This window comes from Citricoccus sp. NR2, from assembly GCF_027594385.1.
Taxonomy (GTDB): Bacteria; Actinomycetota; Actinomycetes; order Actinomycetales; family Micrococcaceae; genus CmP2.
This window is the reverse complement of the sequence record NZ_CP115154.1, coordinates 1,652,924-1,707,930: the sequence shown is the minus strand read 5'-3', so window position 1 is coordinate 1,707,930 and position 55,007 is coordinate 1,652,924. Positions and strand designations below refer to the sequence as shown.

Sequence of the window (55,007 nt, the reverse complement as noted above, 5' to 3'; positions counted from 1 at the left end):
CTTCAAAGAGTTCATCATGAAGGGCAACGTCATTGATTTGGCGGTTGCGGTCATCATCGGCGCTGCGTTCTCGCAGGTCGTGAACGCGCTCGTGGATGCGGTGCTGATGCCGTTCATCTCCGGTCTGGTCGGGTCCCAGGACTACGACAACTTCTTCGTCGTCTACCTCAACGGCAACGCAATCCAGTTCGGCGTGCTGCTCACCCAGGTGATCAACTTCCTGCTGGTCGCCGCTGCCGTCTACTTCATCATCGTCATGCCCATGAACAAGATGATCGAAATGCGCAACAAGCGTCTGGGCATCGAGCCCGAGGAAGAGGTCGACGAGAACATCGCTCTGCTGACCGAAATCCGCGACGCGCTGGTCTCCCCTGCCGCTCAGAACCGCACCGACGGTGGCGGAGCGCATCAGGCCTGACTTCACGGAAGGCGCCTCGGCGTCACCGTCACATCACACCATTGAACAGCGAAGGCGGTTCCCCTCGAGGGAACCGCCTTCGTCGTTAGGGTCATCTAGCGCGAGGACCAGCAGGGCATCCAGTTGTTGTCGGGGTTCTCGCAGGTGGGTGCCCCCGCAAGCCACCAGGCTAAGCCTGTCAGCACGGTGGCGGCGATGACGATGCTGACGAACACCAGCCAGCGCCGTTGCCGCAGGTCCTCGCGGAGCGTCTCGACGTCGTCATCGACTAGATCCGCATGGTCGGGCCCAGGTTCGCCGGACATCAGCGGGTCACAGTGCGAGTTCGCGGCCGACGAGCTCGGCCAGTTCCTGGGCCTCTTGTTCGGCCGACTCCCGATCAGCCGCTTCCACCATCACCCGGACCACCGGTTCGGTGCCCGAGGGGCGCAGCAGCACTCGACCGGTCTCGCCCAAGCGGGCCTCGACAGCCGCAACCGCCGCTTGAACAGCAGGATCGCTGGCGGCGCGATTCTTGTCCACGCCCTTCACATTGACGAGCACCTGGGGCAGTCGTTCCATCACGTTGGCCAGATCGGACAGGCTACGTCCGGTGGCGGCCACGCGAGCGGCCAAGTGCAGGCCCGTCAGGACACCGTCGCCGGTCGTGCCATAGTCCGAGAAGATCACGTGACCGGACTGTTCGCCGCCCAGGGAGTAATCCCCGTACTTCATGCCGGCTAGCACGTAGCGGTCACCCACTTTGGTTTCCACCACGTTGACGCCTTCGCGCTGCATGGCCAGCTTCAAGCCGAGGTTGCTCATCACGGTCACCACGAGCGTGTCATCGCGCAGGGCGCCGGATTCCTTCAGGGCCACGGCCATGATGCCCATGATCTGGTCGCCGTCGATCACGTTGCCGTCGGCATCCACGGCCAGGCAACGGTCGGCGTCGCCATCGTGGGCGATGCCCAGATCCGCGCCATTGGCGACGACAGCGGCCTGTAGCTTGCTTAGGTGGGTGGAGCCGTAGCCATCGTTGATGTTCAGCCCGTTCGGGTCAGCACCAATGACCATCACATCGGCACCGGCGGTCGCGAAGGCTTCCGGTGAGCAGCCAGCTGCGGCACCGTGGGCGCAGTCCAGCACCACCTTCACGCCATCGAGGCGGTTCGGCAGCGAGCGCAGCAGGTGCAGCACGTAGCGATCTTCGGCATCCGCGAAACGCTGGATACGCCCCACTTCTGCGCCGGTAGGACGGTGTGGCGGCAGTTCCATCTGCCGCTGGATGGCGTCTTCCTGCTCATCAGTCAGTTTCTCGCCACCGCGTGCCAGAAACTTGATCCCGTTGTCGGGTGCCGGGTTGTGCGAGGCGGAGATCATCACACCGAAATCGGCGTCAATGTCCCCCACCAGGAACGCGGCAGCCGGAGTGGGCAGCACGCCCGCATCGAAGACGTCGACGCCGGAAGCGGCGAGGCCGGCACGTACGGCGGAGTTGATGAACTCACCGGAAACACGCGGGTCACGGGCCACCACCGCAACAGGGCGGCGGCCATCGGACACCTCGTGGCCGAGCACCACAGCAGCAGCCTGGGCCAGCTGCAGTGACAGCTCCGGGGTCAGGGTCTCGTTCGCTTTTCCACGAACTCCATCGGTACCAAACAATCTAGACATCAATCCTGATTCTAGAGCCAAACGCTTGATCTCTGAAACTCTTCGGCCTCGGCGTGCTGTCGTGGACCTTCAGCACAAAAAACACCGAGCTGAATTCTGGCTGAACAACACCTTAGGAGAATCGACGCGGATCAACTATCGTCAGACGCGTACATCTGTGACTCACACCTCAGGAGACAATATGAGACGGAACCGGCCCCGCGGGCTGGTGGTCACCGCCGTGTTGATGCTGATGGCCCTGCTCGGATTCGGCATCCCCGCAGCTCAGGCCGCCGGCGAAGACACCGGCGGTTCTACCGGCGAAACCTACATCATCGGCACGGACACCACCTTCGCCCCCTTCGAATTCCGCGACGCCTCCGGCGAACTCGTCGGCATCGATATGGACCTGATGCGCGCCATTGCCGAGGATCAGGGCTTCCAGGTCGAGTTCCAGTCTCTGGGCTTCAACGCCGCCCTGCAGGCACTGACCGCCAACCAGGTCGACGGCGTCATCGCCGGCATGAGCATCACCGAAGAGCGCCAGGAGATCTACGACTTCTCCGACCCCTATTTCACCGGCGAGATCACCCTGGCCCGCGACGAGGGCAACGAGGAGATCAACGGCTGGGACGACCTCGAAGGCAAGACCATCGCGGTGAAGACCGGCTCGCTCTCCGAGGAAGTCGCCAAGGAGAAGCAAGAAGAGATCGACTTCAACATCACCTCCCTGGACCAGACCACCACCATGGTTCAGACCGTGAAGACCGGCAATGCCGATGCGCTGATGGATGACCTGCCGATCATTGCCTATGGCATCCAGCAGGGTTCCGGACTCGAGATGATCGATGAGCCCGAGCCGGCTGGCGAATACGGCTTTGCCGTCAACAAGGATCAGAACGCCGACCTGTTGGAAATGTTCAACGCTGGTCTGCAGAATGTGCAGGAATCCGGCCAATACGACGAGATCCTCGATACCTACATCGGCAACGAAGACTCCGGACCGGATACCTCCACGTTCTTCGGACTGGCGGCTTCGATCTTCCCGGCGCTGATGTCCGGCCTGGGCAACACCTTGCTGGTCACCGCCATCTCCTTCGCGCTGGCCATGGTCATCGGCCTGGGGTTCGGTTTCCTGAAGGTCTCGCGCAACATCTTCCTGCGCGGCATCGCCACCACGTTCATCGCCGTCTTCCGCGGCACCCCGATCCTGGTGTGGGCGTTCTTCTTCTACTTCGGTCTGCCGCTGCTGTTGGGCACCACCGTGAACATCTGGGTCGCCGGTGTGCTCACCCTGTCGCTCAACGGCGCCGCCTACATCGCAGAAATCGTCCGCGGCGGCATCCAGTCGGTTGATCCCGGGCAGATGGAAGCTTCCCGCTCCCTGGCCATGTCCTACGGGCAGTCCATGGTGAAGGTCGTGCTGCCGCAGGCGTTCAAGATGATGACCCCGTCGCTGATCAACCAGCTCGTGATTATGATCAAGGATTCCTCGCTGCTGCTGGCCATCGGCTTCGGCGAGCTCCTTTACCAGGCTCAGCAGATCTACGCAGCCAACTTCCGCGTCACCGAGGTGCTGCTCATCGTCGGTGTGATCTACTTCGTCACGATTTACCTGCTGACCTTGCTGGCCAACTACGTCGATAAGAAGGTGAACAAGTGAGCACCCCCGTGAACGATCACACCGGCACTCTGCCGCTCGTCCTCGACGACGAATCCAACATCATCCGCATCGAGGACCTCCACAAGTCCTTTGGCTCCAATGAGGTGCTGAAGGGCATCAACGCTCAGGTGAAGACCGGAGAGGTGGTCTGCGTTATCGGGCCGTCGGGTTCCGGTAAGTCCACCGTGCTGCGTTGCCTCAACCGCCTCGAGGAGGCAACATCGGGCAACGTCTGGATCGGCGGACACAACCTCTCCGACCCGAAGGTGAACATCAATGAGGTGCGCAAGCATGTCGGCATGGTGTTCCAGCATTTCAACCTGTTCCCAAATATGACGGTCGCCGAGAACATCATGCTCGCCCCGATGCAGGTCAAGAAGAAGTCCCGCTCGGAGGCCCGTGAAGCCGCACTGAAGCTGCTAGACCGCGTAGGGCTGTCCGACAAGGCTGATGCGCGTCCCTCCTCGCTCTCGGGTGGTCAGAAGCAGCGCGTGGCGATCGCCCGCGCGCTGGCGATGAACCCCGAGGTGATGCTCTTCGACGAAGCCACCTCCGCGCTGGACCCGGAGATGGTCGGCGAAGTCCTCCAGGTCATCCGCGACCTGGCTAAGGAAGGCATGACCATGATTCTGGTGACCCACGAAATGGGCTTCGCCCGCGAGGTTGCCGACCGCGTGGTGTTCATGGCTGACGGCGTGGTGACCGAGTCGGGAAATCCGAAAGACCTGTTCGAGAATCCCCAGACCGACCGACTGAAGGATTTCCTCTCCAAGGTTCTCTGATACCGCACCACTGCTGACCGGCATCCGCCGGTCGCCCGCTCTGCGCCCCGTTCCGCTTCTGCGCGGCACGGGGCGCAGTGCGTTTCCCGGGACTGGCTCTCAGCAGATCGAGACGAGATCATGAGGAGACCGCGCCGAGCTCTAGCTCAGGGAGGCCCCATGGGACCCGACGACCGATCTACCCCGAGCCAACCCGTGATCGATTGCCTCTGCGTGCACGGCATCGGCGTACGGGGCAGCGAACCAGGACACACGGCCCGTGTTGTCGCCGACTGCGTCCAGCGCGGCGTGCACGAGGCCGGCGGACGCTACACGGAGCTGCCCGGTGCCGACGTCGAGGGGACGGAACCGCGCGCCGCGGTACGAGCACGCCTACAGCTGGCCCAACACGACGTCGTCGTCAGATTCCATGACCTGGCGTGGCACCATCTCGTGGATTCTCCCCGACTGCGCGACGTCTTCTGGTGGGCGTTGCGGATTGCGCCGCTGACACCCATGATCGTCGCCGCGGCCTGGTACCAGGACCGCGCCGTCGAGGACAGGGTTCGCCCCCGTGCATGGCATCGCATCGATCAGGTGATGTCGAGCTGTTTGGTGCTCATCGCCGGCTTGGTGGCTCTGCTGATCATCGTGCCGGTCGGTGTGATGGCCGGACTCCTGGCGATCCCGGTGGCGCGGATCCGTGAGCGTCTGCGGCGCATCCTCGTCGAGGTCCTGGGAGACGCCTGGCTCTACCGGTCCAACCGCTTCGAGGCCGAGGTGATCCCCCACCTGGTTGAGCGTGCGGCATCGGTGTCGCAGCAGGGCGGAACGCTCTGCCTGATCGGCCACTCCCAGGGCGGAGAGATCGCCCGGCGCATCAGCCTGGAGCGTGAGCCCGCGGCCTGCGTCGCCGTGGGCACCGGCGAAGCGCCCCTGGGAATGCTGCGCACCCTGGGTAGCAATCCGGTCGCCTGGGTCCTGTACTGGGCGTTCTATGCGGCGTTCCCGGCCTTCTTCGTGTGGATGGCCCGCGAGATCTTCGCCGTCGTTGACGCCGTCGTTGACGCGGCATCGCTGCAGACCGTCGCCTTCGCTCCAGCCGCTCATGCTTCGGCGGTGGTCCCGGCGTTGTTCTTCGTCCTCCTCACCGTCCTCATCGGCAGCACCGTGCGCCGTCCGGCGGATCTCGGCCGGCGGGCGGACTGTCTGAATGTGCAGGTGAAGTCCGTGCTGGATCCGATCAGCTACGGCTCCAGCAACGCCGGGGACGTGTTGCGTTTCCAGCCGCCCAGCGGTCGAGCCGCCAACCTGCTGGAACATACCCAGTACTTCACCACCGTCCACACCGGCCTCTTCCTGACGGAGACCCTGTTGGGTTCGACGGCAGTACCGGCAGCCCGGCAGTGGTGCGCGGCACGGTTCACCTGGTGGCTGCGTCTGCTCGGCGCGCTGGCCACCGCTGCACTGATCGGAATCCTTTGGGCGGTCGGCTCCTGGCAGCTTGCCCTGGTCCAGTCCTGGCTGAGCTGAGGGGCGGAGAACGGTTGAGGCTCTCATCATCGCCTCATCGAGGCGTCTTAGCGTGATGCCATGAATATCGACATCCTTCTTGTGAAGCATCCCTCCGAACGCCCCAGCCCCGTGATCCCCGAGATGATCGACCACCTCGAAAAGGGCGGGGTCGCGATACGTCCGATCTACCCGGACCTGCCCCATCAGCCGCAGCCCACGCCGGAGCACACGGATCTGCTCGTACTCAAAGCGAAGACTCCCGCCGCTCTTGAGGTCGCTGCCGGCGCCCATGCGGCCGGGATCCCCACGTTCACGCCCTATCCGGTCACCGCGCTGTGCCGGGACAAAGTGGAGACCACCCGGGCCTTGCAACGCCACGGCGTCCCCGTACCCCAGACCTGGAACGTCACCGATCCGCTTCAGATGACCGCGGAGCTCGACGACGGCCCCTTGATCTTCAAACCCCTGCGCGGTTCCCAGGGCCGCGGCATCGAGATCGTGCATTCCGTCGAGGAACTGCACACCCTGGCGCAGGCCGACCAAGGGGAAGAGCTGATGGTGCAGCGCTACTATGCCCCGGACGGTCTCGACCGGAAGATCTATCGAATCGGCGATGAAGTCTTCTGCGTGGAACGGGTGTTTCCGCCCACAACCTACCAGGACAAGCTGGGGCGTCTGATCACCCTACCGCCCGCCGTCGAGGAGGTGGCCCGGAGCTGCGGCGACGCTCTGGGGATCGATACCTACGGCGTCGACATCATCCTGCACGACGGTGAACCCTACGTGGTCGATCTCTCCAGCTTCCCCGGGTTCAAGGGCGTTCCAGACGCCGGACGCCGCCTGGCCGACCGCATTCTCGCCGCGCTACCGGACAGTTAATTTCAAGCAATCTCATCGTCATCTCATTTTCAGCTCATCTCCATCTCATGTTCAGCTAGTTCCATGACTCCATGTTCATCATCATGGTTCTCCTGGAAGAGCGATACCGGCAGCAGGCCCAGCCCGCTGGCCTGATCAGGGCGCTCCAGTACGAAGGCCACGCCGTGCGGATCGTCTCCGACGCAGACGACCAGCCCGCCGACCCGGCCGCGTTCCGCGATGTCGACGTCGTGGTGGCCCGCGGCCGCAGCCTGGCGGTGCTGGAGATGCTCGATCGGGCCGAAGCACACCGCATTCCGGTGATCGATTCGGCTCAGGCCGTGCGTTCCGTGCGGGACAAGGCGACGATGAGTCGGGTGCTGGCCGCCTCCGGGCTCGCGGTCCCTCGCACCTGGCTCGGCGACGACGACGAGCTGCGGGACCAGCTCGGCAGCCTCGCGGCGACCGAGGTCCCAGACGGGCTGCTCGTCAAACCCGTCTACGGTGACAACGCGCACGGGGTGCGCCGGTTGGACACCGCCTCCGCCGTCGACACCTTCCGGCGAAGCCCCTCCGAAGGGCCACTGCTGGTCCAGGAGTTCATTCCCGGCAACGGCACCGATGTGAAGCTCTACGTGATCGGCGACGCCGTCTGGGCGGTGCGCAAGCCCTCCCCGCTAGCGGGTTCAGCCCCGGTGGCCCCCGAGATGCTTCCGATGCGCCCCTCGTGGCTGCGCATCGCCCGCACCTGCCAGGACGCTTTCGGGCTACATTGTTTCGGCGTCGACTGCGTCGAGCGGCTGGCTCCGGACGGGCGTCTGGTCGAGACGGTGGTCATCGAGGTCAACGACTTCCCCAACTACACGGCCGTTCGCGGGGCCGACCAGCACCTCGCACAACTGGTGGTGGACCTCTCCCGGGATCCGCAGCGACGGCGGAGGTCCTCATGCGCATCGTGATCTTGTCCTCGCAGCCGTTCAGCGGCGCCTCCTCGGTCACCGCACAATGCCTGGAGCACCTCGAGCAGTGGGGCGTGACGGTGGACGTCGTCCTGCCGGGCACCCTGGTCAACATCACCGATCTGGCTCTCACCGCGGATTTGTACCTGCTCAAGTCCCCCAACGATCACGTCGTCGGGGTGGCCACCGCGCTGGAGGCTGCGGGAGCCCGCTGCGTGAACCCGGTCTCCGTGGTGCGCACCTGCCGGGATCGAATCGCCGTCACCGGGGTACTCGCCGCCGCCGGCGTCCCCGTGCCACCCACCTGGACCACAGCCGAGCTCCCCGGCATCGTGGATCTGCTCGATCAGGGCCCCGTCATGCTGAAGTCCGGTCGTGTCGGGGCCAGTATGGGCCACCGCACCATCTGGGACGAAGAGGACCTGGCCAGCGCCCACCAGCCCGGTCAGCAGTGGTTGGTGCAACGCCTGCAGCACACCGAGGACCGCGACCGGAAGCTGTACCGCATCGGCGACCAGGTGTTCGGGGTGAAGCGCCGCTGGCCCGCAGCGACCGAGGCCGACAAGCAGGGTGAGCCATTCACCGTCTCGGCGGAGCATCGCCGCATCTGTGACGCCGCGGCCGAGGCACTGGGCACCGATCTGTTCGGACTGGATCTCATTGAAACCGCCGAGGGGCCCCTCGTGGTGGACGTCCACCCCTTCCCCGGGTTCAAAGGTGTTCCCAACGGCGCACTGCGCCTGGCCGACTACCTCTTCGCCCGACTCCATGACGAGCCCCACGTGGCCACCGCCCACCAGGAGAGTGCACCATGAAGACCGTCATTATCGGAGCCGGGCGCATCGGGCTCGGTTGTGCGGCACCCATCGCCCACCGCGCCGGAATGGACGTGGTCGTCCTGGGACGGGGCCCGCTGGTGCCTCAGTTGAACCGCCATGGCCGTGTCCGAGTGCGCACCGTGCATGGGATGCACCGGCACAGTGTCGAGGTGCCGCTGGGCAGCGTCGATCTGGAGCGGCACCCCGAGGACGCGGCGGCCGAGATCGCCTCCGCGGATTTGGTTTGCACGGCGGTCGGGCCCGGCAATTTCGACGGCATCGCCGAGGTGCTCGCCCAGGGGTTACGCCAGGCAACGAGACCCGTGGATGTGGTCGCTTTCGAAAACAGTCCCGACGCCGCCGAGACGCTGCGCGCGCTGGTCCGCGACCACGGTGCGGATCCTCACGCGCATGGCTTTTCCGGGGCCGTGGTGGATCGCGTCGTCGCCCAGCGGCTGGAGGCCACCCCGGCAACCCCGCTGACGGTCATCGCCGAGCCCACCTGCGCCGTCGTCATCGACGCCACCGGCCTCGTCCGAGACTGGTCCTGGTTACCCCGCGTGCGTGCGGTCACCGAGTTCCGGGCCTGGTATCGCGCCAAGATGTACTGCTACAGCGCCGGACACGCTACCGCCGCCTATCTCGGCCAGCTCAAGGGCTACCGATACCTGCACGCCGCCGTCGCCGACCCCGAGATCGCCGATGCCGTGACCGCTGCCATGCGCGAGGGCCGCGACGGCATACTCCACCGCTACGGCCCCGTGATCGCAAGTGGCTTGGGCAGCGTGGAGAGCATTCTGGAGCGCTTCGGAAACGCCTCCCTAGGCGACACGGTCGACCGCGTCGGCCGGGATGTCCCCCGCAAGATCTCGCGCACCGACCGCCTCACCGGAGCCGCCCGGTCGGCTCGCAAAGCCGATGTGGTCCCCGAACACCTGGCCTTCGCCATCGCCGCCGCGCTGCACAGCTTCATCCCTGAGGTTCCTGCCAAGCGCGCCACCCGGTGTCGCATCATCTCGAAGATGCTCAGCATCAAACCGACGAGCGAACTGACGCGGCTCGTCGACGACTACTGGGGAAAGTTGCGCCACTCCTCGGCGCTGCTCTCCCTGCATCTGGACCTGCCCGCGTGGGAAGCCGATTCCCCGTCCGAAAGGAATGCCGTATGAAGATCACCTTCCTGCTGACCCGTCGCGTCCCCGATGTGCCCAGCCCGATCCTGCTCCGAGTGGCCGAGCGCCTGCGTGCAGCAGGCCACCAGGTGACCGGGTGGATCCCGGAGGACCGTCTGCTGCGCGCCGACGTCGTCGTACCGGAGGCTGACCTGTACATCCTCAAGAGCCACACCGAACACGCGCTGAGCTATGCGGCTGCCCTGCACGATACCGGGGCCCCTCTGCTCAACAGCTACCCTGCCTGCCTGATAGCCCAAGACAAAGTCACCGCCGCGCGCCGAATGCGCCAGCACGGCATTCCCACCCCGGAGACATGGCTCGTCACCAACCCGCAGGACGCCGCTGAGCTGCTGGCCGAGGGGCCGCTGATCATCAAACCGCACCGCGGGCACCGCGGGGCCGGGGTGAGATTGGTGCACCGCGCCGAGGAACTGCAGCAGCTCGGCACATCACCGGCCCCTGCCGAGCCACTCATTGCGCAGCGGCATGTGCCTGGCCCCGGAGAGGACCTGAAGGTTTATGTCGCCGGAGAGAACGTGTGGAGCGTGCGCAAACCCTTCGACGAGGAATCCTTCGCCCGCCCCGGGGTGAGCGTACCGCTACCCGAGGGGGTGTATGAGATCGCCCAGCGAACGCGCCGCGCCTTCGGGCTGGAGCTGTTCGGCATCGACATCATCGAGTCCGAGGACGGCCCCTTCGTGGTGGATGTGAATTACTTCCCCGGGTACAAGGGGTGCCCGGCCCCCGAGCAGGGCATCACCGAGGTGATCCTGAACCAGCTGGCCACCCTGGCGGTGCATCACTGATGTCCCGTCGCGACGCACGCGCATCTCCAGCGTCATCAGGTCCGGGACAACCGCTCACCGCTGTGGTCCTCGAAGGCTTCGCCTCGCGCCTGGCCTTCGGATTGCTCAGCTTCTCGCTGCCGCTCTACGCCTATGCTCTAGGGCTGCCGATCGCACAGATCGGGCTGATGCTGGCCACCAATGTCTTCATTGCGGCACTGCTGAAGCCCGTAGCCGGGGTGCTGATCGACCGCATCGGTGTCCGCACCGCTTATGTCATGGCGGTGCTGCTACGCACGCTGGTATTGGTCGCCTTGATCTTCGCGTTCGCCCCGGCGCATCTTTTCGCCGTCCGTGTCCTGCACGGGGTTGCCATTGCACTGCGCGACCCCGCCTCCTCCACCGTGCTGGCAGCCCTGGGTGGGAAGAACGCGGTGGCTCAGCGATTCGCCTGGTACCAGACCGTCAAGTCAGTCGCCGGTTCCGCCGGACAGTTCTCTGCAGGCGTGCTGCTGTCTGTCTTGCTCGACGACTACGCCATGGTGTTCACGGTCGCGGCCGTGCTCTCCGGTATTCCATTGATCGTCATCCTCTGGGGGCTGCGCGGGCCACTGGTGCAGCAGCTCCGGGTGCCGCGGCAGCAGCGTCCTCCCCGTGCGCCCCGGAGTTTGCGGGCCGCGCTCATCCCCTATGCGGGGCTCGGGGCCATGATGACGGGTACCGCCTACCTGATGGCGAACCTGTTGCCGGTGCTCGCGGTCGAGTACATGGGCCTGGCTCCCGCCGCCGCGGGGACGCTGTACTTGGTGAAGTCCGTCGTCAGTCTTACCGGGCCAGCCTGGGGATGGGTCGCGGATCGGGTCAGTCTGCGGCTCGTGCTCGGAGTGCGCGCTTTCGGCAATGCGGTGTCTTCACTGCTGTGGCTGTTGTTTCCCGGGTATGCGGGATTGCTCGCTGGCAAGATCGCCGACGACGTCGGCAAGGCAGCGTTCGCCCCGGCATGGGGCGCGGTCATGGCGCAGGTCAGTGCGATCGACCCGTCCCGGCGCACGCAATCTTTGGCATGGATGAGCACCGCCGAGGATGCGGGAGAGATGGCCGGACCGGTGGTGGCCGGGGTGATCTGGTCGCTATTCGGGCTGCCCGCGCTGCTGATCGTGCGTACGTTTTTGGCGGTGATCACGGAGGTCTATGCCTGGTTCCTGAGCCGTAGACCCGGTCTGAGTCGTTGACGCCACCTCGGGTTACCCCGACAACACAAAACCCGTGCTGCTTCCGGAAGGAAACAACACGGGTTTCGTGTCTGCGATGATCGCGAGGATCAGCGCTTCGAGTACTGAGGAGCCTTACGTGCCTTCTTGAGGCCGGCCTTCTTGCGCTCGATGATGCGTGCGTCGCGAGTCAGGAAGCCAGCCTTCTTCAGGGCCGGACGGTTGTTCTCGCGGTCGATCTCGTTCAGGGCACGGGAGATGCCGAGGCGCAGAGCGCCAGCCTGACCGGAGGGGCCGCCACCCTGGATGCGGGCGATGACGTCGTAGGCGCCTTCGAGGCCGAGCAGGGTGAACGGGTCGTTGACTTCCTGCTGGTGCAGTTTGTTCGGGAAGTACACAGCCAGCTCGCGGCCGTTGACGGTCCACTGGCCGGTGCCGGGCACTAGGCGCACGCGGGCGACAGCCTGCTTGCGACGACCCACGGCGGAACCGCCGACGGTCAGTGCCGGGCGCTCGGTCGGAGCAGCGCCTTCAGGGGTTGAGGTGGACTCGGAGGTGTAGCTCGTCAGCTCCACTTCCTCGGTGACCTCGTTCTCGTTGAGAGTCATGGTTCTCCTTGAAAGTTCTTAAAGTGGGGCTGACCCTTACTGGGCCACCTGATCGATGGTGAAGGGAGTCGGCTGCTGAGCGGCGTGCGGGTGCTCGCCACCGGCGTACACCTTCAGCTTGTCCAGGACCTGGGCCGAGAGCTTGTTCTTCGGCAGCATGCCGCGGATAGCTTTCTCCACTGCGCCCACCGGGTTCTTCTCCAGCAGCTCAGCGTAGGTGGTGGAGGTCAGACCGCCCGGGTAACCGGAGTGGCGGTAAGCCTTCTTCTTCTCGAGCTTGGCGCCGGTGAGGGCAACCTTCTCTGCGTTGATGATGATGACGTAGTCGCCCATGTCCATGTGGGGGGCGAAGGTGGGCTTGTGCTTGCCGCGCAGCAGGGTTGCAGTCTGGCTGGCAAGACGGCCCAGCACCACGTCGGTGGCGTCAATGACATGCCACTGGCGATCAATGTCGCCTGGCTTAGGTGAGTACGTACGCACTGTTGTTTGCCTTCGTTTTCGGTGTCGGGTCCAGTCACGGGCACCACTGATTCGTGAGGATCAGTAGCGCTGTCACTGTGCTTCGAGTGCTTCCGGTACACCAGGTGAGGGCTGGCGTGAGGCCGGGTCCGTGCTCCTCGGAAGACGATGGGTGCCATGTGACAATGCAACTACGTCGACACCACAAACGCCGCAGACTCCGAGAGGACTCGCACAACAGCTACCTATGCTACCGGCAATCCGGCGTTGAGGCAAAGCGAATCAGGCCGCCGCCCCGCCTCCCGCGCGGCCGATCACGCCGTCGAGGGTGAACCGCTCTGGGACCGTGGCCGCTCCGGCGACCATCTGCCCTACCAGGCGTCCGATGAGCGGGGCGAACTTGCCACCGTGCCCCGAACACGGAGACACCACACTGATACTACCGAACCGCTGGAGAATGAAGTTCTCCGTGGGAGTCATGGTGAACACGCAGCTGGCCTCGGCATATGATTCCAACCCCAATCCCGGCACATGCGCCTGGGCGTAACTCAGCAGACGCTGTCGAGCATCCTGGTTCAGCGAGCGATCATTGTGACGAGACGACGCGATGGGTCGCCCGCCTCTAAACTCGGCGATCTTTTGCCCTCGAAAATCTGCATCCCGCCCACCGGGTAGCGAATACACCTGCATCTCCGGGGTCTTATGGATGAAGGATGGCCAGTCCGCGTCCGCAAATTCTGCGGTATACGGCAAATGGATCACTTGCTCCTGCAGAACCTGCAATGACCCCACAAGGGGTCCGGTGACGATCGGGAGGTGAGGCAGCAATTCGGGCAGCCAGCCGCCGACCGCCAGGATGAGGTGCCGAGCGTGTATGGTCCGCCCATCTCGAGCCACCACAACGTGCCCACTCCCGCGTTCTCGCACCGAGATGACGTCCCAACCCGTCAGCAGCTCCGCCCCATGGCGCTGCGCCTGGGTGATCATCGTTTCCACGGTGGCCTGTGCGTCGAGAGCTCCTGCATCCGGGTGCCAAAGCACCTCGCTGTCAACGTCAAGCATCGGCCACCGACGCCGCGCCTCACGCGGGCCAACGAGTTCGTGGTCCACCCCAGCGTCGGCAAGGATGCTGGCCAATTGAGCTGGAAATCGTAGCGCGCCGGCATCGAGCGCGCCCGTCGTCGTCAACAGGTTCCGCCCCGACTCCTGCTCGAGTTCCGTCCACCAGCGTCGCGCTTCTTTGACCAGTTCAACGTAGAAGGGGTCACTATAGGCGTATCGAAAGATGCGCGCCGAGCCATGGGAACTACCCCAGGGATTGGCCGGCGCATGCGCCTCCAACACCAACACCTCACGACCATCGCGCGCCAAGTGCCAGGCCGTCGAGGCCCCCATCAAGCCTGCGCCGACAACAACGTATTCGTAACTTTCCATCATGTGAGCCCCTGTACCGGCCTGAACCAATTTCCTGGTGTATCCAGTACCCCACGAGAATCAGTTCACGTCCAATATCAATCTGGATATGATCATTCTTGAACTGCAAATAGTCAGGAGTGCCCATGGAATTGCGACAGTTACGGTATTTCGTCGCGGTGGCCGAAGAGCTTCATTTCGGCCGCGCTGCTGCTCGCCTGCATATCTCACAGCCGCCCCTGACCGTGCACATCAAACGTCTGGAGCAGACGGTTGGAGCCACGCTCTTCGACCGCACCTCACGCAGCGTTCAGCTCACCGCTGCAGGAACCAGGCTCTATCCTCGAGCTCTGGCTATTCTCGACGACGTCGACCGCGCTTCGGCCGAAGTGGGTCTCGTGGCGGAGGGGCAAGTGGGACAAGTGCGTCTCGGGTTTGTGTCTTCTGCGAGCTACGAGGTGGTGCCGCTCGCCCTGCGGGAGATGCGTGAGGAGCATCCCGGTATCAGCGTTGATTTGGAGCCCTTGGTTACCGGTGAACAGCTGGAAGCTCTCATGCAGCATCGCCTGGACCTGGGAGTCGTCCGCGATGCTCCCCTGCACCCCGGATTGGATTTCGTCACATTGCGCGAAGAACGCATTGTGGCAGTGGTACCCGTAGATCACCGACTGGCCCAGCGGCCCGAGCTGAGCCCGGAAGACCTGGCGAATGAACCTTTGATCCTTTTCCCCTTCACCTCCATGCCGGGATTCGTTGCCAATGCTCTAGAGGTGTTTCGTGAGCTCGGATCTTCTCCGCAGGTGGTGCAGCAGGTCATCAACCAGGAAAACGTGATGGGACTCGTGGCCGCAGGCGTCGGGGTGTCCCTGCTGCCCGAGTCTTTCTCGTCAGTGCAACATCCCCGTGTCGTCACGAGAGCGGTGACCAGGGCTCCGACGTCATTGTTGCAGTTGGCGTCCGCGCCCGGAGGCGCTTCGTCCGCGGCTTCCGTCTTACGCGATGTCCTGCTCGGTCAGCGACCGCAAGACTCATCGGTCGCTACTGTATAGCTGATGAGGGACGAGCCTCACTGTTTGCACTGCCCGTCGTCGTCCTGCGCGCTCGGGCCCGCAGCGCCTGAGCTGCGAGGTCCTCTGCCGACTCTGGGTAATCGATGCGCTCCAACACCAGCCCGCGTGCCGGAGCCAGGCGCACGTCGGAACCGCGGCGCTGTTCAGAGAGCCGCTCCAACATCCATCCCGCCGGACGCTTCCCCTCCCCGACCAGCATGGAGCTGCCCACCAAAGCACGCACCATGTTGTGGCAAAAGGCGTCGGCCTCTAGTTCCGCGTGGATCACCCCCGAGCGATCCCGGTGCAGATCAAACCGACGCAGTGAACGAATCGTCGTCGCTCCCTCGCGCGGTTTGCAGAAGGAGAGGAAGTCATGCAGGCCGAGCATCGAATCCGCTTCCGCCTGCATCAGCGAAAGACTCAGTTCCGTGCCGTGCCAGTGTGTGAAGCGACGCTGGAGCGGATCTCGGGAGTCCAATTGATCCGCGATGCGGTATCGGTAGGAGCGCCCCCGGGCGGAGAACCGTGCGTCGAAACCGTCTGGTGCGACCATGGCCCGGCGGATAACAATGCTGCCTTCCTGGGACCGCAGGACACCGTTGAGTCGGCGCACTAAGGCATCTTCGGATGTCACCCCCGGGCGTTGTCGGCTCACGTGTGTCCACTCTTGGGGCGTCAGGTCGCAGTGGATGACCTGATGCGCGGCGTGCACTCCGGCATCGGTACGACCGGCGACCACTGTTCGTACCGGGCGCCGGATCACCATCTCCAGCCCTGCTTCTACGGCGCCTTGAACAGACTCTAATCCTGGCTGAATAGCCCAACCGTGGTATGCCCCGCCGTCGTAGGCCAGATCAATTCTGATCCGCACCAAATGATCGGGGGCAAAGGCGGCGGAAGGTGGTTGGGACATAGAGCGATTCTATCGGCGACTGCGGTGTCACCCTGGATACTTGTAGTCCATGGTCTTTCCCCTTCGACCACGAAAAAGCTCCGGCCCCACGGAAAATCCATGGGGCCGGAGCTTATGCGCTGTGCTAGGTGGAAACTACTTGGTCTCGCCCTCAGCGGCATCCTCAGCAGGTGCCTCCGCTTCGGCCGGGGCCTCAGCCTCGGTTGCCTCGGCCTCAACGACCTCGGTTTCCTCGACGACGACCTCTTCAGCAGGAGCCTCGGAGGCGACAGCCTTCTCGGCTTCCTTCACCACGGCCTGCTTCGGTGATACGGGCTCCATGACCAGCTCGATGACGGCCATCGGAGCGTTGTCGCCCTGACGGTTGCCGATCTTGGTGATGCGGGTGTAGCCGCCTTCACGCTGTGCCATAGCCGGACCGATGACCGTGAACAGCTCGTGCACGATCGACTTGTTGGTGCGGTTCTTGGCTGCAATCAGGCCCTGAACGCGACGACGAGCAGGCAGATCGCCCTTCTTAGCGAAGGTGATCAGGCGCTCAGCGAAAGGCTGAAGACGCTTGGCCTTGGTGACCGTGGTGGTCACGGACTTGTGCTCGAACAGGTTCGCGGCCAGGTTGGCCAGCATGATCCGCTGGTGAGCCGGGCTGCCACCCAGGCGCGGACCTTTGGTTGGGGTCAGCATAGTTGGTTCTCCTCAGATGTCTTCCGTGATCGGTGGATGCACAGAAGCTAATGTTTCGTGGTTCAGTAGTCGCCGAACGGCTCGTCCTCTGACTCCTGAGAGTGCAGAGAAGGATCGAAGCCAGCCGGGGAATCCTTGAGCGACAGGCCCAGTTCCACCAGCTTCTCTTTGACCTCGTCGATGGACTTAGCGCCGAAGTTCCGGATGTCCATCAAGTCTGCTTCGGAGCGTGCGACTAGTTCACCCACGGAGTGGATGCCCTCACGCTTGAGGCAGTTGTACGAGCGAACAGTCAGCTCCAGGTCCTCGATCGGCAGAGCCATGTCGGCGGCAACAGCGTTGTCCGACGGCCCGGGGCCGATCTCGATTCCTTCAGCTGCCACGTTCAACTCACGAGCGAGTCCGAAGAGCTCCACCAGGGTGGAACCTGCGGAGGCCACTGCATCGCGGGGTGCCATGGCTTCCTTGGTCTCGACATCGAGGATCAGACGATCGAAGTCGGTGCGCTGCTCGACACGAGTAGCTTCGACTTTGAAGGTCACCTTCAGAACCGGCGAGTAAATCGAGTCGACAGGAATGCGACCGATCTCAGCGTCCGGAGTCTTGTTCTGTGCTGCGGTCACGTAGCCGCGACCACGCTCAATGGTGAGTTCCATATCGAACTTGCCCTTGCCGTTCAGCGTGGCGATGTGCAGGTCCGGGTTGTGGATCTCGACACCAGCCGGAGGCGTGATGTCTGCTGCGGTGACGGTGCCGGGGCCCTGCTTGCGCAGGTAGGCAACGACCGGCTCGTCGTGTTCCGACGAAACCGACAGCTTCTTGATGTTCAGGATGACCTCGGTGACATCCTCCTTGACGCCGTTCACGGTCGAGAACTCGTGCAGCACGCCATCCACGCGGATGCTGGTTACCGCAGCACCGGGGATGGAGGACAGCAGAGTACGGCGCAGGGAGTTACCGAGGGTGTAACCGAAACCCGGCTCCAGCGGCTCGATCACGAACCGGGAGCGGTGCTCGGCGACGACTTCTTCAGTCAACGTGGGACGCTGTGCAATGAGCACTGACATTTCCTTTCGGCGAACGTCCGCCATATGACGCACGCGGGGGGTGGAAACGAATGTTATGGGCTGGGGGACGCGTTACGTCACCGGCTGTGAATCGAACGTTATGGCTTCGCCCGATCCCGCCGCCGGCAGCAGCAACGCGTGAGACAACGTCAGACGCGGCGGCGCTTAGCCGGACGGCAACCGTTGTGAGCTGACGGAGTCACGTCCTGAATGGAGCCGACCTCCAGTCCAGCGGCCTGCAACGAACGAATCGCGGTCTCGCGGCCCGAGCCCGGGCCCTTCACGAATACGTCGACCTTGCGCATGCCGTGCTCCTGCGCGCGCTTGGCAGCCTGCTCAGCGGCAGTCTGTGCGGCGAAGGGGGTGGACTTACGCGAACCCTTGAATCCCATTTCACCGGCGGAGGACCAGGAGATGACTGCGCCGGTCGTGTCGGTGATGGAAACAATGGTGTTGTTAAAAGTGCTCTTGATGTGGGCCTGGCCCTGAGCGATGTTCTTCTTGGCGTTACGGCGACCCTTGCGCGCCGTACCACGTGTCTTGGGGGGCATGAAGTTCTCCTACGAAAGCTGTGCTATGGATGCTGACCGCAACCAGAGGCGGCGAAGGAAGTAGCTAAGACTACTTCTTCTTACCTGCCACGGTCTTCTTCGGTCCCTTACGGGTGCGAGCATTGGTCTTGGTGCGCTGTCCACGCACCGGAAGGCCACGGCGATGCCGCAGACCTTCGTAGCTGCCGATCTCAACCTTGCGGCGAATGTCGGCGGCGACCTCACGACGGAGGTCGCCCTCAACCTTGAAGTTGCCTTCGATGTAGTCGCGCAGCTGGACCAGCTCAGCGTCAGTGAGGTCCTTCACGCGAGTGCTCGGGTTGACCCCCGTAGCCTCGATTGCCTGCTCTGCACGGGTCTTGCCCACGCCGTAGATGTACGTAAGAGCGATGATCACGCGCTTTTCGCGCGGGATGTCAACGCCTGCTAGACGTGCCATATGGCCGTTCTCCTTGTTCTTCTTTAGCAAAGGTCTGCATCATTCCGTCCTCCCACCTGGCGAAGCACATCGCCTGCATCCGCCGTTCCGGCCCGGTCGAAGAACTCGACTGAAGTCGGCTTGCGCGATGCGGTGAAAGTCTCCGGCCTTTGCCTATCCGGAGGTTGGTTGCGATAGCTCAAGAGCTTCCGCATTCCCTGTCATGATGTTGGCCGCTGTTTCGGGCCGTGTTTTGTGCAGCTACGGGTGGCTCGTCCTAGCGGACGATCAGCCCTGGCGCTGCTTATGGCGTGGGTTCTCGCAGATCACGATCACGCGGCCATGGCGACGAATCACCTGGCACTTGTCGCAGATCCGCTTCACGCTGGGCTGAACCTTCATGGCTCCTCCTTGAGCGTTGTACGGGGGTTTGTCGATGAACTGATTACTTGTAGCGGTACACGATACGACCACGATTCAGATCGTACGGGCTAAGCTCGACGACCACGCGGTCTTCGGGCAGGATACGGATGTAGTGCTGACGCATCTTTCCCGAAATCGTGGCGAGCACGATGTGCTCGTTCTGCAACTTGACCCGGAACATTGCGTTCGGCAATGCCTCGGTGACCGTGCCCTCGACTTCGATGACACCTTCCTTCTTAGCCATGTCCTCCACAATCGTCTGGTCCACACTGCAGGATCCTCACAGGACGCAAGGGGCAAGGTGGACTGGATATTCTGAACTACTGCCCTTGACCGAATGGACACACCAATGGTTCAAGGCACAGTCAGCCAACAAGCTATGTTACTCTACCTGGCCCGAAAACAAAAACCAGGCCGGAAGCCTACTCCCCGATCGGTACTGGCGTCACGCCCAGCGGGGCTAGCTCGGAAGCTCCTCCATCGGGTGCGGTGAGGACCCAAATGCCACCATCATGCCGCGCCACCGAATGCTCCCATTGGCTGGCACGGGACTTATCCGCGGTCACCACGGTCCAGTCATCACTGAGAACCTGCGTTTCAATGTCGCCGCGCACGAGCATGGGTTCAATGGCCAGGCACAAACCGGACTTAATCTTGGCGCCCTTGATTCCGGCACGATAGTTCAACACGTCTGGTGCCTGATGCATCGCCGAGCCGATGCCGTGACCCACATAGTCTTCGAGAATTCCCAAGGGCTCGCCGGGCTGAGAGCTGACGTAGTCGTCGATGGCCTCGCCGATCTCACCGATATGGCGTGCGCTAGCGAACGCGGCAATCCCCCGCCACATCGCTTTGCGGGTCACATCGGAAAGTCGTTCATCGGCGGCGTCAGCTGTTCCGTCGGCTGAGGATCCTAAGATCACGGTCCGTGCAGAGTCGGAATGCCAACCGTCAACGATGCAGCCACCGTCGATCTTCAACACGTCACCGGGCTCCAGGACGCGTTCGCCTGGGATGCCGTGAACTACTTCCTCATTCACCGAGGCACAGATGCTCGCGGGGAAACCGTAGTAGCCGAGAAAGTTCGAGGTGGCGCCGGCCTCGCTGAGGACATCAGCGAATACCCTGTCGAGTTCAAGCGTGGTGACCCCGGGTTGAGCCGCCGCAATGGTGGCGTCAAGCGCCCGATTGAGGATGGTCCCGGATTCGTCCATACGACGCATCTGGCTGTTCTTTTTCAATTCGATGGATCGGCGTGACACGTCGATGGTCCTTTCCGGGAGAACGTCTTCTGATAACGCAAGAACGCTGGGCGGCACCTGACGGAGCCGTCCCAGCGTTCTGTGTTCAGCCGATCAGCTGTCGGCGTTGATCACGGGCAGGGTGCCTGTCCGCGCACGAACGTTGTAGACCGCCTGCAGCAGACGCTCGGTGATGTCATCGATCTGACCGGTGCCATCAACTCTTGCCACGATGCCCTGGTCCACATAGGACTCAATCACGGCCGCAGTCTGCTCGTGGTAGAGGTCTAGACGATGCTGGATGACCTCGGAGGTATCGTCGGCGCGACCTTCGGAGTCTGCACGTGCCAGGAGGCGCTGCACGAGTTCTTCGTCCGGCACCTCCAGCTGGAGTACGACGGACAGTGAGTGGCCGGATGCCTTCAGCATCTCGTTCAGTGCCTCGACCTGGCCCGCGGTGCGCGGGTAGCCGTCGAGCAGGAATCCGTTGGCGGCATCTGGCTGCTTGATGCGGTCCTCCACCATACGGTTGGTGACGTCATCAGGAACAAAGTCACCGTTGTCGATGTACTTCTTTGCTTCCTTGCCAAGATCAGTCAGTTCTTTGACGTTGTACCGGAAGATATCGCCGGTGGAGATGGCGACGATTCCCATCTTGTCCGCAATACGTGCGGCCTGGGTACCTTTACCTGACCCCGGAGGGCCCATGATGAGCATACGAGTCATGACTTGTCCTATCCTCTACTGCTTGGTCTTCGGGCATGCCTGTGTGTTTCAGCGCAGCAATCCCTCGTAGTTTCGTTGTTCCATCTGAGCGTTGATCTGCTTCACCGTCTGGAGTGCCACACCGACCATGATCAGGATCGAGGTACCACCGAACGGGAAGTTCTGGTTGGCGTTGATCAGCACGAATGCGATCAACGGAATCAGTGCAAGGCAGCCCAGGTACAGGGCGCCGAAGAAGGTGATGCGCGAGATGACGTATTCGAGGTACTGCACGGTCGGCCGACCGGCGCGGATTCCGGGGATGAATCCTCCGTAGCGCTTCATGTTGTCGGCGATGTCCTGCGGGTTGAACGTAATCGTCACGTAGAAGTACGTGAAGAAGATCGTCATCAGGAAGAACATCAGCATGTAGATCGGATGGGATCCGGTACCGAAGTACTGCTGCAACCAAATAACCCATTCCGCCGGCTGTTCGCCTGACGTGGGATCCGGCTGATTGAACTGAATCAAGATCTGCGGAAGCATCAGGATCGACGATGCGAAGATCACCGGAATCACACCGGCCATGTTGACCTTGATCGGAATGTAGGTCGTGGTTCCGCCGACGGTACGACGTCCGATCTGACGTTTTGCGTACTGGACGGGTATACGACGCTGCGAGTCTTCGACGAAGACCACCAGAGCGATTGTCAGGAGACCGACCAACAGCACGATCATAAAGGTGCGCCAGCCCTGAGTCGTCCAGATCTGGCCCAGGCCTGCCGGGAAGCCAGCAGCAATGGAGACGAAGATGAGCAGCGACATACCGTTGCCCACTCCGCGTTCAGTGATCTGTTCGCCCAGCCACATGATCAAAGCAGTACCGGCGATTAAGGTGATGATCATCAGCATGATCGTCCAGAGGTTATCGTTCGGAACGATCGGCAGATTACAGTTCAACAGCGCGCCGGTCCGTGCCAACGAAACCAGGGTGGTCGCGTTGAGCGCCGCCAGGGCGATGGTGAGGTAGCGCGTGTACTGGGTGAGCTTGGCCTGACCCTGAGGGCCTTCCTTCTGCAGCGCTTCGAAGCGCGGGATCACGACGCGGAGCAGTTGCACGATGATCGCCGCGGTAATGTACGGCATGATGCCGAGGGCGAAAATCGAGACCTGCAACATGGCTCCACCGGAGAACATGTTCACAAACGAGTACAACCCGCCCTGGGTTTCACCCTGAGCAAGACACATCTGTACGTTGCCGTAGTCCACCCCTGGGGAAGGGATGAAGGCTCCGATGCGGTACACAATAATGATTCCGATAGTGAACCAGATCTTGCGTCGCAGATCGGGAGTCTTAAAGACTCTGGCAATCGTGCTGAACAAGCGTCCTCCTGGTGACGTGTGGAAAGCGGTCAGCTCGGCAGAGCCAGACTCGAGGTTGTTCGATAGCTCCAACAAAAGCAGGTGCAAAAAGCACCATCGCCGATTCTACCGTTAAATGAGGCGACCCTCGATCGTGCCGACGAAATAGTCGGTCGATCGAGGGTCACACCCTACTGTTCAGAGGGTCACACCGTTTCGGTGGAACCGCCTGCAGCCTGGATCTTCTCGATAGCCGAAGCGGAGAAGGCGTCAGCCTTCACGTTCACAGCCACCGTGATGTCGCCCGAGCCCAGCACCTTGACGGGCTGGTTCTTGCGCACGAGTCCCTTTTCCACCAGAGTCTCCACGGTGACGTCGCCGCCCTCGGGGAACGTGGCAGAGAGCTTGTCCAAGTTCACAACCTGGTACTCGGTGCGGAACGGGTTCTTGAAACCGCGCAACTTCGGAAGGCGCATGTGCAGCGGCAGCTGCCCACCTTCGAAGCCTGCAGGCACCTGGTACCGTGCCTTGGTGCCCTTGGTACCACGGCCGGCAGTCTTGCCGCCCTTGCCACCTTCGCCACGGCCGTACCGCAGCTTGGACTTGCGTGAGCCCGGAGCCGGGCGCAGGTCGTGGACCTTCAACGCGTCCTGGCCATTCTCAGCCTGCTCAGCCATTGTTGACCTCCTCAACCTTCACCAGGTGAGACACGGTGTTAACCATGCCAACGGTGGCCGCGTCAGCCTTACGCGTCACGGTGTGACCGATCCGCTTCAGGCCGAGCGAGCGCAGTGTCTCCCGGTGCTTGAACTTGCGTCCCGACTGGGACTTGATCTGGGTGATCTCCAGCGTTGCATCGCTGGCAACCAGGTTCTTCGGGGTGGTGATCAGATCAGCCATTTGACGCACCTGCCTTCTCTGCGCTCTTTTTGGCGCGGTCGGCCTCGATCGTGCGCAGCATCGCGTGCGGGGCAACCTCGTCAAGGGCCTTGCCGCGACGAGCTGCCACGGCTGCAGGCTCTTCGAGCTTCTTCAGGGCATCCACGGTCCCGCGCACGATGTTGATCGCGTTCACGGAACCCATGGACTTGGACAGCACATCGTGAATGCCAGCGCACTCCAGTACGGCACGCACCGGCCCGCCGGCGATCACACCGGTACCCGGGGACGCCGGACGCAGGAGGACAACACCAGCGGCGTCTTCACCCTGCACCAGGTGCGGAATGGTGGAACCCACGCGAGGAACGCGGAAGAAGGACTTCTTAGCCTCTTCCACACCCTTAGCGATAGCGGCCGGAACTTCCTTGGCCTTGCCGTAGCCGACGCCAACCATGCCGTCACCGTCACCGACGACCACCAGAGCGGTGAAGGAGAAACGACGTCCACCCTTCACAACCTTGGACACGCGGTTGATGGCCACGACGCGCTCGAGGAACTTGTCGCGGTCATCCTCACGGGAGTTGTTGCGTCCGCCACGCTCGTCGCGACCGCCACGGCCGCCACGACCTGCGCCACGGCCGGAACCACGTCCACCACGATCGGTGTTCTGGCTCTCGGAACCGGCAGAGGTCTCGGACACTGACTCTTGATTTGCAGCGGTGTTCTCGGTGGCTTCGGTCACCTGAGCGTCCTTCTCGTTGTTATTCTCGGTCACAGCTCCAGCCCACCTTCCCGGGCGCCCTCAGCAACAGCTGCAACGCGCCCGTGGTACTTGTTTCCTCCGCGGTCGAAGACCACAGCAGAGACGCCAGCAGCCTTGGCACGCTCAGCGACAAGTTCGCCTACCTTGCGGGACTTGGCGGACTTGTCGCCCTCCAGTGCACGCACGTCGGCTTCCATGGTCGATGCCGAAGCCAAGGTGATGCCCTTGGTGTCGTCGACGACTTGGACGAACATGTGACGCGAGGAGCGGTTGACCACCAGACGCGGACGAGCCGCAGTGCCGGTGATGCGCTTGCGAACACGCAGATGACGGCGCGAACGGGAGGCGTTCTTGCCCTTGCCCTTTACAGTCAACGTGGACATTACTTACCTGCCTTTCCGGCCTTGCGGCGAACCTGCTCACCCACGTAGCGGATGCCCTTGCCCTTGTAGGGTTCGGTCTTACGCAGTTTGCGGATGTTCGCAGCGGTTTCGCCAACCTTCTGCTTGTCGATGCCGGTAACGGTCACCTTGTTGCCCTCGACCTGGAAGAAGATGCCTTCGGGAGCCGGGACAGAAATGGGGTGAGAGTAGCCCAGAGCGAACTCGAGGTCGGAACCCTTCGCCAGCACGCGGTAACCGGTGCCGATGATTTCGAGCTGCTTGGAGTAACCCTCGGTGACACCGATGATCATGTTGTTGATCAGAGTACGGGTCAGCCCGTGCAGTGCACGGGACTCGCGCTCATCGTCAGGCCGGGTCACCGTGATCGTTCCCTCTTCGAGGGTAGCCTCGATGGGACGATCAATAGTGTGGGCGAGTTCGCCCTTGGGACCCTTGACACTGACATCAGCGCCGTCGATCTTCACCTCTACGCCTGACGGCACGGTGATCGGAAGACGTCCAATACGTGACATATGTGTTTGCCTCTCTTCCGTCTATCCGTTTACCAGACGTAGGCGAGGACTTCCCCACCCACGCCCTTCTTTGCAGCCTGGCGGTCGGTCAGCAGACCGGAGGAAGTCGACAGAATGGCAATACCCAGTCCGCCGAGCACGTGCGGCAGGTTGGTCGACTTTGCGTAGACGCGCAGCCCGGGCTTGGAGATACGGCGCAGGCCAGCGATGGCACGCTCGCGCTGCGGTCCGAACTTCAGCTCGATGCTGAGGGTCTTGCCAACCTCTGCAGCTTCTTCTTTCCAATCGCTGATGTAACCCTCGTTCTTGAGGATCTCGGCCAGCCGCACCTTCAATTTGGAAGATGGCATCGACACGGAGTCGTGGGAGGCCGAGTTTGCGTTGCGCAGACGTGTCAGCATGTCTGCGACGGGATCGGTCATCGTCATGTGGGCTTCATGCCCTTTCTCGCTACGGTTTCCCGGACCGGTTCACCGGATGGGACCTGTAACGTAGAGGATTTACTGTTCGTTCTTGAACGGGAAGCCCAGAGCGCGCAACAGCGCCTCGCCTTCCTCGTTGGTCTTAGCGGTGGTCACCACAGTGATGTCCATACCGCGCACGCGGTCGATCTTGTCCTGATCGATTTCGTGGAAGACGGATTGCTCGGACAGACCAAAGGTGTAGTTACCGTTGCCGTCGAACTGCTTCGGGTTCAGCCCGCGGAAGTCACGAATACGCGGCAGAGCCAGCGTGACCAGACGATCCAGGAATTCCCACATGCGGTCGCCACGCAGGGTTGCATGCGTACCGATGGGCATTCCTTCACGGAGCTTGAACTGGGCAATGGACTTACGAGCACGGGTCACCTGGGGCTTCTGACCGGTAATAGCGGTCAGATCCTTGATGGCGCCGTCGATCACCTTGGAGTCGCGAGCTGCCTCGCCGACACCCATGTTCACAACGACCTTCACCAGGCCGGGAACCTGCATGACGTTCTCGTAGTTGAACTTGTCCTGCATCTGAGCAGTGATCTGCTCGCGGTACTTCACCTTGAGCCGAGGGGTGACCTTCGGTGCTGCGGTGGTCTCAGTCTGAACCTCAGTCATCACAGCTCCTTTCCGGAGGCCTTGGCGTAGCGGACCTTGACGGTCTTCTCCACGCCGTTCTTCTCAACAGTCTCGAAGCGGTAGCCCACGCGGGTTGGCTTCTTGGTCTCCGGGTCGACGACAGCAACGTTGGAGATGTGAAGCGGCGCCTCAACGACCTGCAGGCCGCCTTCAGTGGAACCATTGTTGTCTTGACCAGCACGCAGGTGCTTGGTCACGCGGTTCACGCCTTCGACGAGAACACGCTCCTGTGCCGGGAACACGCGAAGCACTTTGCCCTGCTTACCGCGGTCCTTGCCGGAAATGACCTGAACGAGGTCGTCCTTTTTGATCTTCGCCATGTCAGATCACCTCCGGTGCCAGAGACACGATGCGCATGAAACGCTTGTCGCGCAGTTCACGACCAACGGGACCGAAGATACGGGTACCGCGGGGTTCGTTGTCCTGACGCAGAATGACGGCTGCGTTCTCGTCAAAACGAATGTAGGAACCGTCGGGACGGCGGCGCTGCTTGCGCGTACGCACCACAACTGCCTTCACGACGTCGCCTTTCTTGACGTTGCCGCCAGGAATTGCGTCTTTTACGGTGGCGACGATGACGTCGCCGATGCCTGCGTAGCGGCGTCCGGATCCCCCGAGAACACGGATGGTCAAGATCTCCTTGGCACCAGTGTTGTCGGCGACCTTGAGCCGCGACTCCTGCTGAATCACTCGATTACTCCTTGCGTCTCGCTGGTTCTCATCCGAGTTTCAGATGAGCCTTGCGGAACTTCATTTGATGTCTCCCAGGCTGCTTACCCCTGCCCCTTGGGCGAAAGGACCGCTGCCTCAGCAAGCCTAGGATCCATCAGAAGATCCGCATCTTGATGAGACGGTCCCCGCAGGGCAGGGCCGAGGCCGCCGGCGGGAGTATGTGCGAAACCCTTGGCTTGCGGGGTGGATAGGCCCGCCAACAAAGGCGCACAGGGACACTAGTCTACAGCACGAAGGCCCTGCACCGAAATCTCGGTCCAGGGCCTTCGTGAATCAGCTGAGAACGATGTGTGCCTTACTTGGCGCGCTCGGTGATCTCAGCCAGACGCCAGCGCTTCGTCGCAGACAGCGGGCGAGTCTCGGCGAGGAGAACGTGGTCGCCGATACCGGCGGTGTTCTCTTCGTCGTGAGCCTTCACGCGCTTGGTCTGGCGCATGATCTTGCCGTACAGCGCGTGCTTCTTGCGATCCTCGACCTCGACGACGATGGTCTTGTCCATCTTGTCCGAGACGACGATGCCACGCAGGGACTTACGGTAGCCGCGCTCCTGTGCTGCGTCGGCTGCGGTGTTGTTAGCGGAATCAGTCACTCTGCATCCTCCTCAGCCTTTTCAGCTTTCTTCGCGGCAGACTTACGTCCACGGCTCTTCTTCTCTTCCTTGACGTCTTCAGCCGGGGCTTCGACGTTCTCACGGATACCCAGCTCGCGCTCACGCAGCAACGTGTAGATGCGAGCGATATCGCGCTTGACGACCTTGAGGCGGCCGTTGTTGTCCAGCTGACCGGTAGCCGACTGGAAACGCAGGTTGAACAGCTCGGCCTTGGCCTTCTTCAGCTCTTCCTGCAGACGGGCGTTGTCGAAGCCGTCTAGTGCTTCAACGTTCAGCTCCTTCGAACCGACTGCCATGATCACTCACCACCCTCTCGGCGAATAATGCGTGCCTTCAGCGGCAGCTTGTGGATCGCCAGACGCAGTGCTTCGCGGGCAACCTCTTCGGAAACGCCGGAGAGCTCGAACAGAACGCGACCCGGCTTGACGTTGGCCACCCAGAACTCCACAGAGCCCTTACCGGAACCCATACGGACTTCGGCAGGCTTCTTGGTGAGCGGGCGATCCGGGAAGATCGTGATCCAGACCTTACCGCCACGCTTGATGTAGCGGGTCATGGCGATACGAGCTGCTTCGATCTGACGGTTGGTGACATAGGCCGGGCCCATGGCCTGGATACCCCATTCACCGAAGGTAACCTGGGTGCCACCCTTAGCAGCTCCACCGCGCTTGGGGTGGTGCTGCTTACGGTGCTTGACTCGACGAGGAATCAACATCAGGCGTTGCCTCCTTCAGTTGCGGCGGCGGGCTGAGCCGATGCCGATGAGCTGTCCTGCGCACCTGCCTGGCCTGCAACACCGCGGGCACCGCGGTCGTTACGACGACGACGCTCTCCGCCACCACCACGGCGCTCACCGCCGCGGCCACGACCGGAAGGAGCAGCAGCTTCCTTCGCAGCCAGTTCCTTGGCGGTCAGGTCGCCCTTGTAGATCCAGACCTTCACACCAATGCGGCCGAAGGTCGTCTTTGCTTCGAACTTGCCGAAGTCGATGTTCGCACGCAAGGTGTGCAGCGGCACGCGACCTTCGCGGTAGAACTCCGAGCGAGACATTTCAGCGCCGCCGAGACGACCAGCGCACTGGATACGAATACCCTGAGCGCCGGCACGCATGGCCGACTGAATCGACTTCTTCATCGCACGGCGGAAAGCCACGCGAGATGCGAGCTGCTCAGCGACACCCTGCGCCACCAGCTGTGCGTCCACCTCGGGGTTCTTGACCTCGAGGATGTTCAGCTGAATCTGCTTCGAGGTGAGCTTCTCGAGCTCGCGACGAATACGATCTGCTTCCGCGCCACGGCGACCGATCACGATTCCGGGACGGGCGGTGTGGACGTCCACACGCACGCGGTCTCGGGTACGCTCGATTTCCACCTTGGAGATGCCGGCGCGCTCCATGCCGTCGGTCATCAGCTCGCGGATCTTCACGTCTTCCTTCAGGAAGTCGCTGTAGCGCTGGCCTTCCTGGTTGGAGTCAGCAAACCAGTGCGAGACGTGGTCGGTGGTGATGCCGAGGCGGAATCCGTTCGGGTTGATCTTCTGACCCATTTACTTGACCCCACCTTTCTCTTCCTCGGTCGCAACGACCACGGTGACGTGGCTGGTGCGCTTGTTGATGCGGTAGGCACGACCCTGAGCACGCGGCTGGAACCGCTTCATGGTCGGACCTTCATCGACGTAGGCTTCGCTGATGAACAGCTCGTCCTCATTGAATGCGAGACCGTCGCGATCTGCCTTGGTCCGCGCGTTGGCCACAGCGGATGCGACCAGTTTGTATACCGGCTCCGAAGCGCCCTGCGGGGCGAACTTCAGGATGGCCAGGGCTTCGTTCGCCTGCTTGCCACGGACAAGATTGACGACGCGCCGGGCCTTCATCGGCGTTACACGCAGGTAGCGCGCAATTGCCTTGGCTTCCATTGCTATTCCTCTTTCGAATTTCTCGAATGACCGAAGAACGCACCGCTGAATCAGCGGCGGCCCTTCCTGTCGTCCTTCACATGGCCGCGGAAAGTCCGCGTGGGGGCGAACTCGCCCAGTTTGTGTCCAACCATGGACTCGGTGACGAACACCGGCACATGCTTGCGGCCGTCGTGCACGGCGATGGTGTGGCCGAGCATGTCCGGGATGATCATCGACCGGCGGGACCAGGTCTTGATGACGTTCTTGGTGCCCTTTTCGTTCTCAGCAAGAACCTTCAGGTAGAGGTGCTGATCGACGAAGGGACCCTTCTTGAGGCTGCGTGGCATCTCTGGTCAGCTCCTATCGCTTGTTCTTGCCAGTACGACGGCGACGCACAATGAGCTTGTCGCTTTCCTTGTTGGGACGACGGGTGCGGCCTTCGGGCTTGCCGTTCGGGTTGACCGGGTGGCGACCACCGGAGGTCTTACCCTCACCGCCACCGTGCGGGTGGTCGACCGGGTTCATGACAACACCGCGGACGGTCGGGCGAACGCCCTTCCACCGCATACGGCCGGCCTTACCCCAGTTGATGTTCGACTGCTCGGCGTTGCCAACCTCGCCGACGGTAGCGCGGCAGCGCACGTCAACGTTGCGGATTTCGCCGGAGGGCAGACGCAGCTGGGCGTACTTGCCTTCACGAGCGACCAGCTGGATGGATGCGCCAGCGGAACGGGCCATCTTGGCACCGCCACCGGGACGCAGCTCCACAGCGTGGATCACCGTGCCGAGAGGGATGTTGCGCAGAGGCAGGTTGTTGCCAGGCTTGATGTCGGCGTTAGGGCCGGCTTCAACGGCGTCGCCCTGCTTCAGCTTGGCTGGAGCCAGGATGTAGCGCTTGGTGCCATCGACGTAGTGCAGGAGGGCGATGCGAGCGGTACGGTTGGGGTCGTACTCGATATGAGCGACCTTCGCCGGCACGCCGTCCTTGTCGTGACGGCGGAAGTCGATCAGACGGTACTGACGCTTGTGTCCGCCGCCCTTATGGCGGGTCGTGATCTTACCGGAGTTGTTCCGTCCGCCGGTCTTCGTCAAAGGACGAAGAAGCGACTTTTCCGGAGTGCTCCGAGTGATTTCTGCGAAGTCGGCTACCGACGAGCCACGCAGGCCCGGGGTAGTCGGCTTGTATTTGCGGATTCCCATAGATACTTTCCTCGATTAAGTGGTCTCCGGACGTCGTCAGACGGCCGGACCTCCGAAGATGTCGATGGTGCCTTCCTTCAGCGTGATGATGGCCCGCTTGGTGTTCTTACGGGCACCCCAGCCAAAGCGGGTGCGCTTGCGCTTCCCGGCACGGTTGATGGTGTTGACGGAGCTCACCTTGACGTCGAAAATCTTCTCGACGGCCAGCTTGATCTCAGTCTTGTTTGAGCGCGGGTCCACGAGGAAGGTGTACTTACCTTCATCGATGAGGCCGTAGCTCTTTTCCGACACGACGGGCTGAATGATCACGTCGCGGGGGTCTTTGTTGATGCTGCCGCTCACTTGGCTGCCTCCTTCTTGGCTTCTGTTGCGGCCACGAAGGCCTCAAAAGCGGGGCGAGTGAAGACGACATCGTCGGAGATCAGCACGTCATAGGTGTTGAGCTGGTCCGAGTACAGCGTGTGCACCTTGGGCAGGTTGCGTGCGCTGAGTGCTGCGACATCGTCCTGACGATCGATGACGACCAGGAAGTTCTTGCGACCTTCACCCAGCTCGGCCAGAACTGCCTTAGCAGCCTTGGTCGAGGGAGTGCCGCTGACGAGCTCCTCGATCACGTGGACGCGACCGTTGCGAGCGCGATCCGACAGGGCACCGCGCAGAGCGGCGGCCTTCATCTTCTTGGGGGTGCGCTGCGAGTAATCGCGCGGAACCGGACCGTGGACGATGCCACCACCGGTCATCTGCGGTTCACGAGTCGAACCCTGACGTGCGCGGCCGGTGCCCTTCTGGCGGAACGGCTTGCGACCGCCACCGGACACCTCACCGCGGGTCTTGGTCTTGTGGGTGCCCTGGCGGGCAGCTGCCAGCTGAGCCACAACGACCTGGTGCATCAGCGGGACATTCGCCTGCACGTCGAAGATCTCAGAGGGCAGGTCCACAGTGACCTTCTTGACATTGGTAGCCATGTGCTCATGCTCCCTTCACTGCGGTGCGGACCAGAACAATGCGGCCCTTAGGACCGGGAACGGCGCCCTTGATCAGCAGCAGGTTGTTCTCCACGTCGATGCCGTGAAGAGTCAGATTCTGGGTGGTGGTACGGGCGTTGCCCATGCGACCAGGCATGCGCTGACCCTTGAAGACGCGGCCCGGGGTGGCAGCGCCACCGACAGAGCCGGGCTTGCGGTGGTTCTTGTGCTGACCGTGGGACGCACCGACGCCTGCGAAGCCGTGACGCTTCATCGCACCGGCAAAACCCTTGCCCTTGCTGTTGGCGGTGACGTCGACCTTCTGGCCAGCTTCGAAGATTTCCACCGTGAGGTCCTGGCCCAGGGTGTAGTCAGCTGCGTCGGCGGTACGGATTTCGACCACGTGCCGGCGCGGGGTGACGCCAGCCTTTTCGAAGTGGCCGGCCAACGGCTTGGTCACCTTGCGCGGGTCGATCTGCCCGTAGGCAATCTGCACGGCGGTGTAGCCATCGGTTTCTTCATTGCGCAGCTGAGTGATCACGTTGGGCTCAGCCTTAACCACGGTGACCGGGATGACGTTGTTGGCGTCGTCCCAGACCTGGGTCATGCCGAGCTTCGTGCCCAGCAGTCCTTTGATATTCCGGATAGCGGTCATAGTTTTCTCAGCACCTCCCTCTTAGAGCTTGATTTCGATATTGACGTCCGCGGGCAGGTCCAAACGCATCAGCGAGTCGACGGCCTTCGGAGTCGGGTCCACGATGTCGATGAGGCGCTTGTGAGTGCGCATCTCAAAGTGCTCGCGGCTGTCCTTGTACTTGTGGGGAGAGCGGATCACGCAGTAGACGTTCTTTTCCGTCGGCAGCGGCACTGGGCCCACTACCGTCGCGCCTGCGCGTGTGACCGTGTCAACGATCTTCCGGGCGGAAGTGTCGATCACTTCGTGATCATACGACTTCAGCCGGATGCGGATTTTCTGTCCCGCCATGGCGTCATGCCTCTTTCGTACTTGTAGTCCGTACCTGTCCCTGTGTACGCGAGGTGAAGTTCAGAACTCTAGCTCGCGCTTGTATTTTCCTTGCGCAGGCCGAATCCGTAGAAACGGGTTCCTCGCCCTGCCAAGTCATCGACCCACGCGGTCGGGCGTGTCGCATAGCGTTTTTCAGTCACGCTGGCTTCGACGGCCTGATCATGTGGGGATATTGTCATCGCTCGCGAGCCCTGTACCAGCCAAACAGCGGGCACGACTCACCGAGAGCAACCTGTCTAGTATGACAGAACTTCGCCGTTGACGCGAATCTTGGTGAGGATCAGGCAATTGTCGCTCGCAATCCCTCAGATTCTGGGCTATTGACCGTTACGGTTAGCCTTCTGGATGCGTTTGGCGCGCTGGATCTCTTTACTGAAAGTGCGGCGCAGTTTAGCCACTGCCCACACGCCACCTGCGATCACCACGAAGATGACGAGCAGCCAGACCAGAGTCTCCATGCAACTACCTTACGACATGATCGTGGTGTTTCGATCATCTTGCTGACTGCTTCGTTGCCGGCTGAGCCGCTTGAGCTGCCAAATCGCCACAACGATAAGTGCGACGCCGAGAGCACCCAGCCAGAGGTACGGCAACCACCGCAGGTAATAGAGAATCGACAGGCCGACTCCCACGGCGCCCCAGACCAACGTAATCCGGTCGCGGACGATCAGCCCGATGGCGATGAAGGCCGCGAAGCAGATAATGACTGCAAGCTGACGGGCCGCAGTTGGTTCGGCAATCACGACCGTAGCGTTCACCGTAAACACCGTCATGCCTGCGTACCACCAGATCATGATCCTGATGCGCTCCCCGTCGGCCCGCTGAAGGTGATGGCCGAGTCCCCAACCGATCATTGCGAAGCTGGCCCCGGAGATAATCCACCAGACAGCTCCATCGAAGTGGGGATCGGTCAGCTGGTCAGCAGCGATACAGAGGTTCAGAAGGCTCCAGGCCATAGCGATGTCGTGGATATTTCTGTTCTGCAGCGGTGACGGAAGATCCGCCTGTTCCGGCCCCCAGCTCCATCCGACCCGTGCAATGTGGAGGGCGATCAACCAACCGGCGACCAACGCCAGGAGCACCGCAAGGATCGTCAAAGCGGGGTGATCCGGTGATGCCCATAATGCAACAGCACCTCCGAGAAGTAGCCCGAGAGCGCCTGAACGAAGGAACATCATCACCGGACGGATCGCGGTGCCCATTAAGGGAACAGCCCAGGTCTGGGGAATCGATACCGCTCGACCAACAAGCACCATCAGCAGTGCGGACACCATATGAACCAGGGCGAATCTCAGCCCAGCATCCCAGTCACTGCCCCAAAGCATCCCGTATTCGCCCCACCAGCTCACACCGGCGAGCGTGGCCACCGCTCCGATGGCCGCCGCCACGGGTACCAGGATGGAGACGTTCCGGGATCGGGCAAAAATCAAGACAACGAATGGAAATGCCACCAGACCGAGGAGCATCCATCCCCAGTCTGCGACGGACTCAACATGGTCGACGCTGACCATGGCACCGAGCAACCAGGCGACCGCAGAGATCACGGGAGCCATCAGCCACTCCCCGACTTTCCTCTCTGCACTTGCTGGCACCGTCGAGGTGGAAGTACGACGCAACCGCAGGTCCACCACGGCGGCAGTGATCGTGAGCGCCCAGAGCAACGGAGCGAGCACGAAGGCGGGGAAGACAGCATCGCGCAAGGGCCCGTTGGACAGGTCGAGAACCGGACTCAAGCTCACCGTCAGGAACGTACCGCTGATCACGGCGCACCAGACCGATCCCCAACGGCGTTCAATCAAGACGAAGTATGCGCTCATGAAGCCGGCGAGCAGCACCGCGGCAAGTCGGTCCTGGCCAGACCCGCCCTCGATAAACCAGAGCATCACAGTCATCATGAGCAAGAGTCCGCCAGCCACATTCCGGTGAATCACCGGTATCAGCTCGATGTTCACACATCGGTAGGCCAGTAGGATGCCGACGGCGGTTGCCGCAAGAGCAATGCGGATCCATGAACCGGCAGCCCCTAATTCATCAACCAAATGCGGCACCGTGATCAGTGCGACAATCAACGCGCCCCAAACGCCAACACGACGCAGTGGCTGCATGAGCCCCACCGAAGGGAGAAGAGCAATGAGCCAGAGCCAAGCAGCAATCAACGTCCAGACTCCAACGCCGGTGAACACCAGGTCGTGTCCGTACAGATACGGCAAAATCGCCCATGCCATCACGGTCGGCACCACCATCAACGCCCATTGCGAGCCATGATTGCGAGCTCGCAACCGCACCGTCGCGCACGTGAACAAGACCATCACGATGCCCACCAGCAACCAGCCGCCAGCGGTACCCAGGTCGAGTACGTCGACGGAGGTGTACAGGCCAGCTTGCATCAACCACATCGAGACCACGGCGAAGCTACCCCACGCGGCTTCCGGGGCGCCACGGCCGGGTAGATCATGCGCCGGAATCAACAGGGAGACACACGCCCAAACCATGACGAGCAGCCCGGCAATAATCTGCGCATGACTGGACGGCATCTCCAAGGTTCTCGACAGCATCCACAGTAAGAGAATCAGCGCGACCGCCGCTAACTGTAGTGCCCACCAGCGGTCCCAACGCACCTCAGAGGTCGCGTTATCACTGCGACGACGATAGCGATGACCAAGCGCGCCCAGGGCCATACCCGCTGCCGTTGACTGTTGAAGCCAACCATGACCGGACGAGTCGACCCACACCGGCGCCGTGGCGAGGACCATAACGCCCAACATGGCGAGATGAAAACTTGCGGCCTGTTCTGCGCGGCCGTGAATCACGGTATATCCGATCGCTACCAGGACCAGGGTGATAACCAGACCGTCGATCATCCACGTGCCGGTGTCGAAGAGTGCACCGCCGCGTGCGGCTAAGCCAATGAAGACGGCTACGCCAAAGCACACACCGGCGTCACGCAGTGCCCCCACACCAGTAGGGGTGAATCGACTCTCTTGCAGCACGTTCCAACGACGGGCGGCAAGAACCAGCACGGATTGGACGAGCAGAATGCCTCCGAGCAGCGCAACGGTCGCCGACCAGGACCAGTTCAACACTGAACCCGCCGGGATGAACGCAAGGGTGACCAAGACGCGAGCTGCATAGGTCTGCCACAGGCGGGCTCGTGGTGACGAAAGCACAGCCGCCGCGTTGACGTAGTAGGCGGCAGCTGCCAGGAGCAGGGCAAGAACCTCACGGGCGGGGAGTGAGAAGCCAAGCACGAGTGTTGCCGCAATGATCGCTGGCACCAACAGCATGTGTGTCTGGTGCATCGCTCCTCGGTAGCGGTCCCATCTGGTGGGGTGGTCCGTACTGGAACGAGCGTTCCTGCCCAACCATGTCATGGCCACGCTAACGAAGATGGTGAGGAGCAGTCCCCACACCATTCCGCGTTGCAGCACGGCACCGACCGACAACGAAACCGAAATCACAAACGGCATGGTCAGGTAGACGGCGACGCGCGAGTCAAACCGCTCGGCAGCAATGACCATCAGGATCAGGCCGAGGACTGAGGTGATCAACGACGATAGCGCGGGGTTATTGAGGCCCAACTGGTCTAGTGCTACCCCGGCCAACGGAATCATGGCGAGCCCGGTTCCGGTGAAGGCCAGTGCAGCCGACCGCAAGACCACACTCACCCCATGCAGAATCAAGCCGCCCGCGTAGAAGAGTCCGATCAAACACAGGATTCCGACCATGCGGGTGGTGTGCGGCAGTGTGGAGGTGAGGAAGAGGGCGGATGCCGCCACGATCAACAGTGCTGCGATGTAGAGCGTGATGTTGATGTTGCGTCGCTGGCGTCGTGCTCCGGCTTCAGGGTCTACCGTGGCATGATGCCGTTGCAGTGGAGCAGTCGCGGCGCCTACTCCTGTTGGCGCGCCCCCTGGAACCATAGCTGGGGCCGATGTGCCTGGATCAAAGCCGCGAGGAACAGGTGGTGGCGCTGTCGTCATAGGCGGTGCCGCCCGTGGCAGGGCCGGACCGGACTCTACTGCGCAATCAGCAACCTGCGGTGAAGCATTCAGGGGTTCGGGTGAGGTCGCGGCCTCGGGGCGACTGCCCTGCCGTGCGGCGTCGTGACCCTCTTGCCATGCTTGCGCCATGCGACGACGCAAGAGTTCCTGGTGATTCGTGGCGGCGGTCTTCGCACGAGCGCGGGCCACCAAATACGTGATGAGTGCACCAACCAGCCCACCGAGGATGAAGAGGACCACCTATGGAACCACCCTGCCTGTTCGGGCGCCAGTGAACCGCACGCCTTGCCATCGTTGATCTTTCATTCACTGTAATAGAACAGATCGAGACTACGAGAGGGTTTTCCACATTAAAGCCGCGACCCCCGCAGTCCGAAGACTACGGGGGTCGCGGCGCGCTAAACGCTAGATCACTTGGTGATCTTGGTGACGCGGCCTGAACCAACGGTACGGCCACCCTCACGGATAGCGAAGCCGAGGCCTTCTTCCATGGCGATCGGCTGGATCAGCTCGACCGACATTTCGGTGGTGTCGCCGGGCATAACCATCTCGGTGCCCTCAGGCAGCGTGATGACGCCGGTGACGTCGGTGGTGCGGAAGTAGAACTGCGGGCGGTAGTTCGAGTAGAACGGGTTGTGACGGCCACCCTCGTCCTTGGACAGGATGTAGACGTTCGCCTCGAACCCGGTGTGCGGGGTGATGGAGCCGGGGGCCACAACAACCTGACCGCGCTCCACGTCCTCGCGCTTCAGACCGCGAAGCAGCAGGCCACAGTTCTCGCCGGCCCATGCCTCGTCGAGCTGCTTGTGGAACATCTCGATACCGGTAACGGTGGTCTTCTGCAGGTCGCGGATACCCACGACCTCGACCTCGGAGTTGATGGCCAAGGTGCCGCGTTCTGCACGACCGGTGACCACGGTACCGCGACCGGTGATGGTGAAGACGTCCTCGATCGGCATCAGGAACGGCTTGTCCTTGTCACGAACCGGGTCCGGGATGTACTCGTCGACGGAGTTCATCAGGTCCTCAACGGACTTGACCCACTCGGCGTCGCCTTCGAGGGCCTTCAGAGCGGAGACGCGGTGCACGGGGGCATCGTCGCCGTCGAACTCCTGGGAGGAAAGCAGCTCACGAACTTCCATCTCCACCAGCTCGAGCAGCTCTTCGTCCTCGACCATGTCGGACTTGTTCAGAGCAACCAGCAGCGCCGGAACGCCAACCTGGCGGGCCAGCAGAACGTGCTCACGGGTCTGAGCCATCGGGCCGTCGGTAGCGGCAACAACGAGGATCGCGCCGTCCATCTGGGCGGCACCGGTGATCATGTTCTTGATGTAGTCGGCGTGACCGGGGGCGTCAACGTGAGCGTAGTGACGCTTGTCGGTCTGGTACTCCACGTGGGAGATGTTGATGGTGATACCGCGCTGGCGCTCTTCCGGCGCGGAGTCGATGGTTGCGAAGTCGCGTGCTTCGTTCAGATCCGGGTACTTGTCGTACAGGACCTTTGAGATAGCAGCGGTCAGCGTGGTCTTACCGTGGTCAACGTGGCCAATGGTACCGATGTTGACGTGCGGCTTCGTCCGCTCGAACTTTGCCTTCGACACAGATTCCTCCTAGAACTGTTCGACTGAAAGAAGGTGATACAGCCGCTCGTGGCGAACTGATTCGTGTCCAGTCTACTGTCGGGTGTTACTGATTTCTAAATCTCCGGATTTCAGGACCGGTCCGGGTGACGGCCATCGGGCCGTCCTGTCGGACCGGACCGAAAGTCCTGGGATGAAACTCTCCTCCGGAGTGCGGAGAATCCCTCCTGTTTCAGCTCGGTGGCGGCGAACCGCCACCGAGCCTCACAAGCTATTTTCAGCGAATGATCGCGAGGATCACTCGCCGCTGTTCTTCTGGACGATCTCGTCGGCCACGGCCTTCGGGACCTCAGCGTAGGAGTCGAAGGACATTGAGTATACCGCGCGACCCTGGGTGCGGGAACGCAGGTCACCGATGTAGCCGAACATCTCCGAGAGCGGCACGTTGGCCTTGACCACCTTCACACCCGCGGCATCTTCCATCGACTGGATCTGGCCACGGCGGGAGTTCAGGTCACCGATGACGTCGCCCATGTACTCCTCAGGGGTACGCACCTCGACCTTCATGACCGGCTCGAGAAGAACCGGGTTGGCCTTGCGCATGCCTTCCTTGAAGACCTGGCTACCTGCCAGCTTGAACGCCATCTCCGAAGAGTCAACGTCGTGGTATGCGCCATCGACCAGAGTGGCCTTGACACCGACGACCGGGTAGCCGGCAAGAACACCGAACTGCATGGCAGACTGGATGCCCTGGTCCACGGAGGGGATGTATTCGCGCGGGATGCGGCCACCGGTGACCGCATTCACGAACTCGTACATCTCGCCGTCTTCCGACTCCAGCGGCTCGAAGGTGACCTGCACCTTCGCGAACTGGCCGGAACCACCGGTCTGCTTCTTGTGGGTGTAGTCGAGCTTCTCCACCTTGCGACGGATGGTCTCGCGGTAGGCCACCTGCGGCTTGCCGACGTTGGCCTCCACGCGGAATTCGCGCTTCATGCGGTCAACGAGCACGTCCAGGTGCAGCTCGCCCATGCCACCGATTTCGGTCTGACCCGTCTCTTCGTTGAGATTGACGGTGAACGTCGGATCCTCAGCGGAGAGCTTCTGGATAGCGGTGGAGAGCTTCTCCTGGTCGCCCTTCGACTTCGGCTCGATGGCCACGGAGATCACCGGGTCGGGGAACTCCATGGATTCAAGGATGATCGGGGCGTCGGTGGCGCATAGGGTGTCACCCGTGGTGGTGTCTTTCAGGCCGATGACCGCGTAGATGTGCCCGGCGACAACCTCTTCGACCGGGTTCTCCTTGTTCGCGTGCATCTGGAAGAGCTTGCCGATGCGCTCCTTCTTGCCCTTGGTGGCGTTGAGGATCTGCGAGCCGGCTTCGAGGCGACCCGAGTACACGCGGATGAAGGTCAGCTGACCGAAGAAGGGGTGCGCGGCGATCTTGAAGGCCAGTGCCGAGAACGGCGCTTCCTTCGAAGCCTCGCGCTCCATCTCCTCTTCCTCGTTGCCCACGGCGTGGCCCTTGACGGCGCCAGCGTCCAGCGGGTTGGGGAGGTACTCCACCACGGCGTCCAGCATCGGCTGCACACCGCGGTTCTTGAAGGCGGAACCACAGAAGACAGGGTAAGCCTCAGCGTTGATGGTCAGCTGGCGCACGCCGGCCTTGATCTCGTCCTCGGTGAGCTCTTCGCCCTCGAGGTACTTTTCCATCAGCTCTTCAGAAGTTTCAGCAACGGCTTCAACGAGTTCGCTACGGTACTGCTCAGCCTTCTCCTGGAGATCGGCGGGGATCTCACGGGTTTCGTAGCTGGCACCCAGGGAAACGTCGCCCTTGGCGTCGCCTTCCCACACCATGGCCTTCATCGAAATCAGGTCGACGACACCGATGAAGTCGTTCTCAGCGCCGATCGGCAGCTGCATCACCAGCGGCTTGGCACCCAGACGATCCACGATGGTGGAGACGGTGAAGTAGAAGTCCGCGCCCAGCTTGTCCATCTTGTTGACGAAGCAGATACGAGGAACGTTGTACTTGTCGGCCTGACGCCACACGGTCTCCGACTGGGGCTCAACACCTTCCTTGCCATCGAACACGGCAACGGCGCCGTCGAGGACGCGCAACGAGCGCTCCACCTCGACGGTGAAGTCCACGTGACCGGGGGTGTCGATGATGTTGATCTGGGAGTCGTTCCAGAAGCAGGTCACCGCGGCGGAGGTAATGGTGATGCCGCGTTCCTTTTCCTGTTCCATCCAGTCGGTGGTCGAGGCGCCGTCGTGGGTCTCGCCCAGCTTGTGGTTCACACCCGTGTAGAACAAGATGCGCTCGGTGGTAGTGGTCTTGCCGGCATCGATGTGAGCCATGATGCCGATATTGCGGACCTTCGTGAGGTCAGTCAGCACGTCTTGTGCCACAGTGTCTCCCTGGGTTGAGTCGACCTAGTTGGTGTACTTGCGGGAACCGCAGAATTACCAGCGGTAGTGTGCGAAGGCCTTGTTGGACTCGGCCATCTTGTGCGTGTCCTCGCGGCGCTTCACAGCGGCACCAAGGCCGTTGGAAGCATCGAGGATCTCGTTCATCAGACGCTCGGTCATGGTCTTCTCGCGGCGGTCCTTGGAGTAGCCGACGAGCCAGCGCAGCGCCAGAGCGGTTGCGCGGCCGGGCTTGACCTCGACGGGCACCTGGTAGGTGGCGCCACCGACACGACGAGAGCGGACCTCGAGGGCTGGTCGGACATTGTCCATGGCCTTCTTGAGGGTGGCCACCGGATCGGCGCCGCTCTTCTCGCGGGCACCCTCGAGGGCGCCGTAGACGATGCGCTCGGCGGTGGACTTCTTACCGTCTACGAGCACCTTGTTGATCAGCTGGGTGACCAGTGGGGATCCGTAAACCGGATCAACGACGAGGGGGCGCTTCGGCGCAGGACCCTTACGTGGCATTACTTCTTCTCCTTCTTAGCACCGTAGCGGCTGCGAGCCTGTCCGCGATTCTTGACGCCCTGGGTATCCAGAGCGCCGCGTACGATCTTGTAGCGCACGCCGGGGAGGTCCTTCACGCGGCCACCGCGCACGAGCACGATGGAGTGCTCCTGCAGGTTGTGACCCTCGCCGGGGATGTAGGCGGTCACTTCGATGCCGCCGGACAGGCGAACACGTGCGACCTTACGCAGCGCGGAGTTCGGCTTCTTGGGGGTGGTGGTGTACACACGGGTGCACACACCGCGGCGCATGGGCCGACCCTGCAGCGCAGGTGCGTCAGTCTTACTGACCTTCGGTGAGCGGCCCTTGCGGACCAGCTGCTGAATCGTAGGCAATAGTCTCTCCGTACTCATTGGCTGTCAGTCCTGCGGGCACACAGGTCGGGCCCGCGTTTACCAGGACTGCTGGTGGTCGTTCAGCACGTCGGGCGGAAGAAATCCAGCCCCTAGGCGTGCAAAAATGTGGCCTACGTTGCGCAAGAACCCCGCAACACGGACTGAGTCCCTAGTGCCACACTCAAAACAATCGTTCCAAGCATACCAGCAACTCACCCAGCTGGGAATTCGTGGTAGGTCACTACCGGGATGCCTCTAGATCGGCGGCGGATCTGCGGCGTTGAACCCAGTGGTAAAGCCGGCGCTGCCAGTGGCGATCGGCCGGGTAATCCCAGGGATCCTGCAGAGTGCCCAAACGCTTCGCTTCCGTGAGGGTGCGGCGCTGAGACTCGTTGGCATAGCGGTGCGCGAGCGCTTGCGAAATGGTCAGGGAAGCGGCCGGTCGCTGGTGTGGTTGGCGCGGGGCAAACGGTGATGGCGAGGGGGCCGCGGTGTCGTCGTCACCAAATTCCGCCAAGAGATCCACCACCGGGTTAATTCCGGAGGCGGTCAGGTAGAAGTGGTGGCGCCCCAAACGGGGGTTCATCTCCAGGAACACGGGCTCGCCGGTATCGGCGTCGACCTTGAGATCGAACATGGCGAATCCGTGCCAGTCCAGGGCCTCGAGCAACGCAGTGCCCTGGCTGGTGATCTGGCGCTCCTGTTCGGTGACTTCGGCGGGGACAACAATGGCGCGAGCATTGCCTTCCAATCCTGGGGCGTGGTCCTCGATGATCACTTCGCCGAGCCCGGCGCTGCGGATCCCGCCGGTGCGGGAGCGAAACAGATGCAGGATGCGCAGTTGGGAGTCCGCGCCGGCCACGTAGTCCTGGACGATGAGCCCGGCGCGGTATCCGGCGCCGGAGGCGCGGCGGGCCAACCGGGCGACATCGTCGTGGGAATGGGCCAGGTGCACCTTGCGACGACCTTCGAAACGGACATCGGCCCAGGCGCCGCCGTCGTCGGCTTTAACCACCACGGGCCAGCTCAAGCCGGCGGTGTCGATCTGCGCGGCGATCGCGGAGCGGGCGTCAGCGTCGTTGCTATCGGCGAGCTCGGGTCCGCAATCCACCGTGGTGGTGCGCGGGTAGCGGACGCCGAGTTGCTCGCAGAGGGCGTAGAACCGGTCCTTGAGCGCGCCGCGATCGAGCTGGTCCACGGTGAGTTCCGGGATGCGGTAGCCGAGTTCGGTGAGTTCCTCGCGGTGATCGAGCACGATGCGCACGAGGTGGTCATAGCCGGGCATCAATAACAGCGGGCGGCGGTGGCCTTCGAGCACATCTGCCACCCGACTGAGGTCGGCGAGTACCTTCTTGGGTTCAAGCATGGGGCCCACCGGGAAGAGCTGGGCGATGCGGGTACCGGTGAAGTTGCGGTTGACGGAGGTGGGAACGACAGCGGAGATCAGCCCGGCCTGTTCGTGGAATTCCCGGGCCAGTGAGTACGCTCCGAGATCGCCTCCCGTGATCACTGGGACGAGGGGCTGGTCCGAGGGGACGGTCACGCTCATGGGGCCAACTTACCAGTGCCGGGGCGGGCCAACAGGACTCTTGAAGTTCGATGGGTTATGTTGAAGGCGTGACACCAGAATCTTCCTCGCGCCCCGCATCAGCTTCCTTGAGAATCGAGTCGATCACTGACGAGGTCCACCACGGTTTCCTCGCCGCACGTCCGGCGTCCTTCCTCCAGAACCCCCGCTGGCCCCAGGTCAAGACCGACTGGCGCGGTGAGTCGTTGGGGTGGTTCGACAGCGAAGAGCTGGTGGCGGTTTCGGTGGTGCTGCATCGCCACTTACCGGTTCCGCTGCTGAAGAGCCGCAGCCTGGCCTACCTCGCTGATGGTCCCGTGTTTGACCCTGCGCGGGTGGAACTGGGCGCGATTCTGGCGCCACTGGCTCCGTACCTGCAGCGGCAGGGCGCCTTTATGATTCGCATGGGCCTGCCTGTGGTGCATCGGCGCTGGGATTCCCAGGAGGTGCGGCGCGCGCTGGCGGCCGGGGAACATCAGCTGATCACCGATCTGGAGCCACTGGAGGTCAATGAGCAGGCGGAGGCGATGCGTCGCACCCTGCTCGACGCCGGATGGGTCGAGCCGAGCGCGGGCGAGGATTTCGCCGCGGGCCAGCCGCCATTCCAGGCGCGGATTCCGTTGCCTGAGCAGCCCGAGCCACGCCCAGAGCCCGGAGCCGTCGTGTCTGAGGACCCGGCGGAGTTCACCACCGTCGTCGATGAGGTTTTGGGGCGAATGGATCAGTCCTCGCGCCGCCAGACCCGCAAGTCGACCCGCACCGAGCTGACGGTGCGCGAAGGAGGGCTCGAGGATCTGGGCGTGTGGCAGCGCCTGTACCAGGAGACGGCTGAACGCGATGGATTCACCGGACGCCCGCAGAGCTACTTCGAGCGGATGTACCGGGAGCTCAACGACTCCCCCACCGCAGAGTGCCGACTCTTGCTGGCCTATCTGGAGGACCAGCCCTTGGCCGCTGCCATCTATGTGCGTCAGGGCGACACCGGCTGGTACGTTTACGGCGCCTCCTCTTCCGAAGAGCGCAAGCGCTACGCACCACGCGCCCTGCAGCTCGAGCAGCTGCGTCGTTCGCTGGCCGCCGGCGATCGCTGGTACGACCTGGGCGGGGTGTCGGCCACGCTGAACCCGGAGCACGAACTGGCCGGTTTGACCCGGTTCAAGACGACAATGGGCGCCGATGTGGTGCAGACCCTGGGCGAATGGGATCTGCCGCTGAACAAGGTGCTGACCCGGGCATTCAATCTCTACATGGCGCGCCGCGACTAGACCCTAGACGGAGACGTCTCCGTAGCAGTGCAGCGCGGAACCGTAACCGTGAGGCAGCCCCTGACCCTGGGCCCAGGACGTGAGCACCTCGATCAACTGCGCACGGGTGAGCAGCTGCACGTTGGTTGCCGCCGTCGTCGGTGAATTGCCTTCCTGCTCGGCGGCATGCGCGCCTTGGCCGATGCGGAAGTTGTAGGCACCTTCGGGGACCACCGAGGCGAGCTCCAACTGGAACCGCTGCTCCCCCAGGTAATACATCTGGGCGTAGCGGGTGACCGGCTCGTCGTCTTCCAGCGTCAGCCCGTCCGTGACATCGTTCAGGCCCAGCACCAGATCCGCGATCTGGCCCACGGACTCCAGTTCGTTCCAGCCCTGGCCCTGAAAGTCCTGCTTGTACTCCCACCACAGCTCGGTCGCTGGCTGTGTGGTCTCCAACAGCTCCAAGTGCTCGCGCGGAGGCATGACCCCCGCGGGAGACACGGTCTTCTGCTCGCTCATCTGGCGGCTCCTCTCTGTTGCCGCCAGCCTAAGAGCAAGCACGGACATTGAAGATGGTAAGGGCGCGGGTTCGTCGGTGTGACTCCCACTCGGACTGACCAGCATGTGTCTTGATCGTGATGTGTCCACCGGCCCCGCCGCCTCGAAAGGACTCTGAGAGTGGGACTGACATCGCGGTGTCTGGCGAGGAGGATGGGATCATAAGGCCTCCGGTGTGGCCCAGCACTAGGACTGAACCGCTGTTTCCCGCTCGTGATCTGCCCACCGGATACAGGGGCCTTACATGGAGGTGATCCAGCCGGACGGACATGACCTCATAGGAGCCTGGTGGTCCCGGCCTCGTCAATGTCTTGTCTGCCCGTCCGGCCGGAGCCTTCCCAAGGTTGAACACAACGAGAAAGGCAGTTCCATCATGGCAAGTTCCGCACTGGATGTATACGCCGGGGTTGATACCCATGCCGAGACACACCACGTAGCCGTGATCGACGGGTTGGGACGCCGACTCGGTGACACCGAGTTCCCCACCACGGTTCTCGGTTACCAGCAGCTCTTGGCTTTCGTGGGTGAGTTCGGGACGGTCCAACGTATCGGTGTGGAGGGAACTGCCTCGTATGGGGCCGGGCTCACCGCCTATCTGCGGGCCGAGCGGATCGTGGTGCGAGAAGTCATCCGCCCCAGCCGGGCAGCCCGCCGCAACGGCAAGTCCGACCCCATCGATGCTTATGCGGCGGCCCGGAGCGTCGCAGCTAACGACGACCTGCCGATCCCGAAGCTGCTGGATGGCGAGGTCGAGCAGATCAGGGTCACACTCCGAGCCCGCAGCAGTGCCATTAAGGCCCGCAACGTGGCCATGGTCCAGATCAAGGACTTCCTCACCACCGCACCAGCCCGGGTACGAGAGGCTTACCGGTACTTGTCTGATGAGGAACTCATCGAGGTACTGGCCGCTAGTCGTCCGCAATCAGATCAGACGCTGAAGCGGGTGTTGCGTCGATTGGCGCGGCGCTATGAATACCTCGGTGAGGAAATTGATCAGGCGGTCGAGGAGCTGGAGGTGCTGACGGTTCGGGTGGCTCCGGAGCTCACTCAGGCTCGAGCGATCGGTACGATCACCGCGGCCCAGTTACTTGTCACTGCCGGGGCTAATCCGGAACGGGTCAAGTCCAAGGCTGCTTTCGCAGCATTGTGTGGTGTGAGTCCGATCTCGGCTTCTTCCGGTAAGACACAGCGTCACCGCCTCAACCGAGGCGGGGATCGGCAAGCGAATTGGGCGTTGCACCGGATCGTGATGGTCAGGATGGGCAACGATGAACGTACTCGTCGCTATGTTGAACGCCGCACCGCTGAGGGAAAGGGAACCAGGGAGATCATGCGATGTCTGAAGAGATATGTGGCTAACGAGGTCTACACATTGATTCTTGACCCTGATCAAGTCCCGCCCTCAGACGACCTTCGCCCACTGCGGCATCAGCAACATTTGACCCTGACACAGGTCGCTGATCACTTCGATACTTCGCCGGGGAAGATCTCCCGGATCGAACGCGGCCAAAGCCGAGATGATCACTTCACAAAGCAGTACCGAAAGTACCTCCTACAAACGCTTTGACACCATATAGGAGCATCACGATAAGCCGACTGCCTAGGGACTACACCTCGTACTCTTCGACGCCGGCCAGGTCGCGCCCGGCCACGTATCCGAAGGTCAGCGCCGGCCCCAGGTTGATGCCGCCGGAGGGGTAGGTGCCACGCATGATGGAGGCGTGGTCATTGCCGGCAGTGTAGAGCCCCGGAATCGGTTCACCGGAGTCGTTGATCACGCGTGAGCGGGTGTCCGCCGCGATGCCGGCGAAGGTGCCGAAGGAGCCGGGACGAACGTGCACGGCGTAGAACGGACCCTTCTGGATGGGCGCCAGCGAGGGATTGGGGCCCACCTTCGGATCCCCGCCGTAACGGTTGAACGGGGAGGCGCCGCGGTGGAACTCCGGGTCCTCGCCGCGATGGGCGTTCTCGTTGAATTCGCGCACGGTCTCGGTCAGCGCTACCGGGTCGATCCCGCACTTCTCGGCGAGCTCCTCGATGGTGTCGGCATTGATGAGGTAGCCGGCCTGAATGTAGGGCAGCAACGGCATCGGGATCGGCTTGGCGAAGCCCAGCGGGTACTTCCGCACGAAGGTGGAGTCCGCGATCTGCCAGGATTCCACCGGCTCGCCGTCCTCGGTGGCCGAAAGCAACCCGTCCACGTAGTCGTAGTACCCGTTGGCCTCATTCACGAAACGGCGACCATTCTGACGCACCCCGATGGAGCCGGGCTTGGCACGGTCCATAATGTGCGGAAACACGCCCTTCTCCCCGTTCGGGTACGGGACCAGGGAGACCGGGCACCAGGCAGCCGGGGAGCGCATCTCGGTGTCGAATACACCGCCGGCCGCCAGCGCCATGTCCAGTCCGTCACCTTCGGATTCACGCGGGGCCAGCGACCAGTGCTCGGCACCGGTCGGCGTCTGCGGGAAGAGCTCACGACGACGCTGCACATCGTTCGGGAAACCGCCGGTGGCCAGCACCACGCCGCGCCGGGCGCGGATGAAGCGGGACCCCTCGGTGGTGCTCACCACGGCACCGACCACGCGGGAGCCGTCGGACACCAGCTGCTGCACGGGAGTGCGCACGAGCAGCTCCACGCCCAGATCGTCCGCAGACTTCACCAGGCGAGCGGTCAGTGCGGTGCCGTTGACCAGATGCAGCGAGCGGCCGCGGGTGACCATGTCCCAGGCGTGCGGGATGACGCGTCCGGCGGCGTAAACCCAACCCTTCGGGGAGAACTGCGAGGCCGAGAGCATGGTGGCGAGGTCTTTGCCGGCCATGATGCCCATGCCGAAGAACGACGTCGGGTAGTACTGACGGCGCATCTTCTTCAGCAGCGCCTTCGGGTAGTTCTTCACGTTGACCGGGGCCGGGCCCACCGAGCGGTTGCCCGTGCCGGCGCCGGGGAGGTCACCGTAGATGTCGTTGATTTTCGCCCCGGTCACGAACTCCAGGTCCGTGCGGTGGTGGAAGAAGTCGACCATGTGCGGGACGGCTTCCAAGAAGGCGTCGATCTTTTCACCGGCAGCCTCTGTATATCGGTCGCCGAGCACGCCGCGCAGGTAGGTGCGGAACTGCTCCGGATCTTCGTCCACCCCCTCGGCCTTGGCCAGCGAAGTGCCGGGAGTCCAGGCCCAGCCGCCGGACCATGAGGTCGCCCCGCCCAGGGCGGCGGCCTTGTCGGCGACGACGACGTTCAGGCCGTGGTAGGCGGCGGTGATGGCTGCGGCGAGGCCGCCTGCGCCACCGCCGGCCACCAGCACGTCGGTGTCATGATGCGGGAGTCCGGCGACGTCCCCGAGGGTCAGGGTGCCGTTGGTCTGCTGAGTCATGGTGTCTCCTGGTACAGAATGAAAGCGGTTGCAGAATCGGTCGGGGGAAGTGCCGTTCCCCAGGGCGCGGCGTGGCCTAGTGGCCGAAGTCGTTCGGGTCCAGGCGCGGACCTGCGCCGGTGTCGAGCGCATCGATCCCGGTCATGTCCTCGTCGGTCAGCTCAAAGTCGAACACGTCCAGATTGGCTTCCTGGCGCCCTGCATTCGCCGATTTTGGCACCGCCACGCGTCCGGACTGCACGTGCCAGCGCAGCGCCACCTGGTGGGCGGTCACGCCGAGACGGGCAGCGGGAGCCGTCAGCGCCTCGTACTCGTTCAGATCAACATCGCGCCCCACCGGGGAATAGGCCGCGGTGAGCGTTCCGGCCTCTGCATTCACTGCGCGCAACCGTGGCTGGGAGGCCAACGGGTCCACCTGGATCTGGTTGATCGGCGCCTGCAGCCCGGCCTTCCGGAGGTCGGCCAGGTGCTCTGCGGTGAAATTGGAGACGCCCCAGGCCCGGATCAGCCCGGCCTGCACCAGCTCGGCCAGTGCACCAGCGGTCTCGACGTACTTACCCTGGTCCGGGTTCGGCCAGTGGATGAGCATCAGGTCGATCTCGTTCACGCCCAGCAGGGTGAGACGCTGCTCAACGGCGGCGCGCACGGCCGCCAGAGGACCGTGGTGCTCGCGGTTGAATTTGGTGGTGAGGAAGATCTGGTCGCGCGGAACTTCGGTGCGGCGCAGAGCCTCGCCGACGGCGTCTTCGTTCCGGTAATTTTCGGCGGTATCCACATGGCGGTATCCGATGCTCAGCGCCTGCACGACGGCGTCAGTGCACTCCTGGCCGACCATCGGCCAGGTGCCAAGTCCGATCTGTGGGATCGTCACGCCGTCGACGTGAGTACCGCTCAGGGTCAGGGATTGCGTGCGTTCTGCCAAGGTCATGCCAGCTCCTCGCCGAGTAGGTTCAGGGTGGTGGTCATCAGGTGCCGGGCCCAGGCTGCGTCGCCGAGCCGGGCCCGCATCTCGTCATTCGGGATTTCCGTCGACAGCGGCAAGGGGGTCTCCATGCCCAGCTCAGCCCGACCGGATTCGACGGCACTGATCATGCCGCGCAGGTCGAGTCCGCCCTCGCCTGCAGCAAAGCGGGTCGAGCGGGACTCTTCCACCAATCCGGCGCGATCCTCGGGTGCCTGGGCGGGAGCATCGCAGACCTGGACCAGGGGAACGTGGCTGGCTACCGCGCGCAGTTCTTCGGTCGTGCCGCCGAAGCGGGCCACATGCAGCGTGTCCACCAGCACCTGAGCCCCAGTGTGCTCGGCGATCGCAGCAGCGCCCGACAGCGAACGCACCGCCTGGTAGCTGATCGGCTCCACCGCGGGGACGATTCCGTGTGGGCGAGCATCGTCAACCATCTGAGCAAGGGTGTCCAGCACGCGTTGGGAGTCAGTGTCGGCCACGGCGACCGTCATCGAGCTGGCCCCGAGAGCGTCGCCGGCCTCGAACATTCTGCGCCAGGCGTCACGCTGATCAGAACCGTCGAGCAGCAAGAATTCGATGTCACGCACCAACACCCCGGTGTCGGCCATCCGCTTCAGCGTCTCGGCCAGCATCGGGGTCCCGGGCTGCACCTCAAAGGGGGTTTCGGCGTCCGTCACCGGGCGCACGCGCACGCCCACAAAGTCGAATCCAGCCTGGGCGGCCAGTTCAACCAGGGTCGGGGGCGCAACCGTCAGAGCGGCGAGTTGGGCCAGGCCAAGCTCGCGTCCGCTGCGGGTGGTCATCTCCGGGTCACCGGCCTTTCGTTAGGAGCAGGGGCGTTCCCCCACTGGTGGACAGTATGGCAGTGCTGTGAGACAGACCACCCGCAAGTTCTCATTGAATGAGAGAACGGCCGACGGCGTAGGCCCGGGTGATGGCCGAGCCGATGGTAGCCCCGCCTCCGGGGTAGGCGTCCTTGAACACGGTGGCGGAGCAGTTTCCGGCGGCGTACAGCCCCCGAATCGGCACACCGTTCCAGTCCAGAACTCGACCGTTGAGGTCCGCGTCCAGACCACCGGCGGTGCCCAGCACGCCCGGGTGCAGTTGCACGGCATAGAACGGGCCCTTTTCCAGCGGCGCCAGGCAGGGATTCGGCTCGATCGCGGGATCGCCCAGGTGGCGGTCCTGCTCGGTCGACCCACGCCCGAACTCCGCATCGACACCCTCGCGAGCGCCGTCGTTGAAACGAGCCACGGTGTCTTCTAGCCCCGGGACGTCCACCCCGATCTTCTCAGCCAGCTCTGCCAGGGTCTCGGCGTGCACCAGCCAAAACGGTGCATCCGCCGGGTCGGTGAAAGGCGCGTGACCGGCGATCGGGTACCGCTCGGCGTAGCCGGCGTCGACCACCAGATAGGCGGGAATGTTGGCGAAGGTCGAGGTCGCCGGATCGATGTTCGCGAACACCCGGGAGAAGTCGTGGTAATTCAGCGCCTCGTTGACGAAGCGGCGTCCGGCACTATTCACCACCACTGATCCCGGCAGCGTGGCCTCCACGTTGCCCATGCGCCCCGAGGGCTTGCCATCGTAGGTAGCGCCGTGTGCGGTGAGCACCGGAACACCCCAGATCGCGGTGGTCTGCGCAACGGCAGCGCCCACACCCAGTCCCAGCTTCAGCCCGTCGCCCTCGTTCGAGGGAGCGGAGATGGGGGTGATGGGGAACTTCAGCAGGGTGCCGCGCAGCTGCTCGGACCACTCGAAGCCGCCTGAGGACAACACAACCCCCTCAGCGCGCACCGTGCCACCGGGGTGCTGCACAACCCAGGTGTCCCCGTCGCGGTCCAGCCCGGTCGCCGGTGCTTCGGTGGCCAGGGTGACGCCGACATCCCAGGCCGAGGCAGCCAGCGCGGAGAGCAGGGCCGCACCCATGGTGCGTACCCCGGCCTGAGCGCGGGATTCCAACAGCAGCGGATCTGGTGCGGCACCGTGGAGCTGATCACGCTCGTCCATGGTGATCAGCGGGAAGTAGGTCGAGGAGCGTACCGCCTCGCGCAGCCCCGGAACATCCGAGGGATCCACGGGACGGTGGTCGAGTCCACGACCGGACGAGGTCGACCCCGGCCATTCGCGGTGGTAGTCCGGCCGGTTCAGCGGCAGGTAATCGACTCGGGTCTTCTCGTCGAGGAAGCGCACGGCCGCAGCCGAGGTCTCGATGTACCAGTCGATTTCCTCTTCACTCATCGCACCGGCGGTGGCCGCGCGCAGGTACTCCTTGCCTGCTTCGGGGCTGTCGGGATGCCCATGGCGCTCCATCAGTGGATTGGCCGGCGCCCACATCACGCCACCACCGGCGGCCGTGGTGCCGCCCAGCTGTGCGGCCTTCTCCAGCACAAGCACACTCCGCCCGCCCTGAGCCGCCACGACCGCTGAGGTCAGTCCGGCACAACCCGAGCCCACGACGACGACGTCCACGTTCTCCGGCAGAGCATCCACCGGGGTCAGCAGCGGCTTCTGCGACGTTTCAGCGGAAGGGCTGCTCATCAGGACTCACTCCGTTTTTCACGTTCACTCAGGTCAGGAAAGTCGATGGCGATCTTGCCCACGCCAGCACTCGGGTCGATCAGGGTGCGGAAGGCCGCATCGAGATCGTGGAAGTGGAAGCGGTGGGTGATCAGTTTCGCCAGCGTGCGCTGATAACGCCAGAGCAGGTCCAGACAGTCCGGGAAGAGGTTCTCGGAGTTGCGCGAGCCCAGCAGGTCGATCTCCTTGGTGGGCAGACGCCGCATCGAGAAGCTCAGCTCGGCCTCGGAAATGCCCACGCACACCACACGTCCGGCGGTGGCTACCAGGTCAATACCGCCAGCCACCGAGGCGGGCACGCCCGTAGCGTCAATGATCAGCGACGGACCATCACCATCGGTGAGCTCATCCAGCACGCTGCGCTGCTCGTCATTCGGGAACGCACCCAGGACCTTCATGGCCCGGTCAGCGCCGAACTCGCGGGCCAGATCCAGGCGAGCATCCTGGGTGTCGGTCACCGTGACGTCGCAACCGATGTCCTTCAGGTACACCGTGGCGAGCAGCCCGATGGGCCCAGCCCCGGCGACGACGACGCGCTCTCCGGCCACCGGCTGACCCCGACGGCAGGCCTGCATGGCGATGGAGATGGGCTCGACCAGTGCGGCCACACCCAGATCGATACCTTCGGGAACCCGGTACAGGTGGTCCAGCGGAACCAGCTGCTCGGTCACTAGGGAGCCGTCTTCGTAACAGCCGTACACGCTCATCCGACGGCAGGCGTTCACCCGACCAATGGAGCAGGCGTGGCATTCCCCGCACCAGAACATCGGCAGGATGACCACCGGGTCGCCGACGTTCCAGCCGGACTGCACGTCGGCCGCATCCAGCTCGGCGATGACGCCGGAGGCCTCATGGCCCTGGATCATCGGGAGTTCGGAGGCGTAGTCGTCATCCCAGATGTGGGCGTCGGTGCCGCACAGGGTGACGGTGTGCATCCGCACCACGGCGTGGCCCGGACTCGGCTGCGGCACCTCGAGAGTTTGGTAATCAATGCGGCGTTTCGAGGTGGTGACCGCGGCTTCAGTGGTGGTCATGGATCACTCGGCTCCGTCAATGGAGCCAAAGACGATGTTCCACCGGCGCACCTGACGCTCGGCCACGAAACCATCGGAGAAGAAGGGATCGCCGTCCATGATCTTCTCGACTTCTTCCACGCTTTCGCCGCGGATGATCAGCAGGGCGCCCAGCGGGTCACCTTCGGTCAGGCGGCCGGAAACCAGCAGCGTGCCAGCGGAGTGCAGTTCGCTCAGGAAATCAACGTGCGCGGGGCGTGCCGCGGTCATCTCGTCGGTCTCGGGTACGTAGGTGTAGTTCACAGCGTAAGCGGCCATGGCGATTCCTTGATCGTTGGGGAGCACCCCGCGATCTACCGGGGCGCTGTCCTCCGATCCTCCTGAGCGTGGGCCAGGTCACGCCAGGTAGATCCCGTTGAACAGCAGTTACGACAGCTCCCGACTCGCTGGTCCCTCGCGGTATGGGCGTTGGACGGAGTGACTGATCCATTGGGAGAGACCGTGGGCCGCAGCGCGCAACACGGGGACCTGCACCGCGAGGTTGATCTGGTCGACGGGCACCACCACGCTCAGCGCGCCCTGGACCTTGCCCTGCGGCCCGAAAACGGGCGCCGCGGTGCCGGAAGAGCGTGGGTGCAGCACGGCACGGGAATGCGCGTAGCCTTCTGCCCGGACCTGGGCCAGAGTGCGTCGCAGGTCATCGGTGGTCAGCCCGCGCTCGGTGATCCACCGGTCGCGGTGGGCCGCGGCCAGGTAGCGTTCCTGGACGTGGCGGGGGCTGAAGGCGACCATTGCCAGTCCCGGGGCCGAGGAGAGCACGGGGAGCCGTCCGGCGATCTTGGTCAAGTCTGCCGGGTCGGGATGGGAGACAAGTCGCTCCAAGTAGATGATAGAGCCGGCCTGTGCGTCCAGGATCGCCAGGGAGACATTCTGGTCCAGGGTCTGGTGCATGCCCTCCAGGAACGGCTTGGCCGCTTGGGAGAACTCCTGGTAAAACGACGAGCGCTGGGTTAGCTCCCAGAGCGTCAACCCGATTTCGTACTGATTTTGGTCGGTCTTCGACAGGAGCCCTTCCAACACCATGTCCTGCAGCAACCGGTGGGCGGTCGAGAGGGACAGGGAGGCGCGCTCGGCCAGCTCGGTGGCGGTGAGGCGGGGGTGCTCGGCGTCGAAAGCCTGCAGGATCCTGGTCAACCGTTGCACCACGGATTCACCGGATCGGGAGTTTGCCATAGCCCCAGTGTACGGATTTCCTACATTGGGCTCCGTCCATGGGCGGTTGTTCGCCACGGGCGCCGAGCCTCAGGTGGTTTCTACCATCACTATCCCATCTTGAGCAGGAGAAATTCCATGATGGCGTTGGTGGTGCCGGTGCTCGGCCCGTTGTTGGCAATTGTTGCCATACGGACGGCGAAAACCTCGAGGGCCTAAGACGACGACAGCCCCGACGCACTGCGTCGGGGCTGTCGATTATTTCTCAGCGGTGGATCAGCGGAAATCTCCGCCGATGCCGTACTCGTCCAGGCTGATCGCGTGGAATTCCGGGGTCATGGACTGGTCCATGCCGGGGTAGTCGAAGTCCGCGTAACCGGCCGGGCCGGAAAACAGGTTCGCCTTGGCTTCCTCGGTGGGCTCCACGGCGACCTTCACATAGCGGTCCAGGCCGGTACCGGCCGGGATCAGCTTACCGATGATCACGTTCTCCTTCAGACCCAGCAACGGATCCGACTTGCCTTCCATGGCGGCCTGGGTCAGCACCCGGGTGGTCTCCTGGAAGGACGCGGCCGACAGCCACGAGTCCGTGGCCAGCGAGGCCTTGGTGATGCCCATGAGCTCGTCACGTCCGGAGGCCGGCCGGTTGCCCTCGCCCACCGCCTGCTTGTTGGCGGCGATGAAGCGGGCGCGGTCGGTCAGCTCGCCCGGCAGCAGCCCGGTGTCGCCGGACTCGATGACGGTGATCCGACGTAGCATCTGGCGGACGATGACTTCCACGTGCTTGTCGTGGATGCCCACACCCTGCGACTGGT

63 protein-coding genes and 1 pseudogene (2 of these 64 running past the window's edge) are annotated in these 55,007 nt (G+C 63.0%); 13 read left to right on the top strand and 51 right to left on the bottom strand.

Translation table 11 applies throughout. The features are described 5' to 3' along the window. Positions 1 to 418 carry the 3' portion of a large conductance mechanosensitive channel protein MscL gene (mscL, locus tag O1A05_RS08100; RefSeq protein WP_270104729.1) on the top strand. It extends 11 nt beyond the left edge of the window, so the window shows 418 of its 429 coding nt (coding positions 12–429); its start codon lies beyond the left edge, outside the window; it ends in the stop codon at positions 416 to 418. Between the two features lie 95 nt (positions 419 to 513). On the opposite strand, the gene O1A05_RS08095 is transcribed toward mscL, so the two are convergent. Together O1A05_RS08095 and glmM are read right to left on the bottom strand one after the other, a co-directional pair. Further along, positions 514 to 723 carry a hypothetical protein gene (locus O1A05_RS08095; RefSeq protein ID WP_270104728.1) on the bottom strand — a complete coding sequence of 70 codons (210 nt, stop codon included), beginning with the start codon at positions 721 to 723 and terminating at the stop codon, positions 514 to 516. Positions 724 to 730: 7 nt separating this feature from the next. Then, a complete protein-coding gene (gene glmM, locus O1A05_RS08090; protein WP_270104727.1) occupies positions 731 to 2,074 on the bottom strand; it encodes a phosphoglucosamine mutase in 1,344 nt (447 codons plus the stop codon). A 181-nt stretch (positions 2,075 to 2,255) separates the two neighbouring features. Here glmM and O1A05_RS08085 point away from each other — a divergent pair, with 181 nt between their 5' ends. The 9 genes from O1A05_RS08085 to O1A05_RS08045 all read left to right on the top strand — a co-directional run bounded on the left by O1A05_RS08085 (position 2,256) and on the right by O1A05_RS08045 (position 11,819). Beyond that, positions 2,256 to 3,716 carry an ABC transporter substrate-binding protein/permease gene (locus O1A05_RS08085; protein ID WP_270104725.1) on the top strand — a complete coding sequence of 487 codons (1,461 nt, stop codon included), beginning with the start codon at positions 2,256 to 2,258 and terminating at the stop codon, positions 3,714 to 3,716. Between the two features lie 29 nt (positions 3,717 to 3,745). Beyond that, a complete protein-coding gene (locus tag O1A05_RS08080; RefSeq protein ID WP_270107533.1) occupies positions 3,746 to 4,498 on the top strand; it encodes an amino acid ABC transporter ATP-binding protein in 753 nt (250 codons plus the stop codon). A gap of 159 nt (positions 4,499 to 4,657) precedes the next feature. Next, positions 4,658 to 6,010: a hypothetical protein gene (locus O1A05_RS08075; RefSeq protein ID WP_270104724.1), complete on the top strand. Its 1,353-nt coding sequence runs from the start codon at positions 4,658 to 4,660 to the stop codon at positions 6,008 to 6,010. A gap of 60 nt (positions 6,011 to 6,070) precedes the next feature. After that, positions 6,071 to 6,871, top strand: a complete 801-nt coding sequence (locus O1A05_RS08070; RefSeq protein ID WP_270104722.1) for an ATP-grasp domain-containing protein — start codon at positions 6,071 to 6,073, stop codon at positions 6,869 to 6,871. A gap of 71 nt (positions 6,872 to 6,942) precedes the next feature. After that, positions 6,943 to 7,809 (top strand): ATP-grasp domain-containing protein, encoded by an 867-nt coding sequence (locus O1A05_RS08065; protein ID WP_270104721.1) that lies wholly within the window; start codon positions 6,943 to 6,945, stop codon positions 7,807 to 7,809. After that, positions 7,797 to 8,624 (top strand): ATP-grasp domain-containing protein, encoded by an 828-nt coding sequence (locus O1A05_RS08060; protein ID WP_270104720.1) that lies wholly within the window; start codon positions 7,797 to 7,799, stop codon positions 8,622 to 8,624. Before O1A05_RS08065 ends, O1A05_RS08060 begins: the two co-directional genes overlap by 13 nt. Then, positions 8,621 to 9,796, top strand: a complete 1,176-nt coding sequence (locus tag O1A05_RS08055; RefSeq protein WP_270104719.1) for a hypothetical protein — start codon at positions 8,621 to 8,623, stop codon at positions 9,794 to 9,796. The genes O1A05_RS08060 and O1A05_RS08055 overlap by 4 nt, the downstream gene beginning before the upstream one ends. Beyond that, positions 9,793 to 10,608 carry an ATP-grasp domain-containing protein gene (locus tag O1A05_RS08050; protein ID WP_270104718.1) on the top strand — a complete coding sequence of 272 codons (816 nt, stop codon included), beginning with the start codon at positions 9,793 to 9,795 and terminating at the stop codon, positions 10,606 to 10,608. Before O1A05_RS08055 ends, O1A05_RS08050 begins: the two co-directional genes overlap by 4 nt. Next, the gene (locus O1A05_RS08045; protein WP_270104717.1) at positions 10,608 to 11,819 is read left to right on the top strand and encodes an MFS transporter; all 1,212 of its coding nucleotides are present in this window, start codon (positions 10,608 to 10,610) and stop codon (positions 11,817 to 11,819) included. The genes O1A05_RS08050 and O1A05_RS08045 overlap by 1 nt, the downstream gene beginning before the upstream one ends. An 89-nt stretch (positions 11,820 to 11,908) precedes the next feature. On the opposite strand, the gene rpsI is transcribed toward O1A05_RS08045, so the two are convergent. From rpsI to O1A05_RS08030, 3 genes are all read right to left on the bottom strand, one after another. After that, positions 11,909 to 12,406: a 30S ribosomal protein S9 gene (rpsI, locus tag O1A05_RS08040; protein WP_270104716.1), complete on the bottom strand. Its 498-nt coding sequence runs from the start codon at positions 12,404 to 12,406 to the stop codon at positions 11,909 to 11,911. A gap of 36 nt (positions 12,407 to 12,442) precedes the next feature. After that, complete coding sequence (gene rplM / locus O1A05_RS08035; RefSeq protein WP_270104715.1) at positions 12,443 to 12,886, bottom strand: 50S ribosomal protein L13; 444 nt, start codon at positions 12,884 to 12,886, stop codon at positions 12,443 to 12,445. 261 nt (positions 12,887 to 13,147) lie between these two features. Next, a complete protein-coding gene (locus O1A05_RS08030) occupies positions 13,148 to 14,302 on the bottom strand; it encodes an FAD-dependent oxidoreductase (protein ID WP_270104714.1) in 1,155 nt (384 codons plus the stop codon). A 122-nt stretch (positions 14,303 to 14,424) separates the two neighbouring features. Between O1A05_RS08030 and O1A05_RS08025 the strand changes: the two genes are divergently transcribed. Then, positions 14,425 to 15,327, top strand: coding sequence for a LysR substrate-binding domain-containing protein (locus tag O1A05_RS08025; protein WP_270104713.1), 903 nt, complete (start codon positions 14,425 to 14,427; stop codon positions 15,325 to 15,327). On the opposite strand, the gene truA is transcribed toward O1A05_RS08025, so the two are convergent. From truA to O1A05_RS07840, 37 genes are all read right to left on the bottom strand, one after another. Continuing rightward, the gene (truA, locus tag O1A05_RS08020; protein ID WP_270104712.1) at positions 15,317 to 16,243 is read right to left on the bottom strand and encodes a tRNA pseudouridine(38-40) synthase TruA; all 927 of its coding nucleotides are present in this window, start codon (positions 16,241 to 16,243) and stop codon (positions 15,317 to 15,319) included. The two genes, O1A05_RS08025 and truA, sit on opposite strands and share 11 nt — an antisense overlap. 135 nt (positions 16,244 to 16,378) lie before the next feature. After that, the gene (gene rplQ, locus O1A05_RS08015; protein ID WP_270104711.1) at positions 16,379 to 16,927 is read right to left on the bottom strand and encodes a 50S ribosomal protein L17; all 549 of its coding nucleotides are present in this window, start codon (positions 16,925 to 16,927) and stop codon (positions 16,379 to 16,381) included. Between the two features lie 62 nt (positions 16,928 to 16,989). After that, positions 16,990 to 17,988 (bottom strand): DNA-directed RNA polymerase subunit alpha, encoded by a 999-nt coding sequence (locus tag O1A05_RS08010; RefSeq protein ID WP_270104710.1) that lies wholly within the window; start codon positions 17,986 to 17,988, stop codon positions 16,990 to 16,992. Positions 17,989 to 18,143: 155 nt separating this feature from the next. After that, positions 18,144 to 18,545 (bottom strand): 30S ribosomal protein S11, encoded by a 402-nt coding sequence (gene rpsK / locus O1A05_RS08005; protein WP_270104709.1) that lies wholly within the window; start codon positions 18,543 to 18,545, stop codon positions 18,144 to 18,146. A gap of 70 nt (positions 18,546 to 18,615) precedes the next feature. Continuing rightward, entirely contained in the window at positions 18,616 to 18,984 is a 369-nt protein-coding gene (rpsM, locus tag O1A05_RS08000; protein ID WP_270104708.1) for a 30S ribosomal protein S13, read from the bottom strand. Between the two features lie 267 nt (positions 18,985 to 19,251). Then, positions 19,252 to 19,365 carry a 50S ribosomal protein L36 gene (gene rpmJ / locus O1A05_RS07995; RefSeq protein WP_270104707.1) on the bottom strand — a complete coding sequence of 38 codons (114 nt, stop codon included), beginning with the start codon at positions 19,363 to 19,365 and terminating at the stop codon, positions 19,252 to 19,254. 43 nt (positions 19,366 to 19,408) lie between these two features. Further along, positions 19,409 to 19,630: a translation initiation factor IF-1 gene (gene infA, locus O1A05_RS07990; RefSeq protein WP_270107532.1), complete on the bottom strand. Its 222-nt coding sequence runs from the start codon at positions 19,628 to 19,630 to the stop codon at positions 19,409 to 19,411. 178 nt (positions 19,631 to 19,808) lie between these two features. Then, positions 19,809 to 20,609: a type I methionyl aminopeptidase gene (map, locus tag O1A05_RS07985; RefSeq protein ID WP_270107530.1), complete on the bottom strand. Its 801-nt coding sequence runs from the start codon at positions 20,607 to 20,609 to the stop codon at positions 19,809 to 19,811. A gap of 132 nt (positions 20,610 to 20,741) precedes the next feature. Beyond that, positions 20,742 to 21,353 carry an adenylate kinase gene (locus tag O1A05_RS07980; RefSeq protein ID WP_270104706.1) on the bottom strand — a complete coding sequence of 204 codons (612 nt, stop codon included), beginning with the start codon at positions 21,351 to 21,353 and terminating at the stop codon, positions 20,742 to 20,744. A gap of 48 nt (positions 21,354 to 21,401) precedes the next feature. Beyond that, the gene (secY, locus tag O1A05_RS07975; RefSeq protein WP_270104705.1) at positions 21,402 to 22,715 is read right to left on the bottom strand and encodes a preprotein translocase subunit SecY; all 1,314 of its coding nucleotides are present in this window, start codon (positions 22,713 to 22,715) and stop codon (positions 21,402 to 21,404) included. A 185-nt stretch (positions 22,716 to 22,900) separates the two neighbouring features. Then, positions 22,901 to 23,371, bottom strand: coding sequence for a 50S ribosomal protein L15 (rplO, locus tag O1A05_RS07970; protein WP_270104704.1), 471 nt, complete (start codon positions 23,369 to 23,371; stop codon positions 22,901 to 22,903). Further along, positions 23,364 to 23,594, bottom strand: a complete 231-nt coding sequence (gene rpmD, locus O1A05_RS07965) for a 50S ribosomal protein L30 (RefSeq protein ID WP_270104703.1) — start codon at positions 23,592 to 23,594, stop codon at positions 23,364 to 23,366. Before rpmD ends, rplO begins: the two co-directional genes overlap by 8 nt. Continuing rightward, the gene (gene rpsE / locus O1A05_RS07960) at positions 23,587 to 24,348 is read right to left on the bottom strand and encodes a 30S ribosomal protein S5 (protein WP_270104702.1); all 762 of its coding nucleotides are present in this window, start codon (positions 24,346 to 24,348) and stop codon (positions 23,587 to 23,589) included. Before rpsE ends, rpmD begins: the two co-directional genes overlap by 8 nt. Then, positions 24,345 to 24,719: a 50S ribosomal protein L18 gene (rplR, locus tag O1A05_RS07955; RefSeq protein WP_270104701.1), complete on the bottom strand. Its 375-nt coding sequence runs from the start codon at positions 24,717 to 24,719 to the stop codon at positions 24,345 to 24,347. Before rplR ends, rpsE begins: the two co-directional genes overlap by 4 nt. Continuing rightward, positions 24,719 to 25,252 carry a 50S ribosomal protein L6 gene (gene rplF, locus O1A05_RS07950; protein ID WP_270104700.1) on the bottom strand — a complete coding sequence of 178 codons (534 nt, stop codon included), beginning with the start codon at positions 25,250 to 25,252 and terminating at the stop codon, positions 24,719 to 24,721. Before rplF ends, rplR begins: the two co-directional genes overlap by 1 nt. 29 nt (positions 25,253 to 25,281) lie before the next feature. Then, positions 25,282 to 25,680 (bottom strand): 30S ribosomal protein S8, encoded by a 399-nt coding sequence (gene rpsH, locus O1A05_RS07945; RefSeq protein ID WP_270104699.1) that lies wholly within the window; start codon positions 25,678 to 25,680, stop codon positions 25,282 to 25,284. A gap of 72 nt (positions 25,681 to 25,752) precedes the next feature. Further along, positions 25,753 to 26,340: a 50S ribosomal protein L5 gene (gene rplE / locus O1A05_RS07940; protein WP_270104698.1), complete on the bottom strand. Its 588-nt coding sequence runs from the start codon at positions 26,338 to 26,340 to the stop codon at positions 25,753 to 25,755. Next, positions 26,340 to 26,681: a 50S ribosomal protein L24 gene (gene rplX / locus O1A05_RS07935; protein WP_270104697.1), complete on the bottom strand. Its 342-nt coding sequence runs from the start codon at positions 26,679 to 26,681 to the stop codon at positions 26,340 to 26,342. Before rplX ends, rplE begins: the two co-directional genes overlap by 1 nt. A 1-nt stretch (position 26,682) precedes the next feature. Further along, complete coding sequence (gene rplN / locus O1A05_RS07930; protein ID WP_270104696.1) at positions 26,683 to 27,051, bottom strand: 50S ribosomal protein L14; 369 nt, start codon at positions 27,049 to 27,051, stop codon at positions 26,683 to 26,685. A gap of 337 nt (positions 27,052 to 27,388) precedes the next feature. Next, positions 27,389 to 27,682: a 30S ribosomal protein S17 gene (gene rpsQ, locus O1A05_RS07925; protein ID WP_270104695.1), complete on the bottom strand. Its 294-nt coding sequence runs from the start codon at positions 27,680 to 27,682 to the stop codon at positions 27,389 to 27,391. After that, a complete protein-coding gene (gene rpmC / locus O1A05_RS07920) occupies positions 27,679 to 27,999 on the bottom strand; it encodes a 50S ribosomal protein L29 (RefSeq protein ID WP_270104694.1) in 321 nt (106 codons plus the stop codon). The genes rpsQ and rpmC overlap by 4 nt, the downstream gene beginning before the upstream one ends. 2 nt (positions 28,000 to 28,001) lie before the next feature. Continuing rightward, positions 28,002 to 28,418, bottom strand: a complete 417-nt coding sequence (gene rplP, locus O1A05_RS07915) for a 50S ribosomal protein L16 (protein ID WP_270104693.1) — start codon at positions 28,416 to 28,418, stop codon at positions 28,002 to 28,004. Next, positions 28,418 to 29,248: a 30S ribosomal protein S3 gene (rpsC, locus tag O1A05_RS07910; RefSeq protein ID WP_270104692.1), complete on the bottom strand. Its 831-nt coding sequence runs from the start codon at positions 29,246 to 29,248 to the stop codon at positions 28,418 to 28,420. Before rpsC ends, rplP begins: the two co-directional genes overlap by 1 nt. Next, complete coding sequence (gene rplV / locus O1A05_RS07905) at positions 29,249 to 29,617, bottom strand: 50S ribosomal protein L22 (protein WP_270104691.1); 369 nt, start codon at positions 29,615 to 29,617, stop codon at positions 29,249 to 29,251. 50 nt (positions 29,618 to 29,667) lie between these two features. After that, a complete protein-coding gene (rpsS, locus tag O1A05_RS07900) occupies positions 29,668 to 29,946 on the bottom strand; it encodes a 30S ribosomal protein S19 (RefSeq protein ID WP_270104690.1) in 279 nt (92 codons plus the stop codon). A 13-nt stretch (positions 29,947 to 29,959) separates the two neighbouring features. Beyond that, a complete protein-coding gene (rplB, locus tag O1A05_RS07895; RefSeq protein ID WP_270104689.1) occupies positions 29,960 to 30,799 on the bottom strand; it encodes a 50S ribosomal protein L2 in 840 nt (279 codons plus the stop codon). A gap of 36 nt (positions 30,800 to 30,835) precedes the next feature. Beyond that, positions 30,836 to 31,141, bottom strand: coding sequence for a 50S ribosomal protein L23 (gene rplW / locus O1A05_RS07890; RefSeq protein WP_270104688.1), 306 nt, complete (start codon positions 31,139 to 31,141; stop codon positions 30,836 to 30,838). Then, a complete protein-coding gene (gene rplD / locus O1A05_RS07885; RefSeq protein ID WP_270104687.1) occupies positions 31,138 to 31,764 on the bottom strand; it encodes a 50S ribosomal protein L4 in 627 nt (208 codons plus the stop codon). The genes rplW and rplD overlap by 4 nt, the downstream gene beginning before the upstream one ends. Positions 31,765 to 31,768: 4 nt before the next feature. Further along, positions 31,769 to 32,419, bottom strand: a complete 651-nt coding sequence (gene rplC, locus O1A05_RS07880; protein ID WP_270104686.1) for a 50S ribosomal protein L3 — start codon at positions 32,417 to 32,419, stop codon at positions 31,769 to 31,771. 21 nt (positions 32,420 to 32,440) lie between these two features. Next, the gene (rpsJ, locus tag O1A05_RS07875; protein WP_119423456.1) at positions 32,441 to 32,749 is read right to left on the bottom strand and encodes a 30S ribosomal protein S10; all 309 of its coding nucleotides are present in this window, start codon (positions 32,747 to 32,749) and stop codon (positions 32,441 to 32,443) included. A gap of 359 nt (positions 32,750 to 33,108) precedes the next feature. After that, positions 33,109 to 33,249: a hypothetical protein gene (locus O1A05_RS07870; protein ID WP_270104685.1), complete on the bottom strand. Its 141-nt coding sequence runs from the start codon at positions 33,247 to 33,249 to the stop codon at positions 33,109 to 33,111. Between the two features lie 9 nt (positions 33,250 to 33,258). Then, the gene (locus tag O1A05_RS07865) at positions 33,259 to 36,711 is read right to left on the bottom strand and encodes a hypothetical protein (RefSeq protein ID WP_270104684.1); all 3,453 of its coding nucleotides are present in this window, start codon (positions 36,709 to 36,711) and stop codon (positions 33,259 to 33,261) included. A gap of 491 nt (positions 36,712 to 37,202) precedes the next feature. Further along, positions 37,203 to 38,393: an elongation factor Tu gene (gene tuf, locus O1A05_RS07860; RefSeq protein ID WP_270104683.1), complete on the bottom strand. Its 1,191-nt coding sequence runs from the start codon at positions 38,391 to 38,393 to the stop codon at positions 37,203 to 37,205. 276 nt (positions 38,394 to 38,669) lie between these two features. After that, on the bottom strand, positions 38,670 to 40,784 hold the full coding sequence (fusA, locus tag O1A05_RS07855) for an elongation factor G (protein ID WP_270104682.1): 2,115 nt from the start codon (positions 40,782 to 40,784) through the stop codon (positions 38,670 to 38,672). Positions 40,785 to 40,838: 54 nt separating this feature from the next. Further along, complete coding sequence (gene rpsG / locus O1A05_RS07850; RefSeq protein WP_270104681.1) at positions 40,839 to 41,309, bottom strand: 30S ribosomal protein S7; 471 nt, start codon at positions 41,307 to 41,309, stop codon at positions 40,839 to 40,841. Then, complete coding sequence (gene rpsL, locus O1A05_RS07845; RefSeq protein WP_270104680.1) at positions 41,309 to 41,683, bottom strand: 30S ribosomal protein S12; 375 nt, start codon at positions 41,681 to 41,683, stop codon at positions 41,309 to 41,311. Before rpsL ends, rpsG begins: the two co-directional genes overlap by 1 nt. A 241-nt stretch (positions 41,684 to 41,924) precedes the next feature. Further along, a complete protein-coding gene (locus O1A05_RS07840) occupies positions 41,925 to 43,232 on the bottom strand; it encodes a carboxylate--amine ligase (protein ID WP_270104679.1) in 1,308 nt (435 codons plus the stop codon). A gap of 68 nt (positions 43,233 to 43,300) precedes the next feature. Here O1A05_RS07840 and O1A05_RS07835 point away from each other — a divergent pair, with 68 nt between their 5' ends. Beyond that, complete coding sequence (locus O1A05_RS07835; RefSeq protein WP_270104678.1) at positions 43,301 to 44,515, top strand: lipid II:glycine glycyltransferase FemX; 1,215 nt, start codon at positions 43,301 to 43,303, stop codon at positions 44,513 to 44,515. 3 nt (positions 44,516 to 44,518) lie between these two features. Here O1A05_RS07835 and O1A05_RS07830 read toward each other — a convergent pair whose 3' ends face one another. Continuing rightward, entirely contained in the window at positions 44,519 to 45,013 is a 495-nt protein-coding gene (locus tag O1A05_RS07830; protein WP_270104677.1) for a hypothetical protein, read from the bottom strand. A gap of 409 nt (positions 45,014 to 45,422) precedes the next feature. On the opposite strand from O1A05_RS07830, the pseudogene O1A05_RS07825 reads away from it, so the two are divergent. Beyond that, positions 45,423 to 46,430: pseudogene (locus tag O1A05_RS07825) on the top strand (IS110 family transposase); the annotation flags it as partial. A 229-nt stretch (positions 46,431 to 46,659) separates the two neighbouring features. Here the strand turns inward: O1A05_RS07825 and O1A05_RS07820 are convergent. From O1A05_RS07820 to O1A05_RS07785, 8 genes are all read right to left on the bottom strand, one after another. Next, a complete protein-coding gene (locus O1A05_RS07820) occupies positions 46,660 to 48,426 on the bottom strand; it encodes an FAD-dependent oxidoreductase (protein ID WP_270104675.1) in 1,767 nt (588 codons plus the stop codon). A gap of 76 nt (positions 48,427 to 48,502) precedes the next feature. Further along, complete coding sequence (locus O1A05_RS07815; RefSeq protein ID WP_270104674.1) at positions 48,503 to 49,354, bottom strand: aldo/keto reductase; 852 nt, start codon at positions 49,352 to 49,354, stop codon at positions 48,503 to 48,505. Continuing rightward, entirely contained in the window at positions 49,351 to 50,193 is an 843-nt protein-coding gene (locus O1A05_RS07810) for a sugar phosphate isomerase/epimerase family protein (RefSeq protein ID WP_270107462.1), read from the bottom strand. The genes O1A05_RS07815 and O1A05_RS07810 overlap by 4 nt, the downstream gene beginning before the upstream one ends. A 91-nt stretch (positions 50,194 to 50,284) precedes the next feature. After that, positions 50,285 to 51,928 carry an FAD-dependent oxidoreductase gene (locus O1A05_RS07805; RefSeq protein ID WP_270107461.1) on the bottom strand — a complete coding sequence of 548 codons (1,644 nt, stop codon included), beginning with the start codon at positions 51,926 to 51,928 and terminating at the stop codon, positions 50,285 to 50,287. Then, positions 51,928 to 53,001 carry a zinc-binding dehydrogenase gene (locus tag O1A05_RS07800; protein ID WP_270107460.1) on the bottom strand — a complete coding sequence of 358 codons (1,074 nt, stop codon included), beginning with the start codon at positions 52,999 to 53,001 and terminating at the stop codon, positions 51,928 to 51,930. The genes O1A05_RS07805 and O1A05_RS07800 overlap by 1 nt, the downstream gene beginning before the upstream one ends. Positions 53,002 to 53,004: 3 nt before the next feature. After that, entirely contained in the window at positions 53,005 to 53,298 is a 294-nt protein-coding gene (locus O1A05_RS07795; protein ID WP_270107459.1) for a YciI family protein, read from the bottom strand. Between the two features lie 108 nt (positions 53,299 to 53,406). Then, positions 53,407 to 54,213, bottom strand: coding sequence for an IclR family transcriptional regulator (locus O1A05_RS07790; protein WP_270107458.1), 807 nt, complete (start codon positions 54,211 to 54,213; stop codon positions 53,407 to 53,409). 255 nt (positions 54,214 to 54,468) lie between these two features. Continuing rightward, positions 54,469 to 55,007: the end of a DNA-directed RNA polymerase subunit beta' gene (locus O1A05_RS07785; RefSeq protein WP_270107457.1), read on the bottom strand. Its footprint extends 3,352 nt past the window's final position; 539 of the gene's 3,891 nt are visible here — the last part of the coding sequence; the start codon falls outside the window, past its right edge — the gene reads right to left on this strand; its stop codon occupies positions 54,469 to 54,471.

Coding starts and splice junctions, on each gene's coding strand:
- O1A05_RS08095 (WP_270104728.1), bottom strand. CDS start 723: ATGTCCGGCGAACCTGGGCCCGACCATGCGGATCTAGTCGATGACGAC.
- glmM (WP_270104727.1), bottom strand. CDS start 2,074: ATGTCTAGATTGTTTGGTACCGATGGAGTTCGTGGAAAAGCGAACGAG.
- O1A05_RS08085 (WP_270104725.1), top strand. CDS start 2,256: ATGAGACGGAACCGGCCCCGCGGGCTGGTGGTCACCGCCGTGTTGATG.
- O1A05_RS08075 (WP_270104724.1), top strand. CDS start 4,658: ATGGGACCCGACGACCGATCTACCCCGAGCCAACCCGTGATCGATTGC.
- O1A05_RS08070 (WP_270104722.1), top strand. CDS start 6,071: ATGAATATCGACATCCTTCTTGTGAAGCATCCCTCCGAACGCCCCAGC.
- O1A05_RS08065 (WP_270104721.1), top strand. CDS start 6,943: ATGTTCATCATCATGGTTCTCCTGGAAGAGCGATACCGGCAGCAGGCC.
- O1A05_RS08060 (WP_270104720.1), top strand. CDS start 7,797: ATGCGCATCGTGATCTTGTCCTCGCAGCCGTTCAGCGGCGCCTCCTCG.
- O1A05_RS08055 (WP_270104719.1), top strand. CDS start 8,621: ATGAAGACCGTCATTATCGGAGCCGGGCGCATCGGGCTCGGTTGTGCG.
- O1A05_RS08050 (WP_270104718.1), top strand. CDS start 9,793: ATGAAGATCACCTTCCTGCTGACCCGTCGCGTCCCCGATGTGCCCAGC.
- O1A05_RS08045 (WP_270104717.1), top strand. CDS start 10,608: ATGTCCCGTCGCGACGCACGCGCATCTCCAGCGTCATCAGGTCCGGGA.
- rpsI (WP_270104716.1), bottom strand. CDS start 12,406: ATGACTCTCAACGAGAACGAGGTCACCGAGGAAGTGGAGCTGACGAGC.
- O1A05_RS08030 (WP_270104714.1), bottom strand. CDS start 14,302: ATGATGGAAAGTTACGAATACGTTGTTGTCGGCGCAGGCTTGATGGGG.
- O1A05_RS08025 (WP_270104713.1), top strand. CDS start 14,425: ATGGAATTGCGACAGTTACGGTATTTCGTCGCGGTGGCCGAAGAGCTT.
- truA (WP_270104712.1), bottom strand. CDS start 16,243: ATGTCCCAACCACCTTCCGCCGCCTTTGCCCCCGATCATTTGGTGCGG.
- rplQ (WP_270104711.1), bottom strand. CDS start 16,927: ATGCTGACCCCAACCAAAGGTCCGCGCCTGGGTGGCAGCCCGGCTCAC.
- rpsK (WP_270104709.1), bottom strand. CDS start 18,545: ATGCCCCCCAAGACACGTGGTACGGCGCGCAAGGGTCGCCGTAACGCC.
- rpsM (WP_270104708.1), bottom strand. CDS start 18,984: ATGGCACGTCTAGCAGGCGTTGACATCCCGCGCGAAAAGCGCGTGATC.
- rpmJ (WP_270104707.1), bottom strand. CDS start 19,365: ATGAAGGTTCAGCCCAGCGTGAAGCGGATCTGCGACAAGTGCCAGGTG.
- infA (WP_270107532.1), bottom strand. CDS start 19,630: ATGGCTAAGAAGGAAGGTGTCATCGAAGTCGAGGGCACGGTCACCGAG.
- map (WP_270107530.1), bottom strand. CDS start 20,609: ATGCGTCGTATGGACGAATCCGGGACCATCCTCAATCGGGCGCTTGAC.
- O1A05_RS07980 (WP_270104706.1), bottom strand. CDS start 21,353: ATGACTCGTATGCTCATCATGGGCCCTCCGGGGTCAGGTAAAGGTACC.
- rplO (WP_270104704.1), bottom strand. CDS start 23,371: ATGGCTGAGCAGGCTGAGAATGGCCAGGACGCGTTGAAGGTCCACGAC.
- rpmD (WP_270104703.1), bottom strand. CDS start 23,594: ATGGCTGATCTGATCACCACCCCGAAGAACCTGGTTGCCAGCGATGCA.
- rplR (WP_270104701.1), bottom strand. CDS start 24,719: ATGTCCACGTTGACTGTAAAGGGCAAGGGCAAGAACGCCTCCCGTTCG.
- rplF (WP_270104700.1), bottom strand. CDS start 25,252: ATGTCACGTATTGGACGTCTTCCGATCACCGTGCCGTCAGGCGTAGAG.
- rpsH (WP_270104699.1), bottom strand. CDS start 25,680: ATGACGATGACCGATCCCGTCGCAGACATGCTGACACGTCTGCGCAAC.
- rplE (WP_270104698.1), bottom strand. CDS start 26,340: ATGACTGAGGTTCAGACTGAGACCACCGCAGCACCGAAGGTCACCCCT.
- rplX (WP_270104697.1), bottom strand. CDS start 26,681: ATGGCGAAGATCAAAAAGGACGACCTCGTTCAGGTCATTTCCGGCAAG.
- rpmC (WP_270104694.1), bottom strand. CDS start 27,999: ATGGCAGTCGGTTCGAAGGAGCTGAACGTTGAAGCACTAGACGGCTTC.
- rplP (WP_270104693.1), bottom strand. CDS start 28,418: ATGTTGATTCCTCGTCGAGTCAAGCACCGTAAGCAGCACCACCCCAAG.
- rpsC (WP_270104692.1), bottom strand. CDS start 29,248: ATGGGTCAGAAGATCAACCCGAACGGATTCCGCCTCGGCATCACCACC.
- rplV (WP_270104691.1), bottom strand. CDS start 29,617: ATGGAAGCCAAGGCAATTGCGCGCTACCTGCGTGTAACGCCGATGAAG.
- rpsS (WP_270104690.1), bottom strand. CDS start 29,946: ATGCCACGCAGCCTCAAGAAGGGTCCCTTCGTCGATCAGCACCTCTAC.
- rplB (WP_270104689.1), bottom strand. CDS start 30,799: ATGGGAATCCGCAAATACAAGCCGACTACCCCGGGCCTGCGTGGCTCG.
- rplD (WP_270104687.1), bottom strand. CDS start 31,764: ATGGCTACCAATGTCAAGAAGGTCACTGTGGACCTGCCCTCTGAGATC.
- rplC (WP_270104686.1), bottom strand. CDS start 32,419: ATGACCGCTATCCGGAATATCAAAGGACTGCTGGGCACGAAGCTCGGC.
- rpsJ (WP_119423456.1), bottom strand. CDS start 32,749: ATGGCGGGACAGAAAATCCGCATCCGGCTGAAGTCGTATGATCACGAA.
- O1A05_RS07870 (WP_270104685.1), bottom strand. CDS start 33,249: ATGGAGACTCTGGTCTGGCTGCTCGTCATCTTCGTGGTGATCGCAGGT.
- O1A05_RS07865 (WP_270104684.1), bottom strand. CDS start 36,711: ATGGTTCCAGGGGGCGCGCCAACAGGAGTAGGCGCCGCGACTGCTCCA.
- rpsG (WP_270104681.1), bottom strand. CDS start 41,309: ATGCCACGTAAGGGTCCTGCGCCGAAGCGCCCCCTCGTCGTTGATCCG.
- O1A05_RS07840 (WP_270104679.1), bottom strand. CDS start 43,232: ATGAGCGTGACCGTCCCCTCGGACCAGCCCCTCGTCCCAGTGATCACG.
- O1A05_RS07830 (WP_270104677.1), bottom strand. CDS start 45,013: ATGAGCGAGCAGAAGACCGTGTCTCCCGCGGGGGTCATGCCTCCGCGC.
- O1A05_RS07820 (WP_270104675.1), bottom strand. CDS start 48,426: ATGACTCAGCAGACCAACGGCACCCTGACCCTCGGGGACGTCGCCGGA.
- O1A05_RS07815 (WP_270104674.1), bottom strand. CDS start 49,354: ATGACCTTGGCAGAACGCACGCAATCCCTGACCCTGAGCGGTACTCAC.
- O1A05_RS07810 (WP_270107462.1), bottom strand. CDS start 50,193: ATGACCACCCGCAGCGGACGCGAGCTTGGCCTGGCCCAACTCGCCGCT.
- O1A05_RS07805 (WP_270107461.1), bottom strand. CDS start 51,928: ATGAGCAGCCCTTCCGCTGAAACGTCGCAGAAGCCGCTGCTGACCCCG.
- O1A05_RS07800 (WP_270107460.1), bottom strand. CDS start 53,001: ATGACCACCACTGAAGCCGCGGTCACCACCTCGAAACGCCGCATTGAT.
- O1A05_RS07795 (WP_270107459.1), bottom strand. CDS start 53,298: ATGGCCGCTTACGCTGTGAACTACACCTACGTACCCGAGACCGACGAG.
- O1A05_RS07790 (WP_270107458.1), bottom strand. CDS start 54,213: ATGGCAAACTCCCGATCCGGTGAATCCGTGGTGCAACGGTTGACCAGG.